This window comes from Dyadobacter sp., from assembly GCF_039919315.1.
In the GTDB taxonomy this organism is placed as follows: Bacteria; Bacteroidota; Bacteroidia; order Cytophagales; family Spirosomataceae; genus Dyadobacter.
The window spans coordinates 1-57,671 of sequence record NZ_JBDSFX010000027.1 but is presented as its reverse complement, the minus strand read 5'-3'; the positions used below and the strand labels follow the sequence as shown (position 1 = coordinate 57,671).

Genomic DNA, 57,671 nt, shown 5'->3' with positions numbered 1-57,671 from the left:
CTTACCGGAGAGGTATATACTTTCCATGTTCATGATACCAATCGGGACTACATTATTTTTGGAAAGCTTTGCAGGATCTGTTTCAATTAGTTGGTCAAGGTTTCGAAATAGTCCACTTCCAGGCCTCAGATCGGTATCCATCAGCCTCTCGTACAAGTTTCGCCACTCCTCCGATGTTACGGGCTCAGGTTTTAATAGTACGCTTTTTGAAAGTGTTTTAAAGTAATCCACTTCGTGTTGGTTTGTCACGCCGGCATTGAGGAACAGGGTTTTGCCAAGGCCCGACAGGTCAAGCCCATTTAGCGTTTCCTTCCTTTGTTGCGCATAATCCTGTGCAGACGCAGCCGAAAAGGCACAAAGAAGAACCAGGAGGAAACTACATAGTTTACCTCTTTCACATTTGGAAAAATGCTTCATTACAAGTGTGTTTAAAGTGGAAAATTTACTACTTGGGGATTAATTGAAAATCATATTTGGTCTTTTGACCAACTGATGCGTGACAGCAATTTTTAGTGAATTGGTCATTTTTATAACTCTTCTTGCCTTTGTAACTCTTATCGTATTTCGGATTATCCACTAGGCCGAATGGAACTACCACATCCACAGAACCATATTTCTTGGGTACTTCTACCACTAATTCATAGTTCCCGTTTTCATCGGAATAAACTTCATTTAGCCGTTCATGAGCCAAAAATTTCGTTCCGTCTACCAAAACCATAATACTGTCAACAGGCTGCTGATTCTGGTCTGTAATTGTGCCGTAGATTACAGTCGTGCGGTCCTGTTTAAGAAAGCAGCTGGTAAGAAGGAAGGTCAAACCGAAAAGGAAAGCTGCCGAATGCAGTAATCTGGCTAGCCCCTGCAAATAAGACACTCTTGTTTTCTGTTTCATGAAGAGATCTATTGTTTGGATGAAGGGAAAAATATAGAAGTACTAGTTACTTTGAGACAAGGTAAAAATAATTATTTTAAGTAAAAGTATAAATTATCAAACAGCATGGATTGATATACGAACGGTAACTTTTTGGAGTTTTTACAAATATTGTCTTGCATTCAGCTCATAATCCTGTGCAGATACATCCGAAAAGGCAAAAAGAAGAATCAATAGGAAACTACAAAGTTTACCCTTCTCACATTTGGAGAAATGCTTCATTACAAGTGTGTTTAAAGTGGGAAATTTACTACTTGGGTATTAGTTGAAAATCATATTTGGTCTTTTCGCCTATCGACGCGCTGCAACAATTATTGGTAGCGAGATTATTTTTTTTTACATACGTACCCTTATAATGTCTATTGTACTTCGCATTCTCTACCGGAAAGAAAGGTACCCCAACGTCTAACGAACCAAACTTCTTTGGCACTTCTACTACCAATTCATAGTTTCCATTTTCATCGGAATAAACTTGTTTTAGCTGTTCATGAGTTAGAAATTTCGTTCCGTCTACTAAAACCATAATACTATCCACAGGTTGTTGATTCTCATCCGTAATGGTTCCATAGATTACGGATGTGCGATCCTGTTTGAGAAAGCAGCTAATTAGCATTCCCCAAATACTTAAAAAGAAAATCACCATGCAGACCTTTCGGGACTGCCTTCGTGGATTGTCTGATCGCATCCATTTTTGTATTATGTGTGCTTTCATTTGCGGATTAGTTTAAAGTCGTATCGGGTCCTTAAACCTATTGAAACTCCGCCGCTGGCGGTACCGCCAGAGGTTTGGTTTCTCGTGAATTCATAGGATTCATAAAGACGCCAAAGCTTTATGCTATTGAGATCTACACCCACGCTAGCGCTCCACCATTCATTGGCAACATCTGTCTCGAGCTCGTAAAATCCTTGCTTATTTGAATACGCCTGACATATAGGGTATCCTCCATAAAGTCCCTTTGAACCGTATAATTCCACCAAAATGCTATCCACGGGTTCTCCGTCATCATTCGTGATCAGTCCATAAACCACTGTTTCCCTGTTTATTAATGGCCCGCAGCTGGCTATTGAAACCGCTAAGCTCACGATCAATGCAGATTTGATTAATCTCATAATTTCTATTTCTAATGTTGATAAGGACTTAATTACTTTCCCTAAGCAACCAAATACTTCGCATCGGGCACTAATCAAATTTTCTATCGGCTTGTCTAAATGTGCGACCGGCAAAAGCCATTGGAATCTTCGGGAATAAACACGGGTATCCGCTAAGTGATATAAACGTATATCTTTATACGCGACTAGTTATCTTAACCTCCAGCTCAACAAAAATCGACTTGTCGGGACGTAAATTGATTTGTAATGCAGGTAAGCCTGAAATAATTAAACCATAATTCCGCATTTATATACAGCTTTTTATACATTTGCATTAATCTGGTCAAATTTCAATATTTTCACATTGCGCAGGATTATATCCATATTGCTTCTTGGGTTGCTGCTTTACAACATGATTGGCTATTCCATAGTCTATCTGTCGGAAGGTAAGCAGACGGTAAGTGCGATGGGGAAGGATTTTGTTCAGCAATCGGCTGGTACGGATGATATCGTGATTAAAGTACCGGTGGCCGTTCCCTATCAAAATGACTGGGATGCCCCACAGCCGACCCAAGGCCTGATCGAACATGAAGGCCGGTTTTACCAAATGAAAAGCCAGCAGCTCATCAATGACACGCTGATCGTACATTGTGAATATGACCAAAGTGCGCGCGAACGGTTCAGCGATCTCGCTTCCCGTATCAACGATCAGGTTACTGGCAACAACACTGCACCCGAAAAGGACGCGCATTCATTGATCTTAAAGAACTTCCTGAAAGAATACATGGCGCAGGACCGCAAGCATGTCTTTTATGTGCTCGAATGGTCACCCGCTTTTGACATTGCATTTCCTTTTACGATAGATTCAGTAGTGCCTCAGCTGCATACTGCTATCCCTTCTCCGCCACCCGATCTGGCTTAGTTAACTCTTTTTTTGTTTTTCCCTGACTGGAAATTCGCGTACTGCGTGAATTCCTGCATTGATTTTTAAATCTCTTGCATACCAGTCACCAGGAAAAAGGATCAAAAATTACTAAACGGATTTTTCCAAATGGCTTATATAGCACTACCCGACGAGTCGCTTCCGGGAATTACAGGATTATTCAACTTCCGGCCAGAAACTGCCGCTCCATTGCGTTTGCTGGCGGAAACCTTGCTGAGAGGCGAATCTCCATTGACCAGCGGCGAACGCGAGCTGATCGCAGCGTACGTATCGCATTTGAACAACTGCCATTTCTGCCATACTTCCCACGCATCCGCTGCGATGGCGCACCTGGAATGTGACCTTTCCCTGATCGACGACATCAAGAACGGATTTAAGGAAATAGAAATCACACCCAAGCTGCGTGCATTGCTTAACATCGCCGGCAAAGTGCAGAAAAGTGGCAAACAGGTAACCGACGAGGATGTAGCTGCCGCCCGTGCAGAAGGTGCCGACGACCGCGAAATCCACGACGCCGTGCTGATTGCGGCCTCGTTCAGTATGTTCAACCGCTATGTGGACGGACTCGGAACATGGGCCCCGCAAGAAAATGAAGCGTATCGTGAAATGGGTCAACGTATGGCGTTTACCGGGTATGTGCGGCCTGTTTTGCAGGAATGAAACTAGGAGTCATTGACGGTCATTTTTGGTCATAAATGGTCATTTATAGTCAGGAGTCGTTTTTTATTTGAACAATCAATGACAATCCTTGACAACAAATGACAATCCCTGACTAAAAATGACAACCAGTGACAATTCAGTTCAATTTTCAATTTTTACATACCAAGTAACAATGCCACACATCCCCCTACCAGACCATTTGCCGGGTATCACAGGTTTGCTGGAATATAGTAAGCATACTGCTGAGCCCATTCGTGTGCTGACCCAGTTTTTGCTGAGAGGTGAGTCGACGCTGACACCTGGCGAACGCGAGCTGATTGCGACTATCGTGTCGCACAATAATGAATGCCGGTTTTGTACCGCGGCACACACCGCCACTGCGGATTTGCTGCTGGGCAACACCGAAACCTGCGAGATCATGAAGCAGGATATTGACGCTGCACCTGTGAGCGACAAAATGAAAGGCTTATTGAAAATCGCCAAACAAGTTCAGGTTAGCGGCAGGGCGGTAACGCCCGAAGCCATTGCGGAAGCAAAAGCCAATGGCGCTACTGACCTGGAAATACATGATACTGTGCTCATTGCAGCCCTGTTTTGCTTATACAACCGCTATGTAGACGGAATGGCGACCGTTGCGCCTGCCAGTCCTGAATTTTACCAGGGCCTTGGTCAGAGGTTAGTCGATAACGGCTATAACCGACTGGCCAATGGTTACGATCATTTGAAACAACACCAACCTTCCTAGTATTTGACCTATTATATGAAAAAACATCTACCCTTTCTCTACTCAGTCATTTTTCTGTGCATTACGCAGATGTCTTTTGCGCAAACGACTAAAATTTCGGGCCATATTTATGACCAGGATTCACAAAAACCGGTGTCAGGGGTTTCTATTTCGGTGAAAGGGAAAAATACCGGCACGATTACCAATTCAGAAGGTTTTTTCGAATTAAAATCATCATTACCGGCAACACTGGTCATCTCGCTGATCGGATATGCCCGCCAGGAAACAGAAGTGGCTTCGGGAGAAAACCTGCGCATTAATCTGGTACCGGCCATTGAAGAATTGAACCAGGTGGTAATATCAGCCTCCCGCGTGGAAGAAAACATCCTGCGCTCACCCGTCAGCATTGAAAAAATGGATTCCCGTGCCGTTCAGCAGACACCTTCCGCCAACTACTACGACGGATTGGTGAATATGAAATCGCTGGATATGGTGACGAGCAGCCTTACTTATAAACAAATCAACACAAGAGGCTTTAACACGACCGGTAACAGCCGCTTTTTGCAACTGGTAGACGGTGTGGATAACCAGCCTTCCGGTTTGGGTTTTGCGATGGGCAATCTTTTCGGGCCGCATGATATTGATGTGGAAAGCGCTGAACTGATCCCGGGAGCTGCCTCCGCATTGTACGGTCCGATCGCTTTCAATGGAATGCTCAATACACGCACTAAAAATCCATTTGAATACCAGGGCCTGAGTGCTCAGACGAAATTCGGTATCAATCATATCGGCGATGGTACTGACCTTGGCGCGAAACCATTGTACGATCTGGCGGTCCGTTATGCCAAAGCTTTCAATAACAAGCTGGCTTTCAAAGTGAATGCTTCGTATCTGAAAGGTACTGACTGGTATGCCAATGATTACACCGACATTGACCCTAATACACCTGCTGGCAACCGCGGACCTAACAATCCGGGCAAAAACCAGCTGAATATTTACGGCGACGAAGTAGCGCAAACGCTTCCAAACATCGGCCGCGTGTCGCGCACAGGATATGAAGAAAAAGACCTGGCCACTTACGGTGTGTACAGCCTGAAACTGAGCGGCGCATTGCATTACCGCATTACAGACAAGCTGGAAGCAATTTATCAGGGAAATTACAATCAGGGAACGGCTCAGTACACGGGTAGCAACCGTTTTGTGATCAATGATTTCAAATTTGTACAGCATAAACTGGAACTGAAAGGCAGCAATTTCTACGTGCGTGCCTATACCAATCACGAATATTCGACCAATTCCTACAATACCCGGGCTTTGGGCCAGCAGATCAACCGTACCTGGGTGAAAGATCTGGCGGGTAATACGGTAACACCCGACAAGGCCGATGCGACCTGGTTTGAACGATACGCAGCGGCTTACAATGGTGTGGTTAATGGTGTAACCCAGAAAGATCATACAGTAGCACGGTCGTTTGCTGATGAGGGAAGAATTTTACCGGGATCAGATGCTTATAGCTCCGCCAGAGAGCGGTTGATCCAGACCCGTGGGCTGGCAGGAGCAGGGATATTAAGCCAATGCAGCCTGCGCCACATTGAAGGTATGTATGATTTCAGCCCGATCTTAAAAGTGATCAACTTTCAGGTGGGTGGAAATTACCGCAAGTATTACCTCAATACCGGCGGGACGCTTTTTGATGATAAGGACAAAAACCTGACCAATGGAGAATATGGATTTTTTGCACAAGCTTCCAAATCATTGTTGAAGGATCATCTGAAACTAACCGTTTCGGGCCGATATGACAAGAACGAAAACTTCGACGGACGATTCACACCACGCGCTTCCGCCGTATTTTCTCCCACAGAAGACCACCATTTCCGTGTTTCCTACCAAACCGGTTTTCGTAACCCGACCATAGGTGACCAGTACATTAAGCTGAATGTAGGGCCGATTATCATTCTGGGAGGTGCGCCTGTGAATTCGCAGGGACTCAATGCTTACGAAAACTCGGTGACCATCGCGTCGTTCTCGCAATTTGCCAGCGCATTCGGAGCCGATATGCAGAAAGGAACGCCGTTTCCACAGGCTGTTGCGAACAATAAGGACAAACTCGTGAAATCGAATGTGCCTTATATTAAATCAGAAAAGGTAAAGAGCTATGAAATTGGTTACAAAGGTCTGATCGGCAAGAAGGTATTAGTAGACGTCAATTATTATTTCAGCCAGTACACGGATTTTATGATCAATACCGTGGTAGCGAGGGCTAAATCAAGTATTCTATTAGCGGATGGATCGGTCAACCCTGCCGCTGCCGCCGAGCTTTTGGGAGCCGACAGACAGTTATTCCAATTATATACGAATGCTGCCGACAAAGTTTCTATTCAAGGTGTCAGCGCAGGTGTTACCTATTCCCTGCCTAAAAATTACAAGCTGAATGTCAATACGACCTTCATTGATTTCAACATTAAAAACGCAGATCCTAACAACATTCCGGCTTTCAACACACCAAAATGGAAAACCAATGTGGTGTTTGGCAATGCAAAACTGACTGACAAATTAGGATTCAACCTGGCTTGGCACTGGCAGGAATCTTTCGACTGGTACGGCACATTCACAGAAATGCGTCCAGGCAAAGTGCAGGCTTACAACCTGGTGGATGCGCAGGTTAGCTACCGCATACCTAGCTTGAAAACCATTGTAAAAGTGGGCGGCTCGAACATTGGCAACAAATACATTGTGCAGGCGTACGGCTCCCCGGCAGTGGGCGGTCTGTATTATGTGAGTCTCAATTTTGATCAGTTATTCAGATAATTGGAACCATGGAGACACTGGAATTAACCAATGTAGAAGCAAAAAGCGTGAGCGGAAAATGGCTTGCGTTTGCATTGTGCGTGGTAGCCTATACGCTGAGCGGAACGGTATCGACACTCATGTCGGTGTACCTGCCGGTAGCGATTCCCGAGCTGAAAGGCGAGGCATTGTCCCAGGCACAGCTGGGTGACATAGGTGCGTATGTGAACGCAGTATACCTGTATGGCTGGATGTGCGGAGGGCTACTTTTCGGAGTGATCAGTGACCGCATCGGCCGGGTCAAATCGCTGGCGTTGGTTACTGCGCTGTATGGCATAGGCACTTGTCTGGTAACGATCGTGCCGGATTGGTACACGTTACTCGCCTTTCGTTTCGTAACCGGAATGGGCGTTGGCGGCGTGCTGCTAATCGCAACGGTGTACATTTCGGAGATATGGGAGGCCCGCAACAGAGCTGTCATGCTTGGTGTCCTGGCAGTATGCTTTCCAGTAGGGATCGTAACGACGGGTAGTCTCAATCTGATATTTTCAAACTGGCGCACGGCATTTGGTATTGGCGTCATTCCAGTGATCGCGGCCTTGCTTATTTTTCTGCTGGCGCCGGAATCCGACAAATGGAAGCATACCAAAACGGTGAAGGATAATGGTGAAGGGATTTTTTATAAAACAAACAGAGCAAACCTGATCTCGGGATCAATCATTTTCGGGTCGGTACTGATCGGTCTTTGGGGGATATTCTCGTGGCTGCCAACGTGGGTGCAAACATTGCTTGCGGCGGGCCAGGACGGACAAAAAGAACGCGGACTGATCATGATCCTCCTCGGAGTGGGCGGCATTACCGGTGGGGTATTCTCTGGGATGCTGATCAACAAATTTGGCAAGAAAATCACTTTGATGGCCACATTCGCTACTTGCCTCATTATGTGCTGCGTCCTGTTCATTACCAACAGCAGTTTTTCGAGTATCATTTACATCGAAACGGCGATGCTTGCTTTCTGTTTCGGGATTAGCCAGGGCGCATTGTCGAGCTATATTCCTGAGCTGTTTCCTGTGAATATCAGAGGTACTGCCACTGGTTTTTGTTTCAATGTCGGCCGGTTTTTTACCGCGACGGCAGTTTTTTTCATTGGTTCAATGGTGAGTGTCCTGGGAGGGTTTGGCAATGCCTTGCTGGTATTTACGATCCCTTTTTTGGTGGCGTTTATTGTAACAGCAAGGAGCAAATGATTTTTAAAAGCGTATTATCATAGGTTAATATATTGGGCAAACGGATTTGCCGTATGGTGAATCCGTTTCTTTTTTTATTGACTTACAAAAAACATAAACTGTGTATGAGCAAAATATTCTACTTCGGTATCATTGGCATCATCCTGTACGAAATCGCGAAAGTGTATTTCATCATGCCAATGCCTGGCAGCCAGCAGATGAACAGCATCGACATCGCCTATTTCCTGCATAGCTGGCGCTGGGCTTTCCGCATCGTATTCTGGGCGATGATCCTGATCGGCGTCAATTCCGTATGGAAAGGAAAAGTGAAATGGCTGGCTGCATTGCTCTTCATCATCGCGGGAGGAATCACATACGCCACCAACTACGAAATGGCGGCGGATACCATGTTTTATCAGCCCAATGAAGTGATTACCAACAATGCACCTGCCAATAAAGTGAAAACCGACCGGCTGATTATCGGTGTGGAAGCCAACGGCGAGGCGAAGGCATATCCGATCCAGTTCATTGGCTACCATCACCAGGTGCGCGACGTGCTGGGCGGGAAGCCGATCATGGTAACTTATTGCACGGTGTGCCGAACCGGGCGCGTTTTTGAACCCGCAGTGAATGGCAAGCCGGAAACTTTCAGGCTCGTGGGTATGGACCATTTCAATGCCATGTTTGAAGACGAAGCAACCGGCAGCTGGTGGAGACAGGCCAATGGGGAAGCCATCGCAGGCCCGCTGAAAGGGCAAATGCTGCCGGAAATGGCCAGTACCCAAACTTCCCTGTCGCAATGGCTGAAATTACACCCAAACAGTAAGATCATGCAGCCCGACCCGATCTATCAGGCCAGGTACGATTCCATGAGCCGTTACGAAAGCGGCAAGGGGAAATCCACATTGACGAAGACGGACACAGTTTCCTGGAAAGACAAATCATGGGTTGTAGGAATCCAGGCTGGTAAAGCGAGCAAAGCATTTGACTGGAACAGGCTTAAAAAAGACCGCATTATCAATGATAAGGTCGGTAATGTGCCAGTTGTGCTGGTGCTTTCGTCTGATAACCAGAGCTTTTTTGCATTCGATAAATCAGCTGATATCCACGATTTCTCGGCCAGAAATGACACGCTTTTCGCGGATGGTGCATCATTCAATCTACTCGGGAAGCGTATCTCAGGAAAGGGGAGCGATTTGAAGAGGATCAATGCTTACCAGGAGTTTTGGCATAGCTGGCGCACTTTTCACCCGGATACGCAGATGTAATAAAATATACTAATAAGCTTTTAATGAAAACCATCTTTTCATTTACACTCTTCGTTATTTTATTGTCAATCAGCTTTTTGCAAAATGCATCAGCGCAAACTGAAAGGAAGGAGAAGCATGATGAAAAGACTTTTGATCTGAATGAAGTAACGATCGAAGAACGGAAGAATGTAATCCGGACGGAACCACTGCCCGACGTTCATAATACCTATATTTTTGCAGGGAAAAAAAGTGAAGTTATACAGCTGGCTGGCGTAAATGGCAATATTTCGGAGAAAACAGGCAGACAGATCTTTGCTAAAATACCTGGCGTGTTCGTCTACGATATGGACGGCAGCGGCAACCAGGTCAACATTTCTACCCGTGGCCTCGATCCGCACCGGTCGTGGGAGTACAACATCCGGCAGAATGGTGTGATCACGAATTCGGATATGTACGGTTATCCCGCCAGCCATTACAGCCCGGCCATGGAGTCCATTGAGAGAATAGAATTGGTACGGGGCACTTCGTCTTTACAATATGGCGCGCAGTTTGGCGGAATGATCAACTATGTGACCAAAGGGCCGGACACGACCAGGGCATTCAGTTTTGAAAGTATCAATTCCGGTGGTTCATTCGGGCTGTTCAGTTCTTATAATGCCATTGGCGGCAAAGTGGGCAAGCTGACTTACTCGGCTTACTATCAGAAAAGACATTCAAACGGATACCGTAAAAATGCCAGATCTGATGCCGAATCACAGTTTGTGAGCCTGACTTATGAATTCAATTCAGCACTTAAAATCAAGGCGGAACTGGGCAGGTCATCTTATGTGTACCAGATCCCGGGCCCACTGACCGACGCGATGTTTGCAGCTGATCCGCGGCAGGCGACGCGTTCACGTAATTATTTCAACCCGGACATTTACGTTCCTTCCATTGTCCTGGATTGGAAGATCAGTCCGGCGACCCAATTGAAATTCACCAATTCGGGCGTTTTCGGCGCTAGAAACAGCGTCATGTTCGATGCATTTGCGAATGTGGCCGATACCATTAATCCGGAGACAAAATCGTACAAGGCTCGGCAGGTAGACATTGATAATTTCAAAAGCTTTACCTCCGAATTGCGACTGACGCACCAGTACCAGATAGCCGGTGTGCGGAACGTTGTGGCGGGAGGCATGCAGTACATGCACAACAAATTACGCCGCAGGCAACTGGGCAAAGGTACCACCGGCAGCGATTTTGATCTGACCATTACCGATCCGGCATTCGGCAGGGATATGTACCTGAAAACGCAGAACGTGGCGCTTTTCCTGGAAAACATGATCTTCATCACACCAAAACTGACGGTATCGCCGGGTATACGTGTCGAAAGCGGCGCGACGGATATGACCGGTACCATCACTTATTACGATCCTAAGACCATTCCTAACCGTATCAAACACAAGTTTCCCCTGCTAGGAATCAGTAGTCAGTACCGGATCAATACCAACAGCCGTGCTTATGCAGGCTTTTCCCAGGCTTACCGGCCTGTGGTGTTCAAGGACATCATTCCGGGATCGCTACTGGAACGGGTGGATAAAAACTTGAAAGACGCATACGGTTATAACCTCGAAGCGGGGGTCAGCGGAAACATCGGTGATGTCCTCAAATACGATGTGGGTGTATTTCAGGTGCTGATTAATCACCGGATGGGGACGGTATCCATGCGTGATGAAAACAATACTGCCTATCTTTTAAGAACCGTGACCGGCGACAGCAGAACGCGCGGCGTGGAGGCTTATCTGGAATATACTGCTTTTAAGGCATATAATAACACGACACCTACCGAGTTGTCCTTCTTTACGTCCACATCCTATTTCGATGCCGAGTATGTGAAAGGCAATGCGGTTGTTAACAACGAAAACAAGAGCGTAGCCGGAAATAGAGTGGAGGGCGTACCGACCTGGATTTCACGGAATGGCGCCCAGTTCCAGTACAAAAAGCTTTTTGTAACGTGCCAGTACAGCTACGTCAGCCCCAATTTTGCCAATCCGCTGAATACCGTTGAGCCTTCGGCGAATGGTACGATTGGGAAAGTGCCGGGCTACGGTTTACTGGACCTGAATGCCGCGCTACACATCAACAGAAACTACACATTACGGGCCGGTGTCAACAACATTACCGACAAACAATACTTCACCAAACGCCCGACCATGTACCCGGGAGCGGGTGTATGGAGCTCCGACGGACGCAGTTTTAATGTGTCATTCGGGATTAAAATTTGACTTGCTCCTAGGTATCAGGATTGAAGTTGGCATAAGACTACCGCACCATAATCCTCAAATAAATCTGTCCATTCAATGCTCTTACCGGATTTTCGGCGGACTTGGAAACATTGGAAATAGGAACAATTACATTCATTCCCGCTTGAATACGTCCTTGCCAAACGGCCGGACGGACAGCCAGCCCCGCTTTCAATGCAAAGAAACCGGGGTTGATGTATGACCGGAGGTCGCCGGGTTTTTTGACGGTAACCAATGGTCCCTGCAAAATGTTGCCAAACCTGTTTTCTGTTTCTTTTCGGATCAATACACTGTAAAAAGTACTGTAAGACAACCCGGCGTTCAATAAAAGTGGCCCGAAGACCTGGTACTGATATTGCAATGTAAAGTTCATGCCGCTGGCTTTGATCAGATTGGCATTTGTGTAAATTTTGAGCGAGTCGTTGCCACCGGTGGTGTCCGGAAGCTGCTGAACTCTTTTATTATTGCTAAAATAGGGCTGGTACGGCAAAAAACTGAATGTTAATGTGTGGCTTGCCCATTTTTTAGAAATAAGTATACCCGGAATAAGTAGGCGTGCCGGGCGGCGAACGCTATCTGTGCCGGTTAAAAGATAATCAGTGCTTTCCAGTGATGAGTTCAGGTTCCATTCCAGTCCAAAATGAACGGGCAGGCCCCTGGTACTCGTATTTTTGATTGTTTGTGCAGGAGCAGTTGTTTTGGGAGCTTTTACTTTTTTATTCAAATTTGGATAAAATGGTTTGTAGTAAAAAGGCAAGGGTGCCAGGCTGTGCATCAGATTTTTACCAGCGGGCGAAATGTCAGCAGATGCGTTCAATGATCCAGGTTCATTGTATACCTTAGCCAGGGCTGTCAAAGCAGGATTGTTGCGGCTCGTTCCATTGCTGGGGCCACTATTACTTTCGCGACCATTATCCTCACCGCTACTAATACTATTATTATCTCTGCCATCATTGTTACTACCGTTTGTTTGGCCGGACCTGAGCGAATTTCGTGCGAGACTTCGACCATTTTCTATTGAATGACGGATCGCTGTATGGTTGGATTGCGCTTTCATATCCGGCTTTTTGTTCACATTTGAAATTCTTTTTTCATGACTTTGAGATGCATTAACCTGCTTGTTATCGCGGACTGCAGGCTCTTCTTGATTTTTTGGAACAGATTCATTGTGGATATCCGCTTTTTCGTCTATATCGAATTTTTCTTTGGGCTCGTGTTCCTGGGGTATGTTAGCATTAATTGGCTTTGATTCGGAGTTCGCAAAATCTACAGTCTCGGTACCTGGGCTTACCTCTGTGGCTTTTAAAGTATCTGATGTCTGTTTCTCTTTTTGGTTCGTATTGGTGGCGATTTTTGAATCAGGACTGAGTATGACAAAAAGTGACAACGAAACCCCTCCCACCGCAGTCAGCAGCGGCCATTTGAACTGGGAAATATACTTTGTGAGTTTGCCTGCTACACTTTGAGAAACGCCCGCAGAATTCGGATACAACATATCATTCATTTGCGACCATGCGTCATCGGCCGGGATTTCCGGTTCCGGCATCGCATCATGGAGGTACTTATTGATATGTTTGTCTTTCCTTTTCACGGTTTCATCAAAGGGATTTTTCAAAAATGATTTTCAGTTTGGCCCTGCTTTCGCTCAAATGCCACTTTACCGTTCCTTCGCTGATTCCCAGTGCTTCCACGATCTCCTTGATCGAGAATCCATCCAGGTAATACAAGCCGCAAATTCTACGGGTCGCGACGGGTAATTTTAAGAGGTATACGTGAATGTCTCCACCGGCAAGCTGTTCAAAAGGGTTTTCCGCGGACTCAAAACCCATATGATCCTGTATTTCGACGTAATCGAAAAATTGCGTTTTCCGGTCCCTGAGTAATGTCAGCGCCGCATTTCTGACGGTCGTGTACATCCAGTTGAAAAACTCACCTTTGGAAGCGTCATACTGATCGATATTTTGAAAAACGCGGAGCATTCCATTGTTGATCGCGGTGAGTATATCGTGTTTTTCTTCAAAGAAGTTTTGACATAAGGCAAACAGTACCGGGTAAAATTGCCGGTACAATTTTTCCTGACTCTGACGTTCTTTCCGCCGGCAACCCGCTAATATCTGGTCTAAGTTATCCAAGCTGTTACTTTAACCGTAGTTAGCTGGCGAACAGCTAACTACGAGGACTTTATGCAAGAGGCGAACTATAATGATTTGGTTGTAAAGATAATCCCGCTGTCGTAAGGCCAGATGAATTCAAATTTTAACCCCACTTTTTTAATGGTGCCTTTATAAGTCTTACCATTGAATGTAATTTCAAGCTGGTTAGTCACATTTTCAGGAACATCATGATCAATCCAGGTTGTGGCTTTCGACGTCGTTGCTCCTGTTTGGCAGTAAGTACCGACGCTTACGCCTTGAAAATCAAGTTTATAAATGTCTCCAGCTTTATCACGTCTTACCGCCAGCTGGTTATTCAGGCAGTTGTAATTTCCTTTGGTTACCGTATTAAATGCCAGGTAATTGGCGGAGTCAGGCGAGCTGATAGGGGTAATGTAAAGCTGCTCATTTTCGACGAAACCCTGTTCGTAATTGGGCGCAACATACTCTTCTCCAATCACTTCCACATCGATAAATGTCGTGTCATAGGAAATGCTATCGATTGCAAATACCCGGTACTTTCCGGCGTTTTGGAAATAAGCCGTTGCGCTTGTTCCTCCATTGATAATGGTCTCCTCGGGTTGCACACGCCATTTTACAAACTGACTGACCGGGTTGATCACTGTAAAAACAGTTGGCTCGTGTTGTTTGATGCCGATAGTTTTTTCAGTAGCTATTCTGGTCGCGCTGGAACTGCTGTCCTCGCTGGTGCGCAGGCCTGAGGGAGTGGGTAATTCATTGTCCATTTTGCTACGCTCGCAGGCAACAAGCTGGACTAGCATTAATACAATGCACAGCAAGGCTAATTTTTCTCTTTTCATGACCAATTGTTATTTATGTTATTGAACAATGCGCCAGGTGATTCCCTGTCAATAAAATAAACTGCACGAACTGGCCAGAAGGTTGGGTACTCCGTGAAAAATATTTCCCGGCATTATTTTAATATCAGCTATCATAAAAACTATAAAACCAATGGCTGATAAAACATTAAAAGATGTAAGCGAGATCATGAAGGATCTCGATATATGCATGCTCACCACGACCACCTCGAATGGTATGCTGGCCTCGCGGCCGATGAGTAACAATGGTCAGGTCGAATACGACGGTAACTCGTATTTTTTCACCTGGGAAGGTTCGCGGATGGTGAACGATATTGAAATGGATAGTGGCGTTAATCTTAGTTTCCAGGCTGGGGAAGGCAACGATATTTTTATTTCCATCGCCGGAAAAGGAGAGGTGACCCGTTCGCGCGAGAAAATGGAAGAGCATTGGGTGGAGGAATTGAACGATTGGTTTGAAGAAGGTTTGGACACACCTGGCCTGGCGATGATCACAGTGGTAGCGAAGCAGATCAAGTACTGGCAGGGGATGGACGAGGGGGAAGTTAAATTTTAAAATAGTCAGTAAATAAATAGCGGGCGGTGGTTTATCTGGTAACATTATCGGATCAATCACCGCTTTTATGCTAAGGTTCCTACTCACATGCATTGTCCTGATTTCCTTCCTCTCAGCAGGACATTCACAGAATTATGACGAATCCAAAGTGCCGGCTTACACATTACCGGACGTGCTCAAAACGATCGATAACAAACCAGTTCGGGCCAGGGGCAGCTGGGAAAAAGTGCGGAGACCTGAAATCGTGAAGCTTTTTGAGGACAACATTTACGGCCAGATGCCCACGACATTTGACGGGATCAAATTTTCCAAAACAGCCGATGATCAGCGTGCAATGGACGGTAAGGCCATACTTAAGCAAGTAATGATCGAAGTTTTTAAGGATAGTAAAACGGTTCAGATCAATCTCGTTCTGTTTGTCCCTACGCACTCCGCAAAGCCAGCGCCTGTTTTTTTATTGATCAACAATCGTGGAAAGGAAAATACGGATCCTACTCGGGAGAAAAAAAGCGAGTTCTGGCCAGCGGAAATGGTGATCGACAGCGGCTATTCTATTGCTGCATTTCATGTGAGCGATCTGGCGCCGGACGATAAGGAGGCTTATGTGAAAGGCGTGCTGCAATTGTATCCCGATCAACTGAAAGCAGACAATGGAATGAAGGCAATAGGTGCATGGGCTTGGGGAGCGAGCCGCGCGATGGATTATTTTGAAAAGGACGTGGATATTGATCCCAAAAAAGTGATCGTAGTGGGACATTCGCGTGGTGGAAAAGCCTCGCTTTGGGCGGCGGCTGAGGATCGCAGATTTGCGGCTTGTGTGACCAATTGTTCGGGAAATTCAGGTGCAGCATTGGCCAGACGGCGGTTTGGCGAAAGGATCAGCCGCATCAATGCTACATTTCCACATTGGTTTAATACCAATTACAAAAAATTCAATGACAAGGAAGAGTTGTTACCTGTGGACCAGCACATGCTGATCGCATTGGTAGCGCCGCGACCCATCTATGCGACCAATGCATCGAAAGACCTCTGGGCTGATCCGACTGGTACGTATCTGGCATTGAAAAATGCGGAGAAGGTTTACGCTTTATTTGATGTGAAAGCGCGTTTGCCGAAAACGCCGCCGGGTATTAATGAACCAGTTTATAAATCCAAAATAGCCTATCATAACCGCGAAGGCGAGCACAATATGACTTCGTATGATTGGGGTAATTTTATCAAGTTCGCGAACTATAATTTTGGTGGCAGAAAGTAAGAGGGCGTCAAACTGGAACGAAAATTGAATGGAAATCAGAATGCGCGGATGCTTTTTAATAGTAAGAACCGCCACTTGATCTTTTTTAATGATTACAAAAACGAAAGTCATGAAACATAGCACGCTTCCAAACGACCAGGCACTGGTACTATTTACGGATATGAACGGGATTCCGAGGGAAGGAATTTATAAAAAAGGTTCGAAAGCTTTTGTCGAGGCGATAGGGGACGAAGGTCCGGAGGACACGGGTAATATTTATCCCGAAGAAGACATTGTTTCCTGGGAGTATCTCGAACAACGGGACAAGCCGAATTCGGACATTATGGTCATTCTGTAATCGCGCCGGCTAGTTTTTGATGAGGGCCTGTGGAAAATCTTCGTTCATGGGCGGGCTGGCTGTCATTCAGCAACACCGATTTGGGATTAAATGGATTGACATCAATCGTCACGACCCTGCCGGTATGTAGTCTTTGCCATTCCGGATAAGTCGCTTCGTATTTAAACCGGATAATGGTTGGATTTTCATTGGGCCGTTTGATTTCTGCGGTAACCCTCACATTGGCCATATTGAACAATGTCGGCGTAATTGCGGTGACATTCAGGATCGTGGCTTCGCATTCCTGCGCGTCACGTAGTACCTTCGTGAGCCTGCGATGCTCTGAACGGGTGATACATTCAAAGAAGAGCATCAGGCAGATTCCTACTAAGAATATGCTGGTAAGTGTGTACGTGATCATAGCTTCCATAAGGCATCTGAATTAAAGACAGGAATTGAAATAACCTTCATTCCGGGATAAAGCCAAACGTAATTATCATACGGTAGGTAGCACGTATCCAGTGGAATAATCAGTACTTTTCTGTCTACTTTTTACTACATGATAGACAACGATACCAAGCGACTTTCGAGGTTAACGGCGATCCTGACGCAGCTGCAAACCAAGAGACTCATTACTGCAACGGAGCTGGCCGATCGGTTTTCGGTTAGTGTACGCACCATTTATAGGGATATCAGGGCGCTGGAACAGGGTGGTGTGCCCATTGTAACGGAGGAGGGAAAAGGGTACTCGCTGCTGGAAGGGTACAGGCTGCCGCCGATCATGTTCACCGAAACGGAAGCGAATGCATTGATCACCGCGGAACAACTCGTGCTGAAAAACAAGGACGCTTCGTTCGTAAAAGAATATTCCGAGGCTATCGGCAAGATCAAGGCAGTCCTCAGGCATCACGACAAGGAGAGTGCAAATTTGCTTGCGGAGCGGGTTTTGTTTAGCCACAATGTAGAAAACGATCGAACGAGTACGCATCTATCTGCATTGCAGCTGGCCCTTACCCGTTACAGTTTATCACAGATCGATTATTATTCACCCGATTCCAATGAAACTACCAAACGGACCGTCGAACCGTTTGCATTATTGAGCACGCAGGAAAACTGGTTGCTAGTGGCCTGGTGCCGTCTACGTAAAGCTTTCCGGACATTTCGTCTGGATCGGATCCGAAGCCTGACCATCCTTCATGAGCAATTTGAACCGCACAAAATAACGTTGAAAGAGTATTTTGAAATTTCTCAAAAAAATTCCTGATACCCCTGACATAAGGCTGTCACTGGGGTATTTTATTTTTGTAGGGTAATCAATATCACAACTAAAAAACAACAAACGAAATGGCTAACGGACAAACATTAAGAGGCATGGCTACGGTAAATTTCTGGGCCGCCGACATGAAAGCAGCAAGGGCATGGTACTCAGAATTGTTTGGTATCGATCCTTATTTCCAACGTCCCGACGCAGATAACCCTGCGTACATTGAATTCCGTTTGGGCGATTACCAGCATGAATTTGGCATCATTGATAGCAAATGGGCACCCAACGGAGCCGGATCAGGCGCACCAGGCGGGGCCATTATCCATTGGCATGTAGACGATATCAATGCGGCATGGGAAAAGCTGCTGGCGGCCGGAGCGACTCCATACGACCCGATTACCGTTCGTGGACCTGGATTTACGACTGCTTCGGTGGTTGATCCGTTCGGTAATGTACTGGGAATCGTGTATAATCAGCATTACCTGGATATTCTGGAAGGAAGGAAAGCATAACCGGGAAAGATGATCATTCAAAACTAAAAGCTAGCTGAAAACGATGGAAACGAAAAACGATATTCCGGCGCTTTATGCCGAAACCCGTGTGGAATGGCGTGACTGGCTGGAAAAAAATGGTCGGACAGAGAAGGCTGTCTGGTTGATCATATATCACAAGAAGAGTAGTAAAACCAGTGTTTATTATCCCGAATCCATTGAAGAGGCGCTTTGTTTTGGGTGGATCGACTCCAAATCATTGAAACGCGACGAGGATAGCAGCTACCTGATGTTTACGCCAAGAAAAGCGAAAGGCAAATGGAGCAGCGTTAACAAAGAGCGGGTCGATAGAATGACGGCGGAGGGATTGATGACCCCGGCTGGGCAGGCAACCATTGATCTTGCCAAAAAAACCGGGACCTGGGACGCGCTGGTTGATGCAGAGAACGGCGTGGTACCCGACGACCTGCAAAAACTGCTTACCAGGAATGAGGTCGCAGAAAAACACTTTCAGGCATTTCCTAAATCGGCAAAAAGGCAAATTCTAGACTGGATTTCGAGTGCCAAAAGACCTGAAACCCGTGAGCAGCGGATCATTCAAACCGTTGAAATGGCTGCTCATAACCAGCGCGCGAAGGTGTAGACACCTCCGCGCATGATTTTTCAAACACTGATAGGTTGGCCGACACTTTAACCTCGTTTGAAAAGCTTGCTTAAATTGAGCATATAGTGAATGCTAATCCGGGATGCCCTGAAGAAACCCGTCTCTGAAAAAACGGAGTAGAAGTTTGCAAAATGGCCTATTTCAATGTTGATGAGCCTGTTATAGCTTATTCCTCCCTGAGCTCCGATGAAAGTCGATCTATAATTGCCAAAAACTCCACTGTAATGGAACCCTAAATAAGGGCGTATTTTGCCAAAGCCAATGTAGCTGCCAGCGCCAATTTCGAACGTTTTCAAAGTCACTTTTTCAGAGTTTATCTGCGAGTATGGAATAACCACATTGGGAGTCATAAACAACCCACCTTGAAAAAGCGGTTTCGAAACCTTCTTGGAAGGTTCATCCTAACGCCAACACCATACGTTAATTTTTGCGATACGTCAAGGGGAAGCTCATGCCAATTTTCCAAACCTGCATTAAGATCCAGATCGAACGTTAATCCATTGTCGGTAACGGGAGAAACGCTGTTTTTGCCCGAGAAATACTGGTTGTAGTTTTCGATATAACGTTTTAATGGCTTTTCGAGGTAGCCGGGTATAGCACTGCCGAATTTTTCGGCGTCTCGGGTCAGTTCCGCGAGCTGCCGTTTGTATTCATCATATACCAGCAGATATTTTTTTCCATCGACTTCTTTGTTGAACGGGTAATTGTACAACTCGATCAATTTGTCTTCCTTCTCAACAAAGAAATGTGATTCTTCGGCTGTATTAACAAACTCATATAACCTGGCCATCTTACCACTTACAATTTCTTGCAGAAAAATCTGAATGGAATCTTTTGCCAGGAGAGAAGGAGCAGTGGAGTAAATTTGATCCAGCGTGATATTTAGAACTCCTATCTTTTTACTCTTGTAAAGCTCACCAGTTCCTAAAATGAAGAACTCATTGATCTCGTAAACTGAAAATTTCTCTTCCAGGTCATTCTCTTTTGTTTTAAACTGAATGTTGACGGGACTCTCTGTCCAACCTTCGTGCCTGATGAAGCCTTTGACGGTATCCTTTTCCATGGTTATGATGTAACCTTCCATTAGTTTGCTTTGAGAAAAAGATGTATTGCAAACGATTAATTGAGTGATGAATAGTGCGGTTACAAGTTTAAATAAATGCATAGCGGACATGAAAATAATTTAGTTTGATTGTTGTGTCAGATGATACCTTTTATCACTCGGAGCGAGGTAAATGGCGAGTTTTGCTCAATAGCTTACGGCTTAATATAAGTGAATACTTTGAGGCGTTGAAGCTGCGCAGCGCCAACTAGACAAATACCTTTCTGTCCGCGGTGTATCGGAATTCGGCAGAGAATATGTTTTTGGTAATGCCACTACCTATGGCAAGATTATTGCCAAGATAAATGTGATCAGTCCCAAACCAATCTGCTTTGAATTGCCGGGCGTAGATTTTTGCGACGTAATGTACATTGAGGAAACCTTTCAAGTTATCATTCAGAAACAGATAATACCTGATCCCAATCGGTGCTTCAATAGCCCAGAAGATTGGTTTATTCGGTACACTTGCACTCGAAGATTTCACTTTATAATGTTGGTATGTGGGTTCCAATAACAAAGCCCATTTTCCCTTATTGAATGGTGCGATATATTCTAATCCTGCTCCGAACCGAAATGTTAAATTGTGCTTTAAAGAATGGTTCATGCCAATAGGTATACCCACATACGGTTTGTAACGTGTATAATCGATGCCGACATGAAGCATCATATTGAACTGACCCGTCCGCTTTGTGGAGGGATGAAGCACGAATGAGGAGTCTTTGCAGGCACTGTATTTAAGAAAACACATGGTCAGATCTTCCTTTTTGTATCTGAGACGGGCTATATACTCCCGTCCCAATGACTTGCAGCTCAGTTCATTCCACAATTGCTGCCTGTATGCGAGGTTGGTTTCAACTTTTCCTTGTTCACCCAAATAGTTTTTATGGATCAACGGGATGATATCTCCACTGGCCCGGCGGAGGTAAAATTGCGTAAACTGATTCCTTTTATATTCATACAAAGAGGCTAGTCCATTTACGACTACTCTCAGGAACAGCCTTTGCTGAACCCAAACCGGATTTTTGTCAGCGCTCGTGGGTTTCAGATCTGCAATAGCATAATCTATTGGAACATCGGCCGCGATGAATGTGGCGCCACTGTCAATCCCAAACTCCTTTATTTCGGATAAAGTGCCGAGCAACAGCTCACCGCTCATGCCGAACCTGTATTGAAATGTATCCGGATTATTTTCCCAATCGTTATTTTTAATATAGCATGTTATTTTTTCATCGTGATTGTCAATAATGTATCCTTTTTCAAATTTAATTTGCGAGAGTGCATTGAGATGAACCATCATTGTAATCCAAAATGTAAGTGTGCACACAAGTTTCATAGTTAATTTATTGTTTTTTAGTTGATACAAATACATAGATTTTCTGTGTTAAATATTTGCATATTTAATTTCATTTTGAACCGGAAGTAATTAGGGGAGTTGAGTTGGGTACCCTTCTGCAAATGGATTTGTTTACAGGAGGGTTTTGGTTTTAGCGATCCTTAAAGTTCACAGAGAGCTGTCAGCATAAGAAATCGAATTATAAGTTAGCCCATTTCCTATGTTCGATGACTTTTAATAATAAGAGCAATTTAAAAATAGAATTAGGAACTAGATTTCGTTTCCAATAGTTCTTTTTCCATTTCAGCAGCATCTTCGTTTGCGAAATTTGTAAGAAAAATTCTTGAAGACGGTAAACCGAAAACATACGACTTTTTATCATTAAAAACTATTTTATATAAATTCAGGTATGGCCTTAGGGGTCTTATCGTCAACAGTTCATTCTTTGAATAGTGTGTTTCTCCCATGATGCTCTGAATTACTATTTCGCTGGAATTATATTTTACCGTTGAAAAGCGAGATAAAGGATACGTGGTTAATAAAACTATTGATCCGAGAAAAAGTTTTACTACATATTTCTCATCATCCCAAAAATAGGAAGTTGCCAGTCCCAGGCCGAAAATAGCTAGGAAGCAAATAATCAATCTCATTTGCAAAGCGGAGCCTTTGGTACTTATATATTTGTATTTCATGGTTCTTTACTTTGTGGTATTCTAAATTTAATTCCAAGATCGAAAAAGTTTGCATCTACTACCACACCAGCACCACCTTTATATGATGAATTGACACCAACTTGAACAGACGATTGTCCGGTAAGTTTATCTGTTTCGTATTTACCATAAATTGCAAGAGTTGGCAATGGCAATGCCGCTGCAACTTGAACCTCTGAACTTCCTTCACCTGAGGCTCTGCCACTGGAATTCAGTTGATACTCCACTTTAGCACCACCGCCTACACCTGCCGCATAATCGACACCGTGAGAAACTGTCATAGTCTTTCTACCTTTTTCATCTGGCTTAGAAATATAATCTAAGCTGGCCTTTGCTTTTTCTTTAGTATCATATGAAGCTTCTCCCTTTACCAATCTCGTAGAACCGGCGTTCATGTCTCCGCCAACTCCTTCGCCGATTTTCAGGGCTACTCTTGACCCCCCTGTAACTTCAACACTGCTTTTTCCATATATGCTTATATTTTTTGAAAGATATTTTTTAGCGCCGCCAAATAGTTTTTTGAAGTCATCACAGATAGGGCAATCCCCGTTCTGATCAGAATATCTGATCGGATTATTCCAACCATACTGATAGACGCTTAATTGCTCCTGACTTTTTGTAACGGGGTCGACAGCAGTAAAGCGACCAGTCAGCGGGTCGTAAAATCTCCTTTTGAGGTCCATATACCCGGCCCCGATTTGTTTTTCACGGCCTAAGAATGTGTACCTATTTATGCCGTTTCTGGTATTATGAGGTTGTATTGGGTTGTTTTTGTCAATCTCCAACCCAAAAGGATAATAATCCGTCCGCTGCACTGTTTTCCCGCTCTCATCAAAGACTACCCGCACATTACCTAAATGATCTTTAAGATAATATTCGAATCGAAGAGTGTCACCTTTTCCAATTACTGCCTGCCCCTCGCTTGTGGCTAACCTTTTGAATGTGTTGGCTGCATTGTATTCGAAAAGGCCTGCATATTTGAAAGTCAGCGTATCGCCTGCATATTTGTGCTTGGTGCCGGCGGCATCATAGTCGTAGGTAAAAGCGTTGGCACCAATTGTAACCGTCTTTGGTAGATTCAGGTAATTATAAGTCAGCACCGCCCCATTATTGCCATCGCTGGTAATGTTTCCATTTGCATCGTAGGTGAAGGAACTGCTGCCCGCTTTCATTCCCTTTGCATTACCGGAAGCATCATTGACCGCCGAAAGCCGATTACCGGCGTAGGTATAAGTAAGATTATCAACCGCTGAACCAGCCCTGACCAGATTTTTGATGTTGCCATTGAAATCGTAACTGATCCCGTTTTCTACGTCGAGATAACCACCAAGCCCGGTGGAGCTTTTCAGGCGGCTGGCTCCATCATAAGTAAAAGATAAGCCCTTCGTCATTGTGTTTTCATCCGGGCCACTCCACAGCATGGACGAGATGTTGCCAGAGGAATACTGCGGGTTATAGAGCACGTTGTTGTAATTGAGCGCAAATCCGTAGAATGGCGTATCGTTCGCCCCTTTTTTGTAAAAAGTCCAGGCCTCGGTTACCCAGCCGCGCATGTTATTCACATAATCGGTCCTCCTACGAAATTTGGTCGGATCACCGGCATAGCCATGAAGATATTTGGATTTGAGTTGGCCCAGAATATTATAACGTTGCGCTACCGTATAGGCCTCTTTGGTCTTATTACCAACGACTACCAGTTCTTTGACATTTAATAGTCTGTCCGCATGATCATAAGCGAAGGTCTTAAGTACACTGTTTGTTACTGCTCCGGTAAGCAGGTGTTCGGTTTTCTCATGGTCTACAACAGCTGCCAAATCGTACTTGTATTTAGTGGAGATACGTTCAATGGCCGTGGCTCCCAGATCATACAATTGCCGTAGTGTTTGAATTGGACGGTATTCTGTATCATAATGTATCGTGCTGACCAGCCATTGTGCTCCCTGGTTCAGCATCCTTGCCCGGCTTCCGGTTTGTTGCCCTTTCACCGCGCCATTGTTGGCTACGGCTAAAACATTGACATAACTCTGGCTACCAGGGAAAGTGTAATCATCAAAGTAAATTACTTTCAACAGATTGGTTTCTGCCACGGCAGGCAATGTGTTCCCCAATGTATAGCCAACGCCAGCACCTGATTTGTCTTCATGGTGGGACAAACTGCCATTGAATGCGGACTGATGATTGGAGCGACTTGACGCGGAAGTGACTTCTCCGGCCATGACCGGACGGTTAAAAGCATCGTATTTAGTAAATCCCCAAACCCCTCGTGCAAACTGATTGGCATCCTGTGACATTACCTGACGGTCGAATATGTCATAAACCAAATCGGTTTTTCCACCACCCGGGACATACTTGCTGATCACACGGCCATGCTCATCATAATCATAAAGAAAGGCGTAATTGCTCGCACTCGGATCTTGCTGGTACTGCGGTTGCAAAACAGCCCTGAGAAGACCAAAATCATCAAAGACATAATAGGTGGCCAACGTTTCATTTCCGGATGCAATCACTTTTTTACAAATCAGACGGCCCTTGATGTCGGTAAATTCAATGCTTTCATAGTTCTGATCATCCAGGGTTTGCCTGCGATACAATGTTCCGGATGCGTAGTTACCGCCCGATGATATGGTTTGGAATATATCGGCATTGGTTGTGTATGTATAAAGCTTTACTTCCGAGCCAGAATTGGCCGTGTAACTGAAATTAGATGATCGGCTCCTCGTGCCCGGCCCCATTAAACTTAGCGCACGGTTTGCCGGGGAAGCCTCAAAAACGGTCTCAGTGTAAGGCCTGGTAAGATTGTCGTTGGGCGTTGGTGTTGCTTGTAACCCTGCTGAATTAGCTAAATACCAGCTTGCAGCCGCAGAGGCAGCATTGGCTTGGAAAGTGCCGTTTGCACCCCCAGCATAAGGCAGATAGCTCCTTGGCTGGCGTCCGTACGAATCATATTCGACCGGAATAATGAGATCGCTACCAGCCGTACTCTGACCAACAGAAACAGTTTGCGACGGTCTGCCTAATCCATCCAGGTACTGCACTTGAATGTTCACCTTACTAACATCATTGACCGGTGCGCCGGTTTGTTTGAAAGTTCTTGAAAGGATAAAATTCTGACTGGCTGTTTGGGCATATGAACGAAGTGAACTAACCAACAGCAACATATAAATGATATAATGTTTCATAGAGCTGGAAATAAGTGTGTGAATTATTGTTTTATGATGCGGTGCGTTGTGACAGACCCATTGGTACCAGTAAGTTGAATGATGTATGCACCAGCCGAAAGATGGCCTAAATCGATTTGGAGGCCTGGTTTTTCAAACTTGTGTACCAGTTTGCCCCGAACATCATAAACTTTCAAATGGCTGATTTTTTGTAGCTCTGAAGATTCCAGATGGAGCTGTTGGCCTGCAAGAATTGGGTTGGGGAACAGTAGCGTTTCGTCATCAAAAATCAGGACCTTGATTTTACTGTGGGCGTAGCTGCCATCGCGATCAACCATTTTTAAACGGTATAAATTTTCACCCGGAGCAGGACTGCCATCCCGGAAAGAATAATATACCATACCCGTACTTTCACCCTGAGCTTCGATGCTGCCGATCCTGACCCAAGCCTTACCATTTGTACTGTGCTCTATGTCAAAGCGCTCGCTGTTTGTTTCCTCGGTTGTGTTCCACATTAACAAGGCTGTATTGCCTTCCTTGACAGCATTGAAGGTGACAAGCGTGACCGGAAGGGCACCCTCCTCTGAGATTAGAAACAGTGCAGGCGGAACTACTGACCCTGTTGCAGAGATCAGCTCGCAGTCAATCACCTGGCCTGCGTAATTATAGCAGTAGGATGACCGGGTGTTTCCAAAGTTGTCCTTGATAGCCTTTAATCTTTCTAATGCGTCGTATTCGTACACAAGGTTTTTACCTGCCGGGTCGATGATTCGGTTGAACCCTACCAGTGGTGCATAGATGTAAGAAGTAGTCAATGAGCCAGGCAGGGCATTGCGAACAGCGTCCAGTTTTGTTTTTATGGTAGAAGGATCTGTCATGTCTGCCATTTGCTGAAAGGATGTTCCGCTCAGTGCAGTGGCCACAGCAGCATTGTCGGCATTGGGTATTTCAGCCACAGGATGTTGGCCTTTGTAAGCCCAGAGGTACGAAAGGTTGTCGCCATTGTTGAGCAATAAACTGAGTGGGTTTCCCTGTGTATCGTAGTTGGAATATTTCACAGCCTCACGGTACGAAGCCGAAGCTGTTTCATCCGTTGTCCCGCCATAGGCTGCAAAAGCCCCAATGGAACCGTTCAGGCCTTTGAATTTAAATTTCTTATATGGCATCAGTAAAGACGCAACATTGGCATTGCCAGGTACGGATTTATAAGTCGTTACCGTGGCATCAATCACTTTGCGGTCGGCTGCTGACTTTTCTAATATGGTCGTTTGCTCCAAAGGATAACTAACCATATTGGCAGTGATCATGGATTGAATGAAAGCCGCTTTGCCAGGCGTATTTTTGAAATCAAGCGGATATTTGAAATTGCCTTCCTCAATTGTGCCGTTACTTTGGGTTACCCGCTTTTTGGTCAGCTGCAAATGGTCGGTGTTGCCGTATTCATAAGTAGTGGTAGTGCTTACCGGACCGGCGCCATTTAATCCGTAATCGACCACTGTTTCGGAAATCTTGCGGGGCCACCCTCCAATAATGTAAAGTCCCTTTGTATAATAAAGGCCATAAGTGATTTGTCCAGGGTCATCCACAATTGGTAATGTGTATGAAGTGACAAATTCATGATGCAGAGCGGCGACTTTGATGCGTTCAAAACTATAGCCGTCGTATAGATAGGTGATATCTTGCTTAATATTTCCATTCAAGTCTTTAGTGACTATTTTCTTGGGGAAAGTCCGCATGAAATCATAGCTCTGTAAGTTACCCATTTCTTGATATGGGGTGTTGTCAAAAAGCATCGTTCCCGACCCGTTGCTAATATCTTTGTAAGTGTTAAAAGCCCATTTACCCTTTTTGTCGACCCTATCCTGATGCGAAGTGAAGGAGTAATCTTTTACGAAATCAGATGTTGTCTCTTTTACATCCTTATAGTAAAGGGGGATCAGGCTCACGGGATTGAAGGGAGCGGAAGAGTAGACCATGTTGATGCCACCGACGGCAACGCTTACATCCAATTCGTAAACAGATTCCTGGGCTATTACTCCACTGGATAGGCTGGCATTTGCAGCGTCTTTATAAGTGAAACTTCTGGTTATAGGCGTACCGTCAACAGCCGGGTAATCTTTCATAGAAGCTACTCTGACCCCTCCATAGCTTACGGTATTTGCAGTGGTTTTTTTGAAGGCTTTCACATAAAGAGAAAGCTGGAAACCAACATCGCCCATCGTGAGATTACATGGGCTGTAGGCATTGGCAGCAAATAAGTTTTCACCGGTATAAGTGCCTGCGTTCAACGTGACACTGATCCAACCATCATCATTCAGATCGGTACAATTCACATTAGAGCCCGGCAATGCATAAACCTTCATATCCACTCTTGTTGGGGCAGTAAGAATTAATACCGGGTTTGGCCCCTTTGTTATTCCATCAGGTCCGGCGGCTGTGCGATTCCAGTAATAATTGTAGTCCTCCACCACCGTTTTCGCTTTACTGATCACCACATCCTGCGAATAGCTATACTCATTCTGTTGGTAGTCAATTGTGGTATATCCTTTTGTAGGGTATACTAATTTTTCGAGCGCACCTATTTTGGTCAATGCTGTCCTTGGTTCCAAATCCACGACAGCTATACCGGGAATGAGAGATGGGTTATCCTGGCCATTGTAATAGCCAAAATAATCTACCTGAGTGGTGTAACCGTCGATGCCGGGAGGGATAACTCCATTATAAAACATCTCATATGGCGGCAGCCCATCTTCGCCAAAAGTCAAAAGCTGCATATTGGCATCATATGCAAATGTGAATTGTTTGACCTGGATTGGATTAGGTAAAGTGCTGACTACCTGGATAGTATTTAATTTACGGATCGTCGAAACCTGGTTGTTCGACAGGGTTTTGGTGAATTCGGCAGAATTGAAATTGATTTCCCAAAGGCTTCCTTTAATCTTCTGAAGGTAGATCTCGTGGGAAGTATTGGTATTGAAATTAAAGGTGTGCGTACTGCCTTCGCCAGCACCGACATCATAAAAACCCATTTTTTCTGTCCGCCCCAATTGAAGCCTTTTCTTGACTGTGCTGATGCTGGAGTACTCGAGCGTGACGCGGTCGCCTTTTGCGCTGACAATTTCCGATAGGTACCATGCCGTGGTATCCCACGTATTTCCAGAATCGATTCCCGCGGAAAGCTCATAATTCTGAAACGTATATTTGGTGCCATCTTCGGTGGTAATGATCCACTTAATGATGGATTGCAGATCATTATAGACAGTTTCGGTCCCGATGAAAGGCGTTATTTTAATCCTTTGATCGGAAAGCACCTGTGGTATGCCATTCTCATCAAAAACAAACTTCCCGGAGTAACCCATAAACTCAAATGAGAACTGATCGGGATAGTTATCATTCAGATTCTCAACTACATTAAGGGCCTTGAATTTTGCAAAGTCAGGGCTCAGATCGTCTACCATGTTTTTAATGGCCATTGCCTTGGCCAGGTACCCCACATTGTTTAATTCGTCCCTTCTGCCTTTAACTACCCGTGTTATCTGACCGGTGGCAGCCAATGACCATCCGCGGCCGCACCATGCCGGCATATCATCCGCTTTGAAGCCGGTATAGTGATAAGACAAGGATACGGGTATCTGAATGCTTCCCTCTGTTGCCGTGTAAATAGGAATACTAATATTGGGTGTACCAGTGCTATGATTAATATTATGGCCGCCGAATTTGCTAAGCTGCGCTGCTTGTGGTGAGGGGAAAACCAGCTTTTCTCCTTTTGGCTGGGCAAGAATGATGCTCGTTTGGAACACCAATCCCAGACAAATCAGTAGGATTTGCTTCATGAGGATAATTGTTTTGATTATGTGATTGTAGAGAATGGTCGTTACAGCTTTATTTTTCGGACTGAGTTCGAAGGCCTGGACTGTAGCGTCGCCCGGTCAAACTCTTTACCACCAAACATGTAAAGGTTATTTTCCTTGTCTGAAAACGACGAGCCGGAACCGATCACAGAAATGTCGTTTTGTGGAAGAATTCGCCAATACCCCGATTTGAGGGAATAGATCCAAACATTCTTTTCAATGTAGATCATCTTATGGCTAAAGGAACTTTGACCGGCCGCAAGAAAAAGGTCGCCATTTTTACCTGTCCAGGTCAGGGCTGAAACCCTGTAACCGGGATGGTTGTGTGCATGCTCCGGCCCTGCGGACGATAATGTTAGTGCTTTATTCAGTTCACTTTCCCCCATTTGCCTCTTCCAGATGTCCGTGGCTATATCGTAAAACCAAAGATCGGACAAGGCACCTAAATCATTTGCAGAACTGTCGTAACCCATTCCTCCATAGAGCCATAACTGGTTTTTCTCCTGGTCGTACCAGGTGGCAGAACTCGCTCTTGGGGTCGGGGAATTGTCCTTTGAGCTCGGATTTTTCTTGTCGTAGCCAATTGGCAGGTTTGGTTTACTTGCCCCTGAGACCCATTGCCATCGATTGGATGAAGTTTCAAACATCCACAAGTCGGAGAAATAATCATTTTTACCTTCTGTCTCTGGCTTATAAGCGATACCTCCAAAAAGCCAGAGATTTCCATTCTTATCTGTCCACGAGCTGGCTTTAGACCGGCTTCCCGGATAGTTTTCGGCGGTTGGGGATTTCTTGTCGCCCCGAATTTCCAATTGGTTGAATAATGCTTTGCCAGACACCTTTGTCCAATTGCTGGTCTTGATATCAAACTTCCACATATCATCCAGATGGTAAAGATCTGCGAGATACCTTCCCCCGTAGAGCCAAAGATTCCCATCCGGATCAACCCAGGTTGATCCATCTCTTCGAGGAGAAGGTTTGTCGGCAGGTTCGTTGCCATTGATGATAACACTGTTTCGGTCTCCTGAAATTAATTTCCAATTGTTATCGACAGGATCATATCTCCACATGTCGCGAAAGATGCCCCATTGCTTATTTTCATCCAGGCCGATGCCGCCAAAAATATAAAGGCAACCCTTGGGATCAGACCATGTAACCGCCTCGGCCCTTGGAGAAGGCAGGGTCCTAGATCCATAGTTATATTCCGGATCCTCGTTTGTCTTAAGTTGACTTTGCTTGTCAAGTTGTGATGGGACCGTTTCCCATTGCCGCTCCTGGGAGCGTACCCCTATGGTAGCCAGTAAAAACGGAAAGATCAAATACTGTAATCTTCTCTTCATACACTTGTGGTTAACAGATCGGCAGGCCCAAACCTTTGATCTGAGGGTTAAAAAATGAACTGTAGAACCGCAATAGCATGCTTAAAGCACGACAATTCCAGCAGACCTGAACTGAGGTTAGGCTGAGGTAATGAAGGAAGTGAGATTGAGTAATGGATCTTCACTTTGGAAGATCGTTTCTGCCAGGGATAATCCTGCGGAAGTGTTTTTCAGATTGGAACGGAAGACTTAAATAAACTAACTAGCGGCAAGTTAAAGTTAAATACATAGGTCGCAAACAAAATACTATGAAAACTAAGAAGGCGGATCGCTAGGCTGAACAGCTTCCGACAGGAATATGGAGCAATCAATTAAAAACCCTAATCAACCTCATTTCGACTTAATGATTTTCTCAGTGACCATTTTACCATTGGTCATTTCAACACGTACCATGTAAATTCCGGTTTGCAAGCCAGTTAGGTTCAAACCGTCGGATGATATGTTGGTGAATTTCCGGATAGACTGTCCCAGCGAGTTCAGAATGCTCACGGATTTTACATTGGGCAGTTTGGAAGCTGGCAAATACAGTTTGTCAGCCACCGGATTTGGGAAAATTGACATCAGTTTTTCGCTTGGGAAGGATACATTTTCTATTTTGGAATATGAGAATGTTCCGTCGGTATCGATCATTTTTAACCGATAAAGGTTTTGTCCAGGTACCGGTGAATGGTGGATGAATTCGTAGGAATGGCTGCCGGGTTTGCTTCCATTGGTCATCACAGTGCCAATTTTCTCCCATTGTTTACCGGTGCTACTATGCTGGATATCAAAGCAATCACTGTTAATTTCTTCGGAGGTTGTCCAGGTTAGCCAGGACTGTGTTTCCTGTTTTTGGGCATTGAAAACTTCCAGCGTTACGGGCAAGGAGGATTCAGCGCGCAATTTTAGCAGTGGGTCTCCCAGGATCAGCTCGGATTCCTGGTAAGAATGCGCATATCGGTAAGAATTGCTGATATTGAATCCCTGGGACAAGTATTTATATGGGCCGCCTTCATTGTATAACTGCTTCAAACCGCTCTTTCCAGTTTCAGTAAATACGCCCAGGTTTTCACTAAATGCATGCACGTTCAGTACATTACCCTTGCCGAGGTACCGTCCCGCCAGGTAATCGGGCCCGTTGAAGGCACCGACACTGCACGAATACAGATCGATCAGCCTGGTATTCAGTTGCGGCAAGTTGGCAATGTCCTGGTTGTAAATCCCGAACGAATGATAGTTCCAGGTGCCGTGTAAGGTCAAGGAAAAAATCTCATACGATCTATTCCCCAGCTTGTTGATAAAATCGTTCTTCCAAACCGGATCTTCTCCCGAGTAATCCGGGTCCTTTGTCCTGCCGTATTGCAGCACTTCCGCGGAAGTCCAGGCACCATTCGTTTCCGCCAGATCCACCACTTCCTGCTCACTCACAAAACCATCGGTAATAAGTACTTTTTTCTCAAAAGAAATGTCCCCGCTGCGGAATGCATGTACTTTGTTGAAATAATTGACGAGGTAATCAATCTTTTGCTCCGTGTTAAAATTGACATCGGGCAGTACCATACCCATGGAAACCATTGCATTTTGCTGTTGAAAAACTTCCGGCCTCACTTCGGTAGGAGGTGTAGCACAAAAATCCTGACGATCGAAAAGTTTGAAACGGTCTTCACCCGCGTAGTATTCGAATGTAGTGTATAACGGGTGTGCATAGTATGAGAAAGTGAATTGGACGAATGCGTTTACCGGCTGTCCGTTATTGTCAAGCATGACCCGGTAACCCGTTAATGCAGCATTGCCTCCGAGAAAAAACAGATAGGTCAGATTTTCATCCTTGAATTTCCTCCGAATGTCCAGGTAAAGCGTTCCTTTTTGAAGGTTATCGTCTTGAATATAGTATTTTTCAATCGTGAGCATCGGATTGCTGGCCGCAATGTCATCCTCGTAGGTGTCAAGAGCAGCATTCAGCCGCGCATTACCCTCGAATTCTTTGTTGATGATGACCAGCATTTTTTCAGGTTTGGGAGCAGGTGCAGGTGCGGTTTTGAAAGGTATCCACGCCAGATCCGAACCCGTGCACCGATCACCATCCAGACCGAAGATGGCACCCCAAAAGAGGTATTCCTTAAAAGGTAGCAGGCCGCCGATCGTAAAATCAACGGTACGGGCTGTCTTATTGATGATTTTTGAAGATAAATAACTGGATGTAATGGATGGGTCGTTGCAGTTAACCACTGTACAGGCAGGTTTGGCAGTCAAAACCATATGCCCGACGGATTCAATATTCACGGAGGGCGCAAAGTATATGTGTATATCAATGGCACTTTCGGGCCGGGCGGTATTGGGTGTGATATTCACCGTAATGTCATGAGCGGAAGTTCGAAGGTTTGAATTGACTGGTTGATCTTCAATGACTTTTACGCCTTTCCCTTCCTGCACAAGTTTGTATCTCTTGCCTTGGGCGAACAGATTGCCCGTGCAGATCATCGCTGCTAATAACGTGAGAAGTAAATAGTGTTTCATGAACGGTCTGGTTTAGGTTGGCGCTCAACTCATAGACAAGAAATCCATTGCCGACCGTTGCAGTAACCCCCGAAATTCTTGCCATCATTGGAATGTATTCTCTATTGAAAGTAAACAATTTGTATTTTTGAAGATGCAGCAGTCAAAAATTCCCCGTCTTGAAATAGAAGCATTTGAGCAGACCAATTTTCAGGTCCCGTTGCTGAAAGTAGAGCCTTACCTGCCTGAGGAAACCTATTTTAGCATTAAGAACCGAAAGGATTATCCCGCGAAAGACTACATCTCGCCTAACCGGAGGAATTTTTACAAACTCATGCATGTGACCGAGGGCACGGGCGTGTTGACCATTGGTTTGTATCAATATTTGTTGGGCCCCGGAATGATGGCTTTCATACATCCTGACGAAATCATCTCGTGGCATTCGGAAGGGCCAAATGCGGAGGGACATTTCTGTCTGATCCATCCCAATTTTTTTGATAACACGGCACACATGCTAAACCTGTTCAGGACGTATCCTTATTTCCAACCGGAAAAGGCAGTAATACAGCTTATTAATGATCAGTCGGCACAAATCAATCAATATTTCGAACTGATATTCCGGGAAGAGCAGGGGACGAATGAAGACAAGAAACAGGCGATATTTTTGCACCTGCAACTGATTCTTCTGGAAGCACAACGGGCTGGTAAAAATCTGGCGGACGTGGGTGTTTCAGAAAGTTACAGCTACGTTCATGGATTTCTGGCATTACTGGAATCCGCATTTCAGATACAAAATCCGTCAGATCTGGTAAAGACAAAAACAGCTGCGGGGTTTGCAGATCAGTTGCATGTACATCCCAATTATCTGAATGCGCTGGTGAAAAACCAGACTGGGAAAACACTCCGGGAACATATCCAGGAAAGAATGCTTTACGAAGCAAAGGTTTTACTGAAACACACCGACTGGGATATTCAGTTGATCAGCGGGGCGCTGGGATTTGCAGAGCAGGCCAGTTTTACGACATTCTTTCACCGAAAAGAGAAAATTTCGCCTTCCATATTCCGGAATTCTTTCGTTTCGGCCATTCATATTTGAAACTCACAAATATGCCTGTTGTTTGAATAAAGAACAGCTTCCGCAGTCCTGTTTCCTTTGTATCATAAAATTAATGATATATGGAAACGCAAAGAAAAACATGGTTTGTGACCGGGACCTCCCAGGGTTTAGGTCTTGTATTGGTTCAAAAACTCCTATCCCAAGGCTACAATGTGGTAGCAACCGCCCGCAATCTCGACGGACTTAAAGCTGCAGTAAATGTAACGTCGAATCACTTTCTGCCACTTCAAATGGATCTGATCAATGAAGAAAGCATTGCAAAAGCGGTCAGCCAGGCCATTGAGAAATTTAAAACCATTGATGTACTGGTTAATAATGCCGGCTATGGCCTGATTGGCGGAATAGAAGAATCCTCCAACCAGGAAGTACAGGCTAATTTTGATGTCAATGTATTTGGATTACTGAATGTGACGAGAGCTGTGTTACCGCACATGCGCGACGCGAAATCCGGCCATATCCTCAACATTTCATCTGTTTTCGGCTTGATTGCTGGCGCGGGCTGGGGTGTTTATTGCGGTACCAAATTCGCAGTGGAAGGTTTGTCAGAAGCATTGGCGCAGGAAGTGAAGCCATTTGGTATCCATGTGACGATCATTGAACCAGGTTACTTCCGTACGAACTTCCTGAGTGGCGGATCGATTGTGACCTCAGCCAACCCGATCGCCGATTATGCTGAAATTGCAGAAACCAAGCGTATGCATGCAGAAGACATTCCGGGTAACCAGCCGGGCGATCCTCAAAAAGCAGCCGAGGTAATGATCAATACCGCCCAATTACCCGAGCCTCCATTGCGCCTGCTACTCGGTTCAGATGCTTATCAGTATGCCAATTATAAAATCAAAACGCTGACTGACGGCATTGAGGCTAATAAAGAGATTACATTTTCAACAGATTTTTAATCATATTAAATGAGCATCAAACAGGAGATTTTCGTCTCCTGTTTGATGAAAATCTAGTCGTATTTCATCTGAATTGCTTTGATCTCACCTTTACCGGCCTTATTCCCCGACACATTAATTCCAATCCTCGGTGCCCTGTCCCAGCGCGGCAGCCAGGGCGTTTCTATCTTTACCGAACTGGCCAGGGAGTCAATTTTCTGACCTTTTACATCCCAGCTGAATTCGTAAAAGCGCCCATAGCGACTTTGTAGCCTGAGTTTAATGTCCTTATATTTTTCCGGAATGTCCTGTTTTTTAATGACTTCGTGGACACCGTCTTTAATCTGCCACAATTCTATACGATTGTCGCGGACGCCATAACCGAGTGCATTGTTGGCATCGCCGTATACAATGATGTTCTGTGTCAGATCATTTTTAGCAACCACATCCGCTGTGAAAGTGTAGTTGCCTTTTTTAATGGTTAAGCCAATAAAGTTACCCGTGCTGATGTGGTTATCATTTTCGATTTGAAGTGCTTCATTTTCTACTGCAAATGAAGGTTTTGGGAAGCTCACATCATAAACCCACGGCGCCTTCAATGTGTCCTTTTCATAATTGATCAAAAAGTCAAAATTGGTTACTGCACTCGCGCCCATTGGTGACTCGGCCTGTGCGGGAGGAGTTCTGCCGTACTTGAAAGCCGGCCATTTAGCAGCTTCATCCCAAACCAGTTCGCTCAAAATTCCCTGGCGCCCTCCAAATGTGAAATCGACACCATTATATGCGTGGTGCAGATAGAAATAGCGATTATCGGGTGTCACCACGACCGTTCCGTGTCCGGGGCATTTCCAGGTTTCGTCCCCAAAAAGGACCGGATTGCCGGTATATTTTGTCCAGGGGCCTTGCAATTTTTCAGCTCTTGCGAATCCTACCTGATAGTCACATTTGTCCCCGCAGCAGGCATTGCCGGAATAAAGCATGTACCAGTAATTGCCCCTTTTGAAAATAGCCTGCCCTTCCGCCCCACCAGATTCCCAGCCTGCAGGATCGGCTTTGATCAAACTGAATTCCTTACCGATTACCTTCAATCCGTCGGGAGCAAGTTCAGCGCCGAGGATCTCGATTCCCCTGTCTTTGTCCAGTCCATACGCTTTCCAGGTGACGAATAATTTCCCTTTATCCTCCACGATGAATGCATCGATCGCCTCTTTGGTCCATTCAATGATCACTCCGTGGTCTTTAAAGCCCTTTTTCAAATCCTTGGTACTGGCCACTCCGATAAATGATTGCTTATCAGATTTCCGTCGGGCAGTATAATAAACGTAGAATGTACCATTGCGAAAAAACAACTCCGGCGCCCAGAAACTACCCATGGTCCAGGCAGGCAACTCTGCAAATACCGGCCCTACATACTCCCAATCCACCAAATTTTTGGAACTATAAATAGGGTAAGCAGGCCCCCACTCCGACGAAGTTCCGGCTGCATAATAAGTGTCTCCTACCCGAATAATCGAAGGATCAGCAAAATCGCCCGCAATAACAGGATTGCGATAAGTTACAACCGGCCCGGAATTCAGCTTCTGGGCAAAAGCGTTTCCGATCGAAAAGAGTAGCAGCGAAAAAAGGATATATGCAAATTTCATTCTCTCATGGATTGATTCGTCCGACTAAGGAAAGGATTTATTTCAACATAAGGTGCCAGCGGAGGGTATTTTCAGTGGTATTGGAAGAAAAATATAGAAATATTTGCGTTTCTACGAAATATTCGTAGATTTACGAAAAGATCGTAGATTTATGGAAAAGTTAACACAACAGGAAGAAGACGCTATGCAGGCAGTCTGGAAAACAGGTGAGGGAAACGTCAAATCGTTTATGCAGGCGCTGGCAGAACCGTTTCCACCCTACACCACATTGGCTTCGACCATCAAAAACCTTGAAAAGAAGGGATACCTGCAAAGCCGGCTGATCGGCAACTCCTATTTGTACGCTCCGGCGATATCGGAAGAGGCTTATAAGCAGAAGTTTATGGGAAATGTAGTGAAGGATTATTTTGAAAATTCTTACAAAGAACTGGTTAGTTTTTTTGTGCAGAAGAACAATATCTCCGCCGATGAACTGAAAGAAATAATTGGATTGATTGAAAAAAAGGATCAGTAGACTCAAACCAGCATAGCCATGTCTCCATTCATCGAGTATATCGTCAAGTTATCATTAGGCCTGACCGTCATCAGCATCTTTTATCAATTTGTACTAGCCCGCTATACTTTTTACAACTGGAATCGCTGGTACTTGCTCGGGTACAGTGCACTTGCTTTTGCTATTCCATTTATCGATGTTGATCAGGTGCTTGAGCAAACCAAAATCGCCAATAGCAGCGTGGTTTTAGCTGTTCCCTCCATTGCTACCATTGCATATTCGGCTACTACCCATGTTCCTGCGGCAATGCAACGGTCGGATTTCAACTGGCTAACATTATTGCCCTTTATTCTTCTGATCGGGTCACTTGTTTTGCTGGCGAGATTGGGGATACATTTTGCTTCCTACCTGAAAATGGTCCGGGAATCCGAGCTTATTTCTGACGAGGACATCAGAATCTATCATAGTGCGAAAGACATCGTACCGTTTTCTTTTGGTAATGCCATTTTTATCAACCCCACATTGCATACTGACGATGATTTGAAGGAAATAGTCCTGCACGAGTTCGTTCATGTAAAGCAAAAACACACCTTCGACATTTTGTTTAGCGAGATTTTATGCATCCTGAATTGGTATAATCCATTTGCATGGCTAATCCGCCACGCAATCCGCCAAAACCTTGAATACATTGCCGACAGGGCTGTTCTTGAAAATGGAATTGATGTGAAGCGGTATCAATATCTGCTTCTGAAAGTGGTAGGCGTGCCGGAATTTCGAATCGCCAACCAGTTTAATTTTTCATCACTGAAACAGCGGATTGTGATGATGAATAAAATGAGGACGGCGAGGATACATTTGATACGGTTTTTATTTGTGCTGCCATTGCTGTGCGTTTTGTTGATGGCTTGCAGAAATAATATCGAGACGTTGGTAGATGGAAAAAAAGCACAGGACAAAAACTTCGTTTATGTTGCCGGATTGCTATCGGATGCCATAACGGGAAGGCCGGTCGAGAACCTGCCATTGAAGCTGGATATAGGTTCGAAATTTAAAACCACCATATACAGTGATGCGGAAGGCTTTTTTCATTACAGGATTGACTTGGATGCGTACAAAGATTCGGTAGTCTATTATGGAATTGAGGGATCAGGGGAATATAAAACCTTTGGCATGGGTTCAGTTTTACAAAGGGATGCGGTTAATGAAAGTCGTTTTTTTATCTTTTTCCTTAATCCAAAAAAGGAGAATGAGGTGGGGCAATTTCCGTACTTCGCTGACGGCGACGATTTCTTCACAAACGGTAAAGCAACCGACGTCGGAAGCATTAAGACTTATTTGATAAAAAGAACTGCGGACTTTAAGGTAGAGAATGATTTAAAACGTGCCTTTAAACAGGCATATCCAAAACCAAAGGAGATGCTTACCAAATTTGGAAACGGGTATTTTGATCTGGGTGGAACACTGGTTGGCTACGAATCGCAAACTGAACTTTATCTGGATGGAAAGAAAGTTTCGCACCAAGAAATTAATAAAGCTTTTGACAGTCAGTTGATTAAGGAGTCTTATTCAGTAAGAAGTGACAGCAAGCAGTTTGATGCGATCAATAGTAAAATGACCTACTATACTTTTCCAACTCACAAAACTGCTCCGCCAGCTTACCTGATCAAAAATAACTATGAAGTAGTGGATGTTAATGAATTTGATACCACGGCCTTCGACAAAGATGCCTATTTTCTCGACGGCTTTCGGCAGACCTATGGGATAGGGAGCAACCTCAAACCACTGAAATCGGAAATAAAGCGGGTGTTTCTCTTCAAAGGAAACCTTGCCAGGTACTACGACCAAAAACGCGACAAAATATGGTGGATTGAAACCAGGCCGAAAGGCGAAGTGTATCAGAGGCCAGCACTGGCATCTTATTAGAATGGCTTTTCGTTCAACATGGATCAACAACTATCGACACAGCTTACGAATAAATTATAAATTTGGGGCGAGTATCATCATTTAAGTCCCGATATGTTTTCAATAAAAGATCTGTTTTCAATATTTCGTCGTCCATCTGCAAGTCCAAAAACGCATCAAACATATTATCTGTCACTTTGTTGCATTATAAAAGATGAAAATCAATATCTGGAAGAGTGGATCGACTACCATCAGAAAATTGGTGTGGAGCATTTTTTCATTTACGACAATGGAAGTGCGGTGCCGATTCGCGAGACTATGAAAACACTTGCAAGCGGGGCTCCTGTGACGGTGATTGAAATGCCAGGGAAAAATAAGCATATCAAGGCTTATCAGCATTGTCTGGACAAATTTGGCGCTACCTCTAACTGGATCGGCTTTATTGACACGGACGAATTTATCGTACCAAAGACGGACAGTGCTAGTCTGGCTGAATTTCTGAGGGATTATGAAAGTTTTGGAGGATTAGGGCTGTCCTGGCTTATTTTCGGATCCAACGGGCACATTCAAAAACCTGACGGGCGCCAGCTAGCCAATTTCACAAAGCGTTCGGACGTCAGTTTTTCTCCCAATAGACATATCAAAAGCATTGTGCAACCCAGGTTTGTTCAGTCGGCGTTCAAGTCACATTGCTTTAAATATAAACAGGGTTATACTTGTGTAAATGAACATTACACACCGATCGACGGCCAGACGGCTGATGTGAGCGTCGATAAAATTCAGCTGAATCATTACTATTGCCGATCATTGGAAGAATATCACCAAAAGGTGACGAGAGGTATCAGCGATACTAAGCGCAAGAGAAAGTTAGAAGAGTTTCATTATCATGATCTTGAATCCAACTTAGTGGAAGATACTACGATTTTGAATATCCTTGATAAACTGAACGGTGGGATTAAATAGCACCAGAGAATAGCTATTTCAATGAACAAAAAAGGACCTAACGTTGCCGTTAAGTCCTTTTTGTCTATTGTGGGCCCACCTGGAATCGAACCAGGCACCTACTGATTATGAGTCAGTTGCTCTAACCGAATGAGCTATAGGCCCTTATTTATTTCCTGGAATCGAACCAGGCACCTAATGATTATGAGCGGACGCCGCGCGGTCAGTTGCTCTAACCGAATGAGCTATAGGCCCTACTTTGGAGTGCAAAATTAGTTAATCGCGGCAAATCTCCAAATGATATTGACAAGAATAAGTTCTTTTGTCCGTTGCTAGTTTATTACTTTTGGCAAAAAATCAGGCTTTGAATAAAAGGAAAATCATTAACGACCCGGTCTACGGCTTTATATCCATATCCTCTGATTTGCTTTATGATCTCGTCGATCACCCTTATTTTCAGCGGTTAAGAAGGATCAAACAACTTGGGCTTGCGGATATTGTGTACCCGGGCGCGCTTCATACCCGCTTTCACCATGCACTTGGCGCGATGCACCTGATGAGCCAGGCATTGAAAGCTTTGCAGGAAAAAGGGCACATGATCTGGGAGCCGGAGCTTGAAGCGGCACAGGCGGCTATTCTGCTGCATGACCTTGGACACGGACCTTTTTCACACGTTCTGGAAAGCGTGCTGCTGACCGGCGTGGCGCATGAATCTATTACATTGGTGATGATGAAAGACCTGAACCGTCAGATGAATGGTAGGCTGGACATTGCCATTCAAATGTTTGAAGGAACCTACCCGCGTCGCTTTTTTCACCAGATGATTTCCAGTCAGCTTGATATGGACAGAATGGACTACCTCAACCGCGATAGTTTCTATACGGGCGTTATCGAGGGGTCAATAGGGGCTGACCGGTTGATCAAGATGTTGGATATCAGCAAGGACCAGCTGGTAGTAGAGGAAAAAGGACTACTTAGCATTGAGAATTTTCTTCACGCACGCAGGCTAATGTACTGGCAGGTGTACCTGCATAAGACGTTACTGAGCGCCCAGGCTATGCTTACCCAAATTCTGCGCCGCGCCCGCGAGCTTTCCGTAGCCGGAGAAAAACTGTTTGCCACACCAGACTTTGCTAGGTTTCTGCAAAATCAATATTCCATTTCCGACTTCGATTCACAACCTGATTTGTTGCAGGCCTTCAACGGTTTGGACGATAATGACGTATGGGCATCAGTGAAGGGGTGGAAGTCGCATCCTGATCCTGTTCTCTCAACGCTATGCGAAATGCTGCTCGACCGGAACTTGTTCAAGATCAGCTTTTACGATGCTCCTCCGGAAGAGGAAATTCTTTTACCATTTAGAAACCAGCTTCTGGACAATGGAATAGCGGAAAATCAGTTAACCTACTTTATGGTGAGCGGCGAGACGACCAACTGGGCTTATGCAAAAGAACAGGATCCGATCCGCGTGAAAATGAAGAATGGGGGCCTGCTTGACATTGCGGACGCGTCGGACATTCCAACCATTGAAGCACTGACTAAGATTGTACGCAAGTACTATGTATGTTGGGGTAAAAATGTATCTTTGCGTGGTTAGTCAGGATCATAACAAGAAAAAGCTTTTTTAAGAAATTGCACTACTTACTCGAATTAAATTACCCGAAATTAGCCAAAAAAATATGAAATTTACTGTCAGCGAGATTGCTCAAATGCTTGATGGAACTATTGTTGGAGATGAAAAAATTACGATTAATTCGGCTGCTAAAATAGAAGAAGGGCGTCCGGGATGTATTTCTTTTTTGGCCAATAGTAAATACGAATCCTTTATTTATACCACATTATCTTCCGCAGTCATTGTTAATCATGACTTCACTCCTAAAAAAGACATTGCGGCTACCCTTATATATGTAGACAACGCCTACACCGCCTTCACAATTCTGCTGGAAGAGTACCAAAAACGCCTCTCTAAAGAGAAAACCGGTGTGGAACAACCAAGTTTTATTGGGGAAAACAGTAAGTTGGGAGAGCATTGCTACCGTGGGGCATTCTCCTATATCGGTAAAAATTGTTCTATCGGACAAAGTGTAAAAATTTATCCCAATACCTATCTGGGCGACAACATTACCATCGGCGATTATTCGGTTATTCATCCGGGTGTACGTATTTATGATAATACGGTCATTGGTAAAAACTGTACTATTTTTGCGAACACCGTTATTGGCGGCGATGGTTTCGGCTTCGCCCCGCAGGCTGACGGAACATACAAGACGATACCCCAGCTTGGTAATGTAGTAATAGAAGATGATGTAAGCATTGGGTCCAATTCTACCATCGATTGCGCTACTATGGGATCTACCATTATCCGGCAAGGGGTGAAGATTGACAATCTGGTACAAATTGCACATAATGTAGAGATTGGAAAAAATACCGTAATTGCAGCGCAGTCCGGAATATCGGGTTCGACGACTATCGGAGAGCAATGCATTATCGCAGGGCAGGTAGGCATCACAGGACATATTACTGTGGCTAATCATACCAAAATTGGTGCCCAAAGTGGTCTCGGTAAATCCATTAAGAAAGAAGGCCTTTCGCTTTCAGGCTCGCCATCAAGGGATTTGAGCGAACATTTACGTTCGATGGCCCTGGTAAGACGGCTCCCTGGTATAGAGGAAAGACTGAAAGAACTGGAAAGTAAAAGTAAGATATCGGATTTTCAGGAAGAAAATTAACTGCTACCATCCCCATTGCGCCTTTAAGTAGAAAAGGATAATTTATAATGAACGAAAAACAACAAACCATTTCTAAGTCTGTATCCGTTACGGGAGTGGGTTTACATACGGGTGTAGTTGCAACAATGACATTTGTTCCTGCGCCAGCCAATCACGGATATAAGTTTCAACGTGTTGATTTACCCGACCAACCGATTGTAGATGCAGATGTTGATAATGTTGTAGATCTCTCGCGGGGCACGACCATTGAACAGAATGGTGCCAGGATTCACACCGTGGAGCACACGCTTGCAGCATTGGTAGGCTTACAGATTGATAATGTACTGATCCAGCTCGACGGCCCGGAGCCCCCGATCATGGACGGAAGTTCTATCAACTTTGTAGATGCGCTGCTTGATGCCGGAATTGAAGAACAGAATGCGTACCGTAACTATTTCGAAGTTTCGGAATATGTACATTATATCAATAAAGATAAAGATACTGAACTGGCCGCATTGCCGCTGTCGGATTACCGGTTGACGGTTATGGTGGATTATAATTCTACCGTCATCAGCAGCCAGCATGCTTCTTTGAATGACATTACCTTGTTCAAAGATGAAATCGCAAAATGCCGGACGTTTGTTTTTCTGCACGAGCTGGAAGCTTTGTACCGTCAAAACCTGATTAAAGGTGGTGATCTGACGAACGCCATCGTGATCGTGGACAGAGAGGTGCAGGACGGCGAACTGGATCATTTATCCCAACTTTTGAATAAACCGAAAGTCAGTGTCAATAAGTCAAGAGGAGTGCTGAACAACATTGATCTGCATTACCCGAATGAAATGGCGCGACATAAGCTGCTCGATCTGATCGGAGACCTTGCCCTGATCGGTCGTCCTATCAAAGCACAGATCCTGGCGGCGAGGCCCGGGCACGCAGCGAATGTAGCTCTTGCCAAGAAAATCAAAAAACTGATTAAATCTGGCAAAGGGGACATTCCACAATACGATCCTAATAAAGCCCCTGTATTTGATATTAACCAGATCGGACAGTTATTGGCCCACCGCTATCCTTTCCAGATGATTGATAAGATCATTGCATTGGACGAAAACAGCGTGGTAGGTGTGAAAAATGTGACGATCAACGAACAGTTTTTCCTGGGACATTTTCCCGGAAATCCTGTAATGCCTGGCGTTCTGCAATTGGAAGCAATGGCGCAGACGGGCGGTATCCTGGTTCTGACAAGTGTACCCGACCCGGATAATTACTGGCCATACCTGATTGGTATTGATGCCTGCCGCTTCCGGCGCAATGTTTTCCCCGGAGACACAGTTATTTTCAAATGCGAGTTCACGTCTCCGATGAAAAGGGGGATCGTCAAAATGAGTGGCCGGGGTTATGTAGCCGGACAATTGGTGTGTGAAGCGGACATGATAGCAAGCCTGGTAAAGAAAAAATGACTCAATCATTAGCATATATTCATCCTGGCGCTAAGATCGCTCAGAATGTAGAAATCGAACCATTCGCAATGATCCACGCCGATGTTGAAATCGGTGAAGGGACTTGGATTGGATCACACGCTGTAATCAATTCAGGGGCACGCATTGGCAAGAACTGCCGGATATTTCCCGGCGTCGTGATCTCAGCCACTCCGCAGGACCTGAAATACAATAATGAGTATACTTTGACGATCATCGGCGACAACACCACGATCAGGGAATATGCGACCATCAGCAGAGGAACGGAAGAGCACTGGAAAACAGTAGTTGGCTCCGACTGCCTGATCATGGCATACGCGCACGTAGCACACGACTGCCGGGTTGGAAACAACTGTATCATTGGTAACAATGTGCAAATGGCAGGCCATGTTCACGTTGGTGACTGGGCGATTGTGAGTGCATTGAGTGCTGTACATCAGTTTGTTAAAATCGGCCCGCATTCATTTGTATCGGGAGCATCTCTGGTTCGTAAAGACGTTCCACCGTTTACAAAAGCAGCCCGCGAGCCAATATCCTATGTAGGGATTAACTCAGTAGGGCTAAGACGCAGGGGTTACAGCAATGAAAAAATTGTTGATATCCAGAACATTTACCGCTATATCTACATGAAGGGGCTTAACAATGCAGAGGCTCTTCAAAAGATCGAGCTGGAATTGCCGCCTTCGAATGAAAGGGATGAGATCATTAACTTTATCCGTAACTCGGAAAGAGGGATTATGAAAAGCCCTTTTCAGACTAATAGTACCACAGATACAGAAGCACAGCCTTGATCTAAAAATATTTGATTACAAAAAAGGCTCCATTGGAGCCTTTTTTGTTGTGTTATGTCTTAATAAACAACTAGTTCGTCGCCTTCTTTAATGGTGCCAATGTCTTTGATAACCATATTCTGGCCGAACAAGACCTTGTTATTTACTCGTCTGTATGAAGCCAATGTTTTTAGAGGCTCCGCACCTTTTTCAGCAGTTTCAGGGTTGATCGTGGTCAATACACACCTGGCGCACGGTTTTACTACTTCAAAATTTAAATCGCCAATAGTAATGTTCTTCCAATGATCCTCAGCAAAAGCATCGGTCCCGGTCACGACAAAATTGGGCCTGAATCGCACCATTGAAATGGGTTCAGCTAACCGGGAATTGAGATCGTCCAGCGAAGCCTGCGAAATGACCAGATAGGGGAAGCCGTCTGCAAAGCTGACATTCTCATCATTTTTGGCATATCTTGGATCGGCCTTGCGGAATGAGATGTCCGGCATCATAACCAGCCGCAGATTTTGGTCTAATATGTTGCTAAGCCAGATATCAGTCTCTTCGCAAACTGTCACCGCTTCCACCACATCATCCCACACAGTCACCGTCACCTTTCCGGCAGATGCTGGTTTATACGGCACAGTTACCGAGTTTCCAGGCTCCGGGCGGTAAGAGATTTTCAGTCCTTCGGAAAGCAATTCGACATCGATCAGCGCCATTTTTGTAAATGCTCGCTGCGTTATGAAAACATCATTTTCGTCAATGATCATCCACCGGCGGTCGTGCTGCAAGCCACGTTCCTCAGTTTTTGCTTCGGTGAGCCGGATTCCGCCCAATGACTTTACGGGATACACCCAAATTTCGGACAATAGCATTTTGAATTGGTTATTACTCAATAGTCACTTTTCTCACGCGATTGTTGAAGGAATCAGTAACATACAAATTCCCGTCGTTATCAAATGTGCTCCCCTGGGGAAAATAAAATTTCGCATCATTGCCCGGTCCTTCCACATAGCCCAGGTTTCCCGGCTGCCCGGCGAGCGTGGTTACCATCCCGTCCGGATAAATCAGCCTGATGCAATGGTTATACAGATCGGTCACATACAGATTGCCCATTTTGTCAATCTGCACATTGCTGGGTTGATTGAACATCGCGTTTTTTGAACTACCATCTTTGAAGCCGTTTTGTTCCGGCTTTCCCGCAAATGTGCTGACCATTCCGTCAGAAGTTATTTTACGGATGCAATGGTTATGCTTGTCGGCCACAAAAATGTTTCCTTCTTCATCGAAGGTCAGATGTGCAGGGAAATAGAATTTTGCTTCCCGCAATTTCCCATCCGCGTAGCCGGGAGTGCTTCCGGCGAAGGTCGTGACCTGACCATCAGGAGTTATTTTTCTGATCACACCGTTCTCCGTGTCACAGATCCACAAAGTTCCGGCTTTGTCCAGCTTGACCCCGTAAGGTTTCTTAAATCGGGCTGTTTTTAAATCGCCGTCCGCCAGTCCCTCCCGGTCGGGATCACCGGCAATGGTGGTTAATGTGCCGTCGGGTGCTATTTTGCGGATTGCGCTATTCTGATGGTCAGCTACGTAAATTGTTCCGTCAGGCCCCAGCTCTATCCCGATCGGGAATTTCATGCGGGCCTGATCTCCTTTCCCGTCTTTAAAACCCGAATGTGGTGCCCCAGCGATGGAAGTAACCGTTCCGTCCGGCGCGATTTTCCGAACCATGCAATTGCCCTGATCGGTCATGTAAAGTGTTCCCTTGGTTTCAAAAATGATTTTATAGGGCCCTTCAAACTTGACAGAATCCCGCGGACCATCTGCAAAACCTTTTTGTCCCCCCGTAAAGTAGCTGGTAGTAGCTTTATAGATGTACCTGAACTTATCAGTCGAAGTGAAGTTTTTTCCCTTAATCGAAATAACCACAGCTCCATAGCCGCATTTGTCAGGAACTGTGACAGTGATTTCCTTATTATTTACTGATTTTATGGTTGCTGAAAGGCCGTTTATTTTTACCGAAATATCATTGGAAGAAGTTCCGAAATTTTCGCCTTTGATCGTGATCAGGGTAGCTTTGGGACCTGAATCAGGCGTGAAACCTACCAGTACAGGCGTGGGATCGGGGACTTCTGTCGGGTCTGGTTTTTCTTTGCAGGATATCCAGATTGATGATGTGATGAAGATCAAAGAAATGATAATGGCTCTCATGGATTCACAAGGAATTTGGTCGTAATCTGCTGGGATTGTGATTCGGCTTTGAGTATATAAATGCCGCTGCGAAGCGAAGAAATATCCAACTCAGTTTTTCCGCCAGTCAGTATTTTGCTCTGTTTAATGAGTACTATACCCGAAATATCAGTAACGGAAAGTTCAATATCCTGCGATTTTGATGGAAACTCAACTACCATTTTATTTTGGCCCGGATTCGGATAGATCTTAAACTGAACTTGTGCTGAGGATGGTATGGCGGTAATGATTGGTTTTGCAGGTTTTGGAAATGTCAGCTCCCATATTTGTCCCTGTCCTTCTAATACATAAAGTTTGTTATCAACAATCCTTGAATCGGTAGGATTTCTGAAATTGGCAGCGATACTATATGCATTCAGGCTGTAATCGTCACCGGCGGCATTTTTCTTTAGATCAAGCATCACCAGGTCCTGCCCCGGATCCTGCATAGGCCCGTACGATTCGGATCCTTCCTGAAAATTGAGTACAAAACCTTTGCCCGTATATTCGCCACCAAAAGTGGATTGAGTATCAAATGACAATCCCAAAGGGGAACGATGGCCTGTAAATGTACTGATCGTCTTTCCATTGTCACTGGCATCCATTACTTTCCCGGTGACGGCGTCCCGGTACTTATCAGCGTCTGGTCCGGCGTTCTGGATCGGTTTACGAAATGTCAGATTTTTTGGTTTTTGTGGAAAATTCTTGTCGTCATGAAAAGCACCGATCTGGTAACCAGTGTACGCATGATTGAGTAATTTGTCTGCTTCGGCCTCATATCCTGTAAACTGCATTGGCGTATCATTTCCGCCCATTTCCCACGGAAAGCCATAGTGTGCGCCTGGTCGTATCCAGTTCATTTCCTCCGGATCATCCCGGTCGCCGGAATTCTCAACGCTGAACAAATCACCATTTGCAGCAAATGCCAGACTAAAAGCATTGCGTACACCCCGAACATAGATATAAGGAGCAAGTGCGGCAGAATCATTGGGCAGCAGCAGATTTTCGGTACTGGCAGGAAGCTTAAAAATAGAGCTGGTCAATGCAATTTCACGCAAATTGGGGTAGCGGCCTTCATTGTCCTTCACCTCGCCGTGATCGGTCCGGGAGCCGCTGGCGATAAATATATCCTTACCATCGGGTGAAAAGCAGATCGCACTAAAAGCGTGATCAAACAATGTTTTGGAAGAAGCGTGCTCAGCGGTTTTGAAAATGTCAGTCCAGGTCATTTTACCGGAAGTGATTTTCGCTTTCACTGCTTTGCCATAACCCGAAACACCCTGCTGAATTACTACGTTACCGACGAGATATATCGTTCCTTCATGCAATGCAAGTCCTTGCAGATAATTGATCTGATGATCTTGCGAAGTAGCCAATCTTTGGATAGCGTAATTGCCGGAAGCATCGGGTGCAAGATGAAAAAGCTCTCCGTTCCACGCTATGGTATAGAAGGACTTGTCGGAGGCATCGTAGACAATTCTTGTCTGCGTATCTGTATTGTCAATTTTAAAGAAAGACCGGATTGTAATATCGTTGCGCAGCACACTGGGAGTTTGGGCCAAAGCAGGTTGAAAGCTTATTACCAACGACAAAACTGTAAATAAACAGAAGAAAACGTGTTTCATAAATCGTTGATTAGTAAGGTCTCAGAATTCCATTCTCGCAAGCGGACTGACGGTTTGGTCACAAAACTCGTTTGCTAAAAACTTGTAATGTGCTGCAATGGCGATCATTGCGGCATTATCGGTACAATATTCGAATGCAGGAATGTATACTTTCCAATCCAGTTTTTCGCCCAGTTCAATGATGGATTTTCTCAGCCCCGAGTTGGCAGAAACGCCACCGGCAATGGCAATTTGTTTAATACCGGATTCCCGGGCTGCTTTTTTGAGTTTTTTCAACAAAATATCAACCAATGTATGTTGAATACTAGCACAAATGTCTTCCTTATTTTGAGTAATGAAATCCGGATTTTCCCTCACCTGTTTTTGTAAAAAATACATAAACGAAGTCTTGATACCACTAAAAGAAAAATCCAGCCCGGGCATTTCCGGCAGAGGGAAAGGATAGGCCAACGGGTTACCCAGAGCAGCATATTTGTCGATCAATGGTCCGCCGGGATAAGGTAAGTCCATGAGTTTCGCCGTTTTATCAAACGCTTCTCCCACAGCGTCGTCCTTGGTTTCGCCAATGATTTCCATTTCGAGCGGACTGGTCACTTTCACGATCTGCGTGTGTCCTCCGCTTACGGTCAGGCAGAGAAATGGAAAGCCAGGTTTAGGGTCGTCGATGAAGTGCGCGAGCACGTGGGCTTGCATGTGATTGATCTCGATCAGCGGAATGTCGAGGCCCAGCGCCATCGACTTTGCAAACGACGTACCTACCAGTAAAGCGCCCAATAAACCCGGTCCTTTGGTAAAAGCAATGGCATCCAGGTCTTTTTTTGCTACTTTTGCATCATTCAATGCTTTATCTACTACCGGCAGAATGTGTTGTTGATGAGCCCGCGAGGCAAGTTCAGGGACAACACCGCCGTATTGTGTGTGAATGAGTTGCGTAGCAACAACATTGGAGCGGATTTTCCCGTTAGTTATTACGGCTGCGGAGGTTTCGTCGCAAGACGATTCAATGGCGAGAATGTTCATATTTGATGAAATATTCGCAAAATTAAGCATTAACAATAAGATAAGCAGTATCCCGCTGCGAAGCTGTATATGTTAAAATTCCTGAAGGCGTTTGGCAATGGTCTGATTGTGGTTATTATCTTCGCGCTGCTTGCGCTGGGTATTGCTACCATTGCTCTGCAACTTCCATCAGTCCAAACCTGGGCCGTCCGGCTCGCCACCAGCAACATTTCAGAAAAGCTGGGCTACCCCATTACGATTCAAAAAGTCAATATCAAATGGTTCGATGTCGTGTCGCTGGAAGGGATTTCAGTGAAGGATACCAATCGGAAAGACATGATCGACGTCGGCCGGATCGATGTCAATCTAAATGTCAATAACATCATTGAAAACGCTTCGAAGGAAATATACCTGGACGAAGTGGATATTTTTCAGCCCAATGTACACCTGATTGTCGAACCGGAATCCGGGTCGCTGAATATGGATGGCTTTATCGAAAAGATCAACGAACTCACCAGGCCTGCGATACCCCGGCCCCCTAATGCGCCCGAAAACAATACACCGTTTATTATTGGCAAATCAAAAGTCATTGACGGGACATTTCGCTACGACGACCCCCGCAAGTCAAGGGACAAAGGTGCGAGGGTGTTCGACTATTCGCATTTTGAACTGAATCACCTGTATGGCGATTTGAAAAATTTCCTGGTTCAGGGGGATACCATTTCTTTTCTTGCTAAAAACCTGCAAACGGTTGATAAGCAGACTGGTTTGGCGATGCACGACCTGGATACCCGGTTTTTATTCTGTCAAAAAAAGATGGAATTGAAAGAGCTGGACGCCAGAATAGGGAATTCCTACCTGAAAGACGAAGTCATATTCTACTATAACCGTTCGGGCGAGCTGGGGGATTTTAACCATAAGATCCGGATGAAAGGACATTTGGTGGGGAGCCACGTGGATTCCAGGGACTTGGGGCTTTTTTCAAGCTATGTAGACAACCTGCATGAAACCTGGCGGATCTCAGGCGATTTCAATGGCAAAGTGGATGATTTCATGCTATCCAATACCGACCTGCGTTTTGGAAAAGCAAGCAGGCTGGTTGGTAATATTGGTTTCAAAGGCTTGCCAACCATTGAAGGAGTCCAAATGGATATCGCCTTATCATTATCCAAAATTGACCCCGCCGACATTGTCCAGTACTATCCGGAATGGGACATGCACCCGACCATGCAAAAATTCGGGCTGACGCTGGTGGATGGCACATTCAAAGGTACATTGGAGGATTTTGCTGTGAATGCTTCCGCGTCTTCCTCAATGGGTGAGGTTGCAGGAGACCTGGTTTTTCATATCGCCGATCCCAAAACCACTACCTACTCCGGAATAATAAAAACATCAGCATTCGAATTGGGCAAGCTGATCGACGATGAAGAAACGTGGCAGCAGCTTGATTTTGACGGGAAAATATATGGGAAGGGTTTAGAGCTGCAATTTGCCTCGACGGATCTGAATGCGCAGGTTGGCAAAATAGGTTTCCGACATTATGATTACAGGAATATCCGGCTGAAAGGTAATTTGCAAAACCAATATTTCAATGGAGAGGTCAGCGCCAAAGACAGCAATTTTGTGGTGAGCCTGGATGGTGAATTTGATCTTTCAAAACCTAAAAACTCATTCAATGTGAAAGGCATCATTGAGAAGGTGAATTTGAAAGAATTGGGTTATACCAAAGATCAGATCACGCTGCGTACCCAGCTGAATATCAATGTTACCGGGAATACTGTCGATGAACTGACGGGCGATGCGAAATTGCTGAATACCTATCTGCTGATGACCAACAAGGAACGGAATCTGGTGATCGACACGCTCGTGTTCTCTTCTCGGCAACAGGCGGATAAGCGCAGCCTGCATTTGGAAAGTGAGTTTTTATCGGCCAAAGTGGAAGGCAATTTCCTCCCGACCCAGGCTTGGAAAGATGTAGGCGGTGTGCTGGGAGAGTATAAGCTGTATTTCTTCGAAAACGCGGCCAAGAGGGCGGAATACTATGCCAAAAAGCCAATACAGTCCGTGCAAAACCGGTACCAGATTGACTATGAGGTGCAGACAAGGAATCTCTCCCGTTTTCTCGCGTTTCTGAGTCCAGACATTTATGTATCGCGTGGCGCCCGGGCTGAGGGTACTTTTAAAATGGATAACACGGCATTCCTTACATTGAATGCCACTTCCGATACGGTTCGCTATGGTATCAACCAGTTTGTGAAATCCGAGGTGGATGTGACGACTTCCAAGTTTGTCAACAGCGCGGAAGTACTGGCTTCGGTGCTCGTTACGTCTGACAAGCAACAGATGAGTGTGCTGGTCCCGACCGAAAAACTCGAACTGGAAGGTACCTGGGATGTGGATCACATCGATTTCAATGGAGCCTTACATCAGGTAAAAAGTACGAACAGGGCAAACCTGGCGGGGGAAATTCGGTTCTTACCGGCTGGTCTGGATATTAGTTTTAAAAATTCAAAACTGAACCTACTTGATGAGGAATGGAATGTTCCTTCTCAAAGCCTTATTTCGATCGTTGGGAAAAACATCAGCATGTCGAATCTCGGCCTGATCAGCGGGAAACAACGCATTTTCCTGAGTGGAATGGCATCTGATGATCCTGACAAAAGCTTGTTGCTCGATATCCGCAATTTCAAACTGGGAAGTCTTAATCCTGTGTTGAATACCAAATTGGCAGGGATAATGGATGGGTCCGCAAAGGTCAAAGACGTTTATAATAGTGTGATACTGGATGCCAATTTCAACATTGAAAGTCTGGGATACGGCAAGTATGAATTCGGAAACCTGTCGGGAACCGGTGATTGGGATCAGGTAACCAGCGCACTGGAAATTGATGCGCAACTCAATAAGAATGCGAGAAGAGTTTTCAATCTAACAGGTTCGTACCGGCCTAAGCTAAAGACCAATACGCTGAATCTCAAAGCGATTTTTAATCAGATTGATTTCAAAGCACTGGAACCATTTGCGGAAGGACTGATCTCGGACGTGGGCGGAACTGCGCAAGGTAGCGTGCTCATTAAAGGCGTGGTGAATGCACCGGTGCTCGAAGGATCGCTAATGGTGGAAAAAGGGAGAATGAAATTCGACTATTTGCAGTCGGTCTTTACTTTCAGCGATAAGATCAATTTTACGGAGAGTGAAATTACCGCGAATAATATCCTGGTCACTGACGCCGACGGCAATACAGCCACTGTGCGTGGCGGGGTTTTTCATGATGGTTTCAAATACTTTTCACTCGGTTTCAATGCGGATCTCCACAATTTCAAAATCCTCAATACCACGGCACGGGACAATACCACATTCTACGGAACGGCCTACGTAACCGGGCCGGTAGCCGTTTTCGGGCCGATTGATAATCTCAACATTGAAGCCAATGTGACCAGTAACAAAGGCACAAGGATACATATACCGTTGGACGGGGCCACGGAAGTTGCGACACAGGATTACATTCAATTTGTCAGCAAGCTAGCGCCCGTCGATAGTACCAATATCAGTTCTGTGGACTCGCTGCTCCGTAACCAGATTTCCGGCGGTATCAAGATGGATTTTAACTTCAACCTGACACCGGATGCGACTTGCGAGATTATCTTCGACAGGCAAACGGGCGACATTATCAGAGGAAACGGCAGCGGACGTTTGAACCTGAACATTGATACCAAGGGCGATTTCACAATGGCCGGGACTTATGAAATCGAAAGAGGCGAATACAATTTTACGCTTCAAAATATCATCAGCAAAAAATTCAACATCAAACCAGGCAGTCGCATTATATGGTCTGGCGATCCTTATGGGGCTCAGCTGGATGTGAAAGCCGGTTATACGCAAATGGTATCGCTGGCTGGCGTGTTGCCGAGTACCAGCACCACGGGAAGCTCGGGAGGCGATGCATTGTCAAGGCGTTACCCCGTAGAGGTGACGATAGGACTATCTGAGCGGCTGATGTCGCCGCTGATCCGTTATGATCTTAAGATTTTGGATAATCCTTCATTAAGTGCTTACCGGGGACAGTTGGAGGCATTTCAGAATAAGCTGAAATCGGACGAGCAGGAGCTGAGCCGGCAGGTGAGTAGCTTGCTGGTCGTGAACCAGTTGCTGCCGGAGACCAGTTTGGCGACGGTAGGGAGTCAGAATTTCCTGGGAAGCAGCATAAGCGAGCTGGTTTCGAACCAGATCAGCCGCTGGGCATCGGGTATCAATGAAAATCTGGAAGTAGGTGTGTCCGGTCTTTCGCTGGACCAGAATGCATTGAACAATTTACAGCTCAGGTTCTCTTACCGTTTTCTGAATGATCGTTTCCGGGTGACCAGGGATGGGCGTTTTACATCGGGCACGCAAAGCCAGAGTGGGGCTACACAGTACGATGCGGCCAGTTTGCTGGGCGAATGGACGCTGGAATACTGGCTTAATAGCAAAGGTTCGGTGCGAGTGAAAGCTTATAATCGAAACATTCAGAACAGTTTATACAGTAATACATTCACAACAGGCGGGGTAAGTATGCAGTTTACTCATAGCTTCAACCGCTTTATGCCGATGCCTAAGCCGGTGGTCAAGATCCCCTACATCATTCCAATCGATTCCACACGTCAGGACTCGACAGGCGGCAAAAAATTACTTTCTGAAAAGCAATCTACACGTTAGTACCTTCCGACAGTCCATGTTTAATGGCATGGATGCGGTCATTGAATTGAATATTGGGGAAGTCAATATCCGGAACACAAGTCGCGCCCAGATAATCCATCACCTCTTTCGGATGCGGAACACGCTTGCCAGTGGTAATGCTAATGTGCTTTGAAGTGGTCCAAAGCATGGTTTTCAATTCAGTTCGCAGATCATTGGTCATGAAATACTCGGTCACCATCGTGTCTTCATTGTAATAAATGACACGGGAAGTGATCCTCACCCATTCGCTGATGAGCGCGGGCCTTACGTATGCGATCTGATGCTGGTACACGACCCAGCTGGTGCGCAGCTCGCGGAACATTGCTTCAAAACTGAAACCATAAAGTTTCGAAACCTGGTCCTCGCGTGCATTGAAAAAGTATTCGAAATATTTGGAATTATTTAAATGCATTAAGGGATCACAATCCTGAAAACGGATGATCACCCTTGACTCCGCCTCGACCGGCATGTCTGATAGGTCAGCAGTAAAAAGCATGGTTTCTTAATTTATGTTTGTTAGAAGTGTTACTCTCCCCGGTACCTCACCGCCAGTCCGCTCAGCATATATCCTTCGCTTTTGACGCTGGTGTAGTACTTGTATTTGACATTAATAATGGCATCCGCACCTATTTTTTGGGCTTTGATAACCAACCGGGCCGTCAAAAGTTCTTTGGTTTTGGCATCATTTCCACGATACATCATTCTTTTATCCTGCGTTTGGCGGGCAGTGAGTGAATCTTCGCTGCTAATTTCCACTACTCCGATTTCCGAGTAGGGGCGTTCCAGCGGCTGGTTTTCGTAAAGCAATTCAATGGGGTACTTGGTATTCGTGGAGATAGGGATACCTCCGGCACAGCCAAGAAGCATACAGATTACGAGGAGAGCGGCGACAGCGCCTGTGTTTTTACTGAAAGTCATTACGTTTAACGGGGGTCATATTGGATAAAACTGCGAATCGGCTTCAAGAATTCCTGTGCATAACGGAAATATACCTGACTGATGTAAACCTATACCTAAAAAGGCACATAAAATGTTGCAACTACTTTTATTTTACCATTTGTCCCGAAGTGATTGCTTCTAGGGATATTCTGAATTATTTTCAGGGGTTATAAATCTAAACTAATTCATTTTAGTATGGTCATGAAATCTAAAAAAACCAATTTGTTTCGAAACGCGAACATTTTTGGATTGTTGTTAACTTCGATGTTAACAGCGCCGGTGTTTGCCCAGGAATTGCCCAAAGGCGTCAAGAAGATAGCCTCAGTGGAGGGAATTACGGAGTATAATCTGGAAAACGGCTTAAAAGTGCTGATGTTCCCTGATCCTTCCAAAGCAACAATCACGGTGAATGTAACTTACCTGGTAGGGTCTCGTCATGAGGGATACGGTGAAACGGGTATGGCGCATTTGCTGGAACATATGGTTTTTAAAGGAACTCCAAAGCACCCCAACATTCCACAAGAGCTGACTGAGCACGGGGCACGCCCGAACGGAAGCACGTGGTATGACCGTACCAATTATTTTGAGACTTTTTCGGCGACTGAGGAAAACCTGAAATGGGCACTTGACCTGGAATCAGACAGGATGATCAACTCATTTATTGCCAAGAAAGACCTGGACAGTGAGTTCAGTGTGGTACGCAATGAATTTGAATCAGGAGAGAACAATCCGTTCCGGGTACTGATGGAGCGTGTGATTTCCGGCGCATATTTGTGGCATAACTACGGTAAATCCACCATTGGGAACCGTTCCGACATTGAAAGGGTGCCTATCGATAACCTGCAAGCTTTTTATAGAAAGTTCTATCAGCCTGACAATGCGGTGTTGACGGTGGCCGGGAAAATTGATGAGCCTAAGACATTGGCGATGATCAATGAATATTTTGGTAAAATAGCGAAGCCAGCCCGCGAGTTGCCTAAGTCCTACACCGTGGAGCCGACGCAAGATGGGGAACGTTTTGTGGAATTGAAAAGAACAGGCGACGTGCAAATGCTGATGGCTTTGTACCACATTTCACCAGGCTCGCACGCCGACTACCCGCCCACGGAAGTACTGACCGAACTGCTCACCGCTGAGCCGAATGGTAAGCTTTATAAAAACCTTGTCAATACTAAAAAAGCATCGTCCGAGTTCGGGTTTGGTTTTCAGTTGTTTGATCCGGGTTTTGTTCTTTTTGGGGCGGAAATATTGAAGGAAAAATCAATTGACGAAGCAAGGAAAGCATTTATAGCAACACTGGATTCTGCCGCCATGGTGAAACCTTCGGCGGAGGATGTGGAGAGGGCTAAGACAACGATACTGAAAAACTGGGACCTGGAATTCCGTAATGCTGAGCGCGTGGGGTTGAGTATCAGTGAGGCGATCGCAACGGGCGACTGGCGTTTGGCTTTCCTTTTCCGTGACAATATCAGGAAGGTAACTGCTGATGATGTTTACCGGGTGGCCCAGTATTATTTCAAACCTTCCAACAGGACATTTGGAACATTTGTACCAGAGTCAAATTCGGTGAGGGCTGAGATTCCGGAGGCGCCGAAGATAGACGACCTTGTGAAAAATTACAAAGGAGAGGCCGTGGTGGCGGAAGGAGAGGCATTTGATCCATCACCATTGAATGTGGAAAGCCGTACAACCCGCATTGAAAAAGCAAATTCAATCGAAACTGCATTATTGCCCAAAACAACTCGGGGTAATGTGGTGGCTGCGAAGATCACCCTGCGCTATGGCGACGAGAAAAGC

At 45.2% G+C, this 57,671-nt stretch carries 47 protein-coding genes and 1 tRNA gene (1 of these 48 running past the window's edge); 24 read left to right on the top strand and 24 right to left on the bottom strand.

Annotated features, from left to right (window positions below):
• From ABIO93_RS08225 to ABIO93_RS08210, 4 genes are all read right to left on the bottom strand, one after another.
• Positions 1–417, bottom strand: partial view of a T9SS type A sorting domain-containing protein gene (locus ABIO93_RS08225; RefSeq protein WP_348066395.1) — the start only. It extends 2,730 nt beyond the left edge of the window; 417 of the gene's 3,147 nt are visible here — the first part of the coding sequence; it begins with the start codon at positions 415–417; the stop codon falls past the left edge of the window.
• Positions 418–445: 28 nt separating this feature from the next.
• On the bottom strand, positions 446–892 hold the full coding sequence (locus tag ABIO93_RS08220; RefSeq protein WP_348066393.1) for a hypothetical protein: 447 nt from the start codon (positions 890–892) through the stop codon (positions 446–448).
• A gap of 289 nt (positions 893–1,181) precedes the next feature.
• A complete protein-coding gene (locus ABIO93_RS08215; RefSeq protein ID WP_348066391.1) occupies positions 1,182–1,643 on the bottom strand; it encodes a hypothetical protein in 462 nt (153 codons plus the stop codon).
• Positions 1,640–2,041 (bottom strand): hypothetical protein, encoded by a 402-nt coding sequence (locus tag ABIO93_RS08210; protein ID WP_348066389.1) that lies wholly within the window; start codon positions 2,039–2,041, stop codon positions 1,640–1,642. Before ABIO93_RS08210 ends, ABIO93_RS08215 begins: the two co-directional genes overlap by 4 nt.
• Positions 2,042–2,384: 343 nt before the next feature.
• Here ABIO93_RS08210 and ABIO93_RS08205 point away from each other — a divergent pair, with 343 nt between their 5' ends.
• The 7 genes from ABIO93_RS08205 to ABIO93_RS08175 all read left to right on the top strand — a co-directional run bounded on the left by ABIO93_RS08205 (position 2,385) and on the right by ABIO93_RS08175 (position 11,874).
• Complete coding sequence (locus ABIO93_RS08205) at positions 2,385–2,942, top strand: hypothetical protein (RefSeq protein WP_348066387.1); 558 nt, start codon at positions 2,385–2,387, stop codon at positions 2,940–2,942.
• 129 nt (positions 2,943–3,071) lie between these two features.
• Complete coding sequence (locus ABIO93_RS08200) at positions 3,072–3,623, top strand: peroxidase-related enzyme (RefSeq protein WP_348066385.1); 552 nt, start codon at positions 3,072–3,074, stop codon at positions 3,621–3,623.
• A 172-nt stretch (positions 3,624–3,795) separates the two neighbouring features.
• A complete protein-coding gene (locus ABIO93_RS08195; RefSeq protein ID WP_348066383.1) occupies positions 3,796–4,368 on the top strand; it encodes a carboxymuconolactone decarboxylase family protein in 573 nt (190 codons plus the stop codon).
• 15 nt (positions 4,369–4,383) lie between these two features.
• Positions 4,384–7,155: a TonB-dependent receptor gene (locus ABIO93_RS08190; protein WP_348066381.1), complete on the top strand. Its 2,772-nt coding sequence runs from the start codon at positions 4,384–4,386 to the stop codon at positions 7,153–7,155.
• Positions 7,156–7,163: 8 nt separating this feature from the next.
• Positions 7,164–8,381: an MFS transporter gene (locus ABIO93_RS08185; RefSeq protein WP_348066379.1), complete on the top strand. Its 1,218-nt coding sequence runs from the start codon at positions 7,164–7,166 to the stop codon at positions 8,379–8,381.
• 104 nt (positions 8,382–8,485) lie between these two features.
• Entirely contained in the window at positions 8,486–9,628 is a 1,143-nt protein-coding gene (locus ABIO93_RS08180; protein ID WP_348066377.1) for a DUF3179 domain-containing (seleno)protein, read from the top strand.
• 23 nt (positions 9,629–9,651) lie between these two features.
• The gene (locus tag ABIO93_RS08175) at positions 9,652–11,874 is read left to right on the top strand and encodes a TonB-dependent receptor (RefSeq protein ID WP_348066375.1); all 2,223 of its coding nucleotides are present in this window, start codon (positions 9,652–9,654) and stop codon (positions 11,872–11,874) included.
• A 37-nt stretch (positions 11,875–11,911) separates the two neighbouring features.
• On the opposite strand, the gene ABIO93_RS08170 is transcribed toward ABIO93_RS08175, so the two are convergent.
• The 3 genes from ABIO93_RS08170 to ABIO93_RS08160 form a co-directional block, all read right to left on the bottom strand.
• Positions 11,912–13,507, bottom strand: coding sequence for a hypothetical protein (locus tag ABIO93_RS08170; protein WP_348066373.1), 1,596 nt, complete (start codon positions 13,505–13,507; stop codon positions 11,912–11,914).
• Entirely contained in the window at positions 13,491–14,024 is a 534-nt protein-coding gene (locus ABIO93_RS08165; protein ID WP_348066371.1) for a sigma-70 family RNA polymerase sigma factor, read from the bottom strand. Before ABIO93_RS08165 ends, ABIO93_RS08170 begins: the two co-directional genes overlap by 17 nt.
• Positions 14,025–14,089: 65 nt before the next feature.
• Positions 14,090–14,866 (bottom strand): hypothetical protein, encoded by a 777-nt coding sequence (locus ABIO93_RS08160; RefSeq protein ID WP_348066369.1) that lies wholly within the window; start codon positions 14,864–14,866, stop codon positions 14,090–14,092.
• Between the two features lie 151 nt (positions 14,867–15,017).
• On the opposite strand from ABIO93_RS08160, the gene ABIO93_RS08155 reads away from it, so the two are divergent.
• The 3 genes from ABIO93_RS08155 to ABIO93_RS08145 all read left to right on the top strand — a co-directional run bounded on the left by ABIO93_RS08155 (position 15,018) and on the right by ABIO93_RS08145 (position 17,032).
• Complete coding sequence (locus ABIO93_RS08155) at positions 15,018–15,440, top strand: pyridoxamine 5'-phosphate oxidase family protein (RefSeq protein ID WP_348066367.1); 423 nt, start codon at positions 15,018–15,020, stop codon at positions 15,438–15,440.
• A 67-nt stretch (positions 15,441–15,507) separates the two neighbouring features.
• Positions 15,508–16,695 carry an acetylxylan esterase gene (locus ABIO93_RS08150; RefSeq protein ID WP_348066365.1) on the top strand — a complete coding sequence of 396 codons (1,188 nt, stop codon included), beginning with the start codon at positions 15,508–15,510 and terminating at the stop codon, positions 16,693–16,695.
• A gap of 109 nt (positions 16,696–16,804) precedes the next feature.
• Positions 16,805–17,032 (top strand): hypothetical protein, encoded by a 228-nt coding sequence (locus ABIO93_RS08145; RefSeq protein WP_348066363.1) that lies wholly within the window; start codon positions 16,805–16,807, stop codon positions 17,030–17,032.
• Here the strand turns inward: ABIO93_RS08145 and ABIO93_RS08140 are convergent.
• Positions 17,022–17,441 (bottom strand): hypothetical protein, encoded by a 420-nt coding sequence (locus ABIO93_RS08140; RefSeq protein WP_348066361.1) that lies wholly within the window; start codon positions 17,439–17,441, stop codon positions 17,022–17,024. The two genes, ABIO93_RS08145 and ABIO93_RS08140, sit on opposite strands and share 11 nt — an antisense overlap.
• Before the next feature lie 129 nt (positions 17,442–17,570).
• Here ABIO93_RS08140 and ABIO93_RS08135 point away from each other — a divergent pair, with 129 nt between their 5' ends.
• The 3 genes from ABIO93_RS08135 (at position 17,571) to ABIO93_RS08125 (ending at position 19,409) form a co-directional block, all read left to right on the top strand.
• A complete protein-coding gene (locus tag ABIO93_RS08135; RefSeq protein WP_348066359.1) occupies positions 17,571–18,275 on the top strand; it encodes a YafY family protein in 705 nt (234 codons plus the stop codon).
• A gap of 80 nt (positions 18,276–18,355) precedes the next feature.
• Positions 18,356–18,787, top strand: coding sequence for a VOC family protein (locus tag ABIO93_RS08130; protein WP_348066357.1), 432 nt, complete (start codon positions 18,356–18,358; stop codon positions 18,785–18,787).
• Between the two features lie 43 nt (positions 18,788–18,830).
• Entirely contained in the window at positions 18,831–19,409 is a 579-nt protein-coding gene (locus ABIO93_RS08125; RefSeq protein ID WP_348066355.1) for a YdeI/OmpD-associated family protein, read from the top strand.
• Between the two features lie 47 nt (positions 19,410–19,456).
• On the opposite strand, the gene ABIO93_RS08120 is transcribed toward ABIO93_RS08125, so the two are convergent.
• From ABIO93_RS08120 to ABIO93_RS08085, 8 genes are all read right to left on the bottom strand, one after another.
• Entirely contained in the window at positions 19,457–19,780 is a 324-nt protein-coding gene (locus ABIO93_RS08120; RefSeq protein WP_348066353.1) for a hypothetical protein, read from the bottom strand.
• Positions 19,777–20,514: a hypothetical protein gene (locus ABIO93_RS08115; RefSeq protein WP_348066351.1), complete on the bottom strand. Its 738-nt coding sequence runs from the start codon at positions 20,512–20,514 to the stop codon at positions 19,777–19,779. Before ABIO93_RS08115 ends, ABIO93_RS08120 begins: the two co-directional genes overlap by 4 nt.
• Before the next feature lie 226 nt (positions 20,515–20,740).
• Entirely contained in the window at positions 20,741–21,829 is a 1,089-nt protein-coding gene (locus ABIO93_RS08110; protein ID WP_348066349.1) for a hypothetical protein, read from the bottom strand.
• 299 nt (positions 21,830–22,128) lie between these two features.
• Positions 22,129–22,557 carry a hypothetical protein gene (locus tag ABIO93_RS08105; protein WP_348066347.1) on the bottom strand — a complete coding sequence of 143 codons (429 nt, stop codon included), beginning with the start codon at positions 22,555–22,557 and terminating at the stop codon, positions 22,129–22,131.
• Positions 22,554–25,754, bottom strand: coding sequence for a DUF6443 domain-containing protein (locus tag ABIO93_RS08100; RefSeq protein WP_348066345.1), 3,201 nt, complete (start codon positions 25,752–25,754; stop codon positions 22,554–22,556). Before ABIO93_RS08100 ends, ABIO93_RS08105 begins: the two co-directional genes overlap by 4 nt.
• A 23-nt stretch (positions 25,755–25,777) precedes the next feature.
• Positions 25,778–29,566: a T9SS type A sorting domain-containing protein gene (locus ABIO93_RS08095; protein WP_348066343.1), complete on the bottom strand. Its 3,789-nt coding sequence runs from the start codon at positions 29,564–29,566 to the stop codon at positions 25,778–25,780.
• A 41-nt stretch (positions 29,567–29,607) separates the two neighbouring features.
• Complete coding sequence (locus ABIO93_RS08090; RefSeq protein WP_348066341.1) at positions 29,608–30,924, bottom strand: kelch repeat-containing protein; 1,317 nt, start codon at positions 30,922–30,924, stop codon at positions 29,608–29,610.
• A 369-nt stretch (positions 30,925–31,293) separates the two neighbouring features.
• Positions 31,294–33,459 carry a T9SS type A sorting domain-containing protein gene (locus ABIO93_RS08085; protein WP_348066339.1) on the bottom strand — a complete coding sequence of 722 codons (2,166 nt, stop codon included), beginning with the start codon at positions 33,457–33,459 and terminating at the stop codon, positions 31,294–31,296.
• A gap of 133 nt (positions 33,460–33,592) precedes the next feature.
• Between ABIO93_RS08085 and ABIO93_RS08080 the strand changes: the two genes are divergently transcribed.
• Together ABIO93_RS08080 and ABIO93_RS08075 are read left to right on the top strand one after the other, a co-directional pair.
• Positions 33,593–34,534 carry a helix-turn-helix transcriptional regulator gene (locus ABIO93_RS08080; RefSeq protein ID WP_348066337.1) on the top strand — a complete coding sequence of 314 codons (942 nt, stop codon included), beginning with the start codon at positions 33,593–33,595 and terminating at the stop codon, positions 34,532–34,534.
• Between the two features lie 80 nt (positions 34,535–34,614).
• Complete coding sequence (locus ABIO93_RS08075) at positions 34,615–35,454, top strand: oxidoreductase (protein WP_348066335.1); 840 nt, start codon at positions 34,615–34,617, stop codon at positions 35,452–35,454.
• Between the two features lie 53 nt (positions 35,455–35,507).
• Here the strand turns inward: ABIO93_RS08075 and ABIO93_RS08070 are convergent, their stop codons facing one another.
• On the bottom strand, positions 35,508–37,076 hold the full coding sequence (locus ABIO93_RS08070) for a glycoside hydrolase family 43 protein (RefSeq protein ID WP_348066333.1): 1,569 nt from the start codon (positions 37,074–37,076) through the stop codon (positions 35,508–35,510).
• Positions 37,077–37,227: 151 nt separating this feature from the next.
• On the opposite strand from ABIO93_RS08070, the gene ABIO93_RS08065 reads away from it, so the two are divergent.
• The 3 genes from ABIO93_RS08065 to ABIO93_RS08055 all read left to right on the top strand — a co-directional run bounded on the left by ABIO93_RS08065 (position 37,228) and on the right by ABIO93_RS08055 (position 40,434).
• Complete coding sequence (locus tag ABIO93_RS08065; protein ID WP_348066331.1) at positions 37,228–37,590, top strand: BlaI/MecI/CopY family transcriptional regulator; 363 nt, start codon at positions 37,228–37,230, stop codon at positions 37,588–37,590.
• Between the two features lie 18 nt (positions 37,591–37,608).
• A complete protein-coding gene (locus ABIO93_RS08060) occupies positions 37,609–39,492 on the top strand; it encodes a M56 family metallopeptidase (protein WP_348066329.1) in 1,884 nt (627 codons plus the stop codon).
• 93 nt (positions 39,493–39,585) lie between these two features.
• Positions 39,586–40,434, top strand: a complete 849-nt coding sequence (locus tag ABIO93_RS08055) for a glycosyltransferase family 92 protein (protein WP_348066327.1) — start codon at positions 39,586–39,588, stop codon at positions 40,432–40,434.
• Between the two features lie 70 nt (positions 40,435–40,504).
• On the opposite strand, the gene ABIO93_RS08050 is transcribed toward ABIO93_RS08055, so the two are convergent.
• Positions 40,505–40,578, bottom strand: a tRNA-Ile gene (locus ABIO93_RS08050).
• A 199-nt stretch (positions 40,579–40,777) separates the two neighbouring features.
• Here ABIO93_RS08050 and ABIO93_RS08045 point away from each other — a divergent pair.
• The 4 genes from ABIO93_RS08045 (at position 40,778) to lpxA (ending at position 45,390) form a co-directional block, all read left to right on the top strand.
• Complete coding sequence (locus ABIO93_RS08045) at positions 40,778–42,010, top strand: HD domain-containing protein (RefSeq protein ID WP_348066326.1); 1,233 nt, start codon at positions 40,778–40,780, stop codon at positions 42,008–42,010.
• Between the two features lie 82 nt (positions 42,011–42,092).
• Positions 42,093–43,142: a UDP-3-O-(3-hydroxymyristoyl)glucosamine N-acyltransferase gene (gene lpxD, locus ABIO93_RS08040; protein WP_348066324.1), complete on the top strand. Its 1,050-nt coding sequence runs from the start codon at positions 42,093–42,095 to the stop codon at positions 43,140–43,142.
• Between the two features lie 47 nt (positions 43,143–43,189).
• Complete coding sequence (locus ABIO93_RS08035; protein WP_348066321.1) at positions 43,190–44,581, top strand: bifunctional UDP-3-O-[3-hydroxymyristoyl] N-acetylglucosamine deacetylase/3-hydroxyacyl-ACP dehydratase; 1,392 nt, start codon at positions 43,190–43,192, stop codon at positions 44,579–44,581.
• Positions 44,578–45,390, top strand: coding sequence for an acyl-ACP--UDP-N-acetylglucosamine O-acyltransferase (gene lpxA, locus ABIO93_RS08030; protein ID WP_348066319.1), 813 nt, complete (start codon positions 44,578–44,580; stop codon positions 45,388–45,390). Before ABIO93_RS08035 ends, lpxA begins: the two co-directional genes overlap by 4 nt.
• A gap of 59 nt (positions 45,391–45,449) precedes the next feature.
• On the opposite strand, the gene ABIO93_RS08025 is transcribed toward lpxA, so the two are convergent.
• Genes ABIO93_RS08025 through tsaD form a run of 4 tightly spaced genes read right to left on the bottom strand, consistent with a single transcriptional unit; the run spans position 45,450 to position 50,243 of the window.
• On the bottom strand, positions 45,450–46,244 hold the full coding sequence (locus ABIO93_RS08025; protein ID WP_348066317.1) for an MOSC N-terminal beta barrel domain-containing protein: 795 nt from the start codon (positions 46,242–46,244) through the stop codon (positions 45,450–45,452).
• A 13-nt stretch (positions 46,245–46,257) separates the two neighbouring features.
• Positions 46,258–47,580: an IPT/TIG domain-containing protein gene (locus ABIO93_RS08020; RefSeq protein ID WP_348066315.1), complete on the bottom strand. Its 1,323-nt coding sequence runs from the start codon at positions 47,578–47,580 to the stop codon at positions 46,258–46,260.
• On the bottom strand, positions 47,577–49,223 hold the full coding sequence (locus ABIO93_RS08015) for a T9SS type A sorting domain-containing protein (RefSeq protein ID WP_348066313.1): 1,647 nt from the start codon (positions 49,221–49,223) through the stop codon (positions 47,577–47,579). The genes ABIO93_RS08020 and ABIO93_RS08015 overlap by 4 nt, the downstream gene beginning before the upstream one ends.
• A 21-nt stretch (positions 49,224–49,244) precedes the next feature.
• The gene (tsaD, locus tag ABIO93_RS08010; protein WP_348066311.1) at positions 49,245–50,243 is read right to left on the bottom strand and encodes a tRNA (adenosine(37)-N6)-threonylcarbamoyltransferase complex transferase subunit TsaD; all 999 of its coding nucleotides are present in this window, start codon (positions 50,241–50,243) and stop codon (positions 49,245–49,247) included.
• A gap of 69 nt (positions 50,244–50,312) precedes the next feature.
• Between tsaD and ABIO93_RS08005 the strand changes: the two genes are divergently transcribed.
• Positions 50,313–54,914, top strand: a complete 4,602-nt coding sequence (locus tag ABIO93_RS08005; protein ID WP_348066309.1) for a translocation/assembly module TamB domain-containing protein — start codon at positions 50,313–50,315, stop codon at positions 54,912–54,914.
• On the opposite strand, the gene ABIO93_RS08000 is transcribed toward ABIO93_RS08005, so the two are convergent.
• Positions 54,904–55,431: an acyl-CoA thioesterase gene (locus ABIO93_RS08000; protein ID WP_348066307.1), complete on the bottom strand. Its 528-nt coding sequence runs from the start codon at positions 55,429–55,431 to the stop codon at positions 54,904–54,906. The two genes, ABIO93_RS08005 and ABIO93_RS08000, sit on opposite strands and share 11 nt — an antisense overlap.
• A gap of 29 nt (positions 55,432–55,460) precedes the next feature.
• Positions 55,461–55,853 (bottom strand): hypothetical protein, encoded by a 393-nt coding sequence (locus tag ABIO93_RS07995; protein ID WP_348066305.1) that lies wholly within the window; start codon positions 55,851–55,853, stop codon positions 55,461–55,463.
• Between the two features lie 216 nt (positions 55,854–56,069).
• Here ABIO93_RS07995 and ABIO93_RS07990 point away from each other — a divergent pair.
• A partial coding sequence (locus ABIO93_RS07990) for a pitrilysin family protein (RefSeq protein WP_348066303.1) occupies positions 56,070–57,671 on the top strand: 1,602 nt, incomplete at its 3' end.

What these genes read in the sequence shown, in the direction of transcription:
- ABIO93_RS08220 (WP_348066393.1), bottom strand. Translation starts at nt 892, where the DNA reads ATGAAACAGAAAACAAGAGTGTCTTATTTGCAGGGGCTAGCCAGATTA.
- ABIO93_RS08215 (WP_348066391.1), bottom strand. Translation starts at nt 1,643, where the DNA reads ATGAAAGCACACATAATACAAAAATGGATGCGATCAGACAATCCACGA.
- ABIO93_RS08210 (WP_348066389.1), bottom strand. Translation starts at nt 2,041, where the DNA reads ATGAGATTAATCAAATCTGCATTGATCGTGAGCTTAGCGGTTTCAATA.
- ABIO93_RS08200 (WP_348066385.1), top strand. Translation starts at nt 3,072, where the DNA reads ATGGCTTATATAGCACTACCCGACGAGTCGCTTCCGGGAATTACAGGA.
- ABIO93_RS08195 (WP_348066383.1), top strand. Translation starts at nt 3,796, where the DNA reads ATGCCACACATCCCCCTACCAGACCATTTGCCGGGTATCACAGGTTTG.
- ABIO93_RS08190 (WP_348066381.1), top strand. Translation starts at nt 4,384, where the DNA reads ATGAAAAAACATCTACCCTTTCTCTACTCAGTCATTTTTCTGTGCATT.
- ABIO93_RS08185 (WP_348066379.1), top strand. Translation starts at nt 7,164, where the DNA reads ATGGAGACACTGGAATTAACCAATGTAGAAGCAAAAAGCGTGAGCGGA.
- ABIO93_RS08180 (WP_348066377.1), top strand. Translation starts at nt 8,486, where the DNA reads ATGAGCAAAATATTCTACTTCGGTATCATTGGCATCATCCTGTACGAA.
- ABIO93_RS08175 (WP_348066375.1), top strand. Translation starts at nt 9,652, where the DNA reads ATGAAAACCATCTTTTCATTTACACTCTTCGTTATTTTATTGTCAATC.
- ABIO93_RS08160 (WP_348066369.1), bottom strand. Translation starts at nt 14,866, where the DNA reads ATGAAAAGAGAAAAATTAGCCTTGCTGTGCATTGTATTAATGCTAGTC.
- ABIO93_RS08155 (WP_348066367.1), top strand. Translation starts at nt 15,018, where the DNA reads ATGGCTGATAAAACATTAAAAGATGTAAGCGAGATCATGAAGGATCTC.
- ABIO93_RS08150 (WP_348066365.1), top strand. Translation starts at nt 15,508, where the DNA reads ATGCTAAGGTTCCTACTCACATGCATTGTCCTGATTTCCTTCCTCTCA.
- ABIO93_RS08145 (WP_348066363.1), top strand. Translation starts at nt 16,805, where the DNA reads ATGAAACATAGCACGCTTCCAAACGACCAGGCACTGGTACTATTTACG.
- ABIO93_RS08140 (WP_348066361.1), bottom strand. Translation starts at nt 17,441, where the DNA reads ATGGAAGCTATGATCACGTACACACTTACCAGCATATTCTTAGTAGGA.
- ABIO93_RS08135 (WP_348066359.1), top strand. Translation starts at nt 17,571, where the DNA reads ATGATAGACAACGATACCAAGCGACTTTCGAGGTTAACGGCGATCCTG.
- ABIO93_RS08130 (WP_348066357.1), top strand. Translation starts at nt 18,356, where the DNA reads ATGGCTAACGGACAAACATTAAGAGGCATGGCTACGGTAAATTTCTGG.
- ABIO93_RS08125 (WP_348066355.1), top strand. Translation starts at nt 18,831, where the DNA reads ATGGAAACGAAAAACGATATTCCGGCGCTTTATGCCGAAACCCGTGTG.
- ABIO93_RS08120 (WP_348066353.1), bottom strand. Translation starts at nt 19,780, where the DNA reads ATGACTCCCAATGTGGTTATTCCATACTCGCAGATAAACTCTGAAAAA.
- ABIO93_RS08115 (WP_348066351.1), bottom strand. Translation starts at nt 20,514, where the DNA reads ATGGAAGGTTACATCATAACCATGGAAAAGGATACCGTCAAAGGCTTC.
- ABIO93_RS08110 (WP_348066349.1), bottom strand. Translation starts at nt 21,829, where the DNA reads ATGATGGTTCATCTCAATGCACTCTCGCAAATTAAATTTGAAAAAGGA.
- ABIO93_RS08105 (WP_348066347.1), bottom strand. Translation starts at nt 22,557, where the DNA reads ATGAAATACAAATATATAAGTACCAAAGGCTCCGCTTTGCAAATGAGA.
- ABIO93_RS08100 (WP_348066345.1), bottom strand. Translation starts at nt 25,754, where the DNA reads ATGAAACATTATATCATTTATATGTTGCTGTTGGTTAGTTCACTTCGT.
- ABIO93_RS08095 (WP_348066343.1), bottom strand. Translation starts at nt 29,566, where the DNA reads ATGAAGCAAATCCTACTGATTTGTCTGGGATTGGTGTTCCAAACGAGC.
- ABIO93_RS08090 (WP_348066341.1), bottom strand. Translation starts at nt 30,924, where the DNA reads ATGAAGAGAAGATTACAGTATTTGATCTTTCCGTTTTTACTGGCTACC.
- ABIO93_RS08085 (WP_348066339.1), bottom strand. Translation starts at nt 33,459, where the DNA reads ATGAAACACTATTTACTTCTCACGTTATTAGCAGCGATGATCTGCACG.
- ABIO93_RS08080 (WP_348066337.1), top strand. Translation starts at nt 33,593, where the DNA reads ATGCAGCAGTCAAAAATTCCCCGTCTTGAAATAGAAGCATTTGAGCAG.
- ABIO93_RS08075 (WP_348066335.1), top strand. Translation starts at nt 34,615, where the DNA reads ATGGAAACGCAAAGAAAAACATGGTTTGTGACCGGGACCTCCCAGGGT.
- ABIO93_RS08070 (WP_348066333.1), bottom strand. Translation starts at nt 37,076, where the DNA reads ATGAAATTTGCATATATCCTTTTTTCGCTGCTACTCTTTTCGATCGGA.
- ABIO93_RS08065 (WP_348066331.1), top strand. Translation starts at nt 37,228, where the DNA reads ATGGAAAAGTTAACACAACAGGAAGAAGACGCTATGCAGGCAGTCTGG.
- ABIO93_RS08060 (WP_348066329.1), top strand. Translation starts at nt 37,609, where the DNA reads ATGTCTCCATTCATCGAGTATATCGTCAAGTTATCATTAGGCCTGACC.
- ABIO93_RS08055 (WP_348066327.1), top strand. Translation starts at nt 39,586, where the DNA reads ATGTTTTCAATAAAAGATCTGTTTTCAATATTTCGTCGTCCATCTGCA.
- lpxD (WP_348066324.1), top strand. Translation starts at nt 42,093, where the DNA reads ATGAAATTTACTGTCAGCGAGATTGCTCAAATGCTTGATGGAACTATT.
- ABIO93_RS08035 (WP_348066321.1), top strand. Translation starts at nt 43,190, where the DNA reads ATGAACGAAAAACAACAAACCATTTCTAAGTCTGTATCCGTTACGGGA.
- lpxA (WP_348066319.1), top strand. Translation starts at nt 44,578, where the DNA reads ATGACTCAATCATTAGCATATATTCATCCTGGCGCTAAGATCGCTCAG.
- ABIO93_RS08025 (WP_348066317.1), bottom strand. Translation starts at nt 46,244, where the DNA reads ATGCTATTGTCCGAAATTTGGGTGTATCCCGTAAAGTCATTGGGCGGA.
- ABIO93_RS08020 (WP_348066315.1), bottom strand. Translation starts at nt 47,580, where the DNA reads ATGAGAGCCATTATCATTTCTTTGATCTTCATCACATCATCAATCTGG.
- ABIO93_RS08015 (WP_348066313.1), bottom strand. Translation starts at nt 49,223, where the DNA reads ATGAAACACGTTTTCTTCTGTTTATTTACAGTTTTGTCGTTGGTAATA.
- tsaD (WP_348066311.1), bottom strand. Translation starts at nt 50,243, where the DNA reads ATGAACATTCTCGCCATTGAATCGTCTTGCGACGAAACCTCCGCAGCC.
- ABIO93_RS08005 (WP_348066309.1), top strand. Translation starts at nt 50,313, where the DNA reads ATGTTAAAATTCCTGAAGGCGTTTGGCAATGGTCTGATTGTGGTTATT.
- ABIO93_RS08000 (WP_348066307.1), bottom strand. Translation starts at nt 55,431, where the DNA reads ATGCTTTTTACTGCTGACCTATCAGACATGCCGGTCGAGGCGGAGTCA.
- ABIO93_RS07995 (WP_348066305.1), bottom strand. Translation starts at nt 55,853, where the DNA reads ATGACTTTCAGTAAAAACACAGGCGCTGTCGCCGCTCTCCTCGTAATC.